Genomic DNA, 57,671 nt, shown 5'->3' on the forward strand with positions numbered 1-57,671 from the left:
TTTACAGCCCAGAGCCAGTCATTTTTACGGGCATCGTTTACTATGTGAGTGTTAAATTTTTCACCTTTTTGGTGAAATTACTTGAGAGGAGATTAAACCGCCATGATTGAGATTAAAAATTTAAACAAAAGTTATGGCGATTTGCGAGTTTTAAATGATATTAGTGTAGATATAAAAAAAGGTGAAGTTATAGCGATAATTGGTCCAAGCGGTGGTGGCAAAAGTACATTTTTACGTTGTATAAACCGCCTTGAGGAGCCAGATAGCGGGCACATCAAGATAAATGGCGAAGATATTTTAGATAAAAAATCAGATATAAATAAAATTCGCCAAAAAGTGAGCATGGTTTTTCAGCACTTTAATCTTTTTGCAAATAAAAACGTCTTGCAAAATTTAACTCTAGCTCCGATAAAAGCGGGAATTTTAGATAAAGTAAGTGCAGAAAAAAGAGCTGATGAGTTGCTAAAAAGTGTTGGGCTGAGTGATAAGAAATTTGCCTATCCGCACAAGCTTTCAGGCGGACAGAAGCAACGTATCGCGATCGCTAGAAGTCTAGCGATGGAGCCAGAAGTGATACTTTTTGATGAACCGACAAGTGCGCTTGATCCTGAGATGATCGGAGAGGTGCTTGATATTATGAAAGATGTTGCTGCAAGGGGCATAACGATGCTTGTGGTAACTCATGAGATGGGCTTTGCAAGGAATGTGGCAAATAGAATTTTCTTTATGGATAAGGGCAAGATAGCAGTCGATGACACGCCAAAAAATGTCTTTACAAATCCGCAACATGAGCGTTTAAAAGAGTTTTTAGGCAAAATTTTAAATCATTAAAGGAGTAGAAAATGAGTAAAATTTTAAAATTTTTGATGGCAAGCTTGGTTTTATTTTTACTAGGTTGTGGCGATGATGCTAATAAAAAAAATGCAGTAAATAATGCCGAAGAAGCTAGTAAAAATGTGGTTTATAAAGTTGGCTCGAGCGCTGATTATCCACCTTTTGAATATCTTGATGAAAACAATAAAATTGTTGGCTTTGAGATAGATTTATTAAATGAGATCACCAAAAAAACTGGAATAAAATTTGATGTTGCAAATATGAGCTTTGATGGACTGATATCAGCATTAAAAACCGGTAAAATCGATATTGTCATAAGCGGAATGAGTGCAACTGATGAGAGAAGAAAATCGGTTGATTTTACCAAGCCATATTATTTTTCAGAAAATTTATTTATCCGCAAAAAAGGCTCAGATGTAAATAAAGACAACCTTAAGGATAAGAAAATTTCAGCTCAAGTTGGAACATTGCAAGAAGAAGCAGCCAAAAGCATAACTACTAAGTCGATACCTGCTGAAAATGTAGCAGCTGCCATCATGTCACTAAACGCTGGTAAAATCGACGTTGTACTAACTGATAGTCCGATAGGGGTTGAATATTTAAAACAAAATCCAGATTTGGAAGAATTTTTAAGAGTTCCTGATGGCACAGAAGGATTTGCGATGGCGTTTGATAAAGGCAAACACACCGAGCTTATCAAGAAGATAGACGCAGCAATCGATGAGCTACAAAAATCTGGTGAATTTGACAAAATGCTAGATAAATATGGATTAAAGAAATAAATCTAAATACAAAATTTGCAGAGAAGCAGGAATTCTCTGCAAAAACTCACTTTTTTCTAATTTTTAAAATTTAACATCTTTTAAAAGTAAAATTAATAAAATAACTTAACTATTTTCAAGGAGAAAAAATGGAGCTTCTCAGGATGAGAACGGCATTTATTTTAAATGTGCTATTTTCTATTTGCATGTATCACAATTTTGTTAAAAAATTCCTACTAATTAATAAAGCTAAATTTAAATTAAAATTTTACATAAATAGGCTAATCAATATTTTTTATAAAAACAACCAAAAGTATTTTTTGGTTGATAAAGTTTAAGTATTAAAGTCGTATGACTTTATTTTTTTGAAGCAGATATTAAGAAAAACTAAAAGGAGAGAAAATGAATAATCTAGGTATTAAATCTAAGATTATGGCGATAGTTATCGTCAGTCTTATTGGCCTTGGTATCATGAGTGCATACATGCTAAATGGTATCTTAAAGACTCGCTCAAAAGCAGAGTTTAGCGAGAAAATCGTGGATACAATAATAAATCAAAATAATTTTATCCATGAAATGCAAAAAGAACGCGGATTTAGCTCAGGTGTGTTAGCAGGAGGGGATAATAAAAATTTATTAGAGCAGCGTAAAAAAGTAGATGCTGCGCTTGATAAACTTGAAGAGAAAAATGAAATAGTTTCAGAGATAAATAGTATCCGCTCAAATGTGGATCAAAAAAGTGGTAATGATCTAATTAGTCGTATAACAAAAATTTTAAGAAAAGAGGTTATTGCTATAAATGGATATAGCGATAAGCTCGAGCCTAGCTTGGTAGATGATCTAAAGCGTATCATTATTGTTGGTGAGATAAAAGAGTCTTTTGGTATTTTGCGTGCTACTTTAAATGGAATTTTTACTAAAAAGAGCATAAGTAAAGATGACTATAACAAAGTAGTTGCACTAAATAGTGTTATAAATAAATTTATGCAGGATTTTGACGATTACAACCCAAAAGAATTTAGCGATGAATTTGATGCCATCGCTAGAAAAAAGGCTGATTTTATAGATGCTATAAATATTATTAAAAATGTAGTTACTACTGAAGATGCATCTTATGACGCAGCGAGTTGGTTTTCAAAGATAAGCATTTCAATAGATGCGATGAGAGAGCTTGAGCTTAAACTACTTGATAGTATGCAAAAAGATGCACAACACATAAAAAGTGAAGCAAATGCCCAACTTATTATAAGTTCTATTGTGATTGCGATTTGTATTTTACTTATGTTGCTAGTATCTACATTAATAGGTAAAAATCTGATCTCTGGTATAGATCAGACTAAAAATGGCTTAGTTAAGTTTTTTGACTTTTTAAATAACAAAACTAATAAAGCTGAATTTTTAGATCGTAGCGGTAGCGACGAGATCGGACAGATGAGTGCACTAATAAATGAGAATATCAAACAAATCGAGGCAAATTTATCTGAGCAAAATAATTTCATTAAAGAAGCAAATACTTTTGTAAATCAAATTGGCAAAGGTAACTACGTAGCTCAGCTTAACGCAGATACTTCAAACCCTGCACTTAGCCAGCTAAAACAAACTTTCAAAGACTTACAAATCGCACTTAAACATGCTATTGCGGAAAATGGCGATGACGTGTTAAATCTATTAGAAAGCTTTAAAAAACAAGACTTTACTAAAAGGCTTGAAGATGATGGCAAAATGGCGGTTGGTATAAATGCTCTTGGTGAAGAGATAGCTAAGATGTTAAGGGCAAATTTAGATCAAGCTCATGTGCTAGAAGAAAAGGCTGAGTCTTTAAGCCAGTCAATGAAAGAACTAACTCAAGGTGCAAATGTACAAGCAAGCTCACTTCAAGAGTCTGCTGCTGCAGTAGAGCAAATGTCAAGCTCAATGAATGCAATATCTCAAAAAACATCTGATGTTATTAGACAAAGTGATGAGATTAAAAACATCATAACTATTATTAGAGATATAGCTGATCAAACAAATTTACTAGCTCTTAATGCTGCAATCGAGGCAGCACGTGCAGGAGAGCACGGCAGAGGCTTTGCGGTTGTTGCAGATGAGGTTAGAAAACTAGCAGAGAGAACTCAAAAATCTCTAACAGAGATCGAAGCAAATACAAATGTACTAGCTCAATCAATCAATGAAATGAGTGAATCTATAAAAGAGCAAAGTGAGGGAATCAATATGATAAACCAATCAGTTGCTCAAATAGACACACTTACAAAAGAAAATGTAGTAATTGTCAATAAAGCAAATGAAGTAACATCTGATGTTGACGACATGGCTAAGGCAATAGTAAACGAAGTTAGAAAAAGTAAATTTTAATCTTTGACTTACTCTTAGAGCTCCTACTATTCTATCCCTTAAGATAATTAAGGGATAGAATTTATCTATAAAAATTTATATGCTACTTTGCTATACGATTATTTATAGCATTTTTCTTTTATTGTAAATTTAAACAATTTTTAATAGAGAAATACTGATAATTAAGCCACTAAATCACCTTAAAGGACACTATTATGAAAAAGATCTTTGCTCTTTTACTCACAGCTTTTGTTGCTCTTTGTGCAAATGAGCTAAAATTTGGTACAGCGGCAAACTACCCGCCATTTGAATACATCGATGAAAACAACAAAATAACAGGCTTTGACATCGATCTTATAGATGAAATTTCAAAGCGTGCTGGCTTTTCATATAAGATAGTAAATATGAGCTTTGATGGCCTCATCCCAGCACTTAAAGCTGGCAAGATAAATGGCATCATAAGTGCGATGAGCGCGACTCCTGATAGACTAAAGTCGATCGACTTTACAAAGCCATACTATCTAACTGAAAACATCTACCTAAAGAAAAAAGGCAACGACGCTTTGAAAGCTAAAGAGGAGCTAGCTGGCAAAAAAGTAGGCGTACAACAAGGCACCATCCAAGAGCTAGCTGCAAATGCGATAAATGGCGCAAAAGTAGTGCCTTCAGAAGATACTGTGCCACTCATCATGGGATTAAAAGTTGGCAAATTTGACGCGGTCATCCTTGATAGCTCTATCGGATATGGCTTTATCAAGAAAAATCCAGAACTTGAGGCATTTTTCAAAGAAGTTGATGGTAGCGAGGGTTTTTCAATAGCTTTTGATAAAGGAAAAGAGAGCGCATTAATAGAGAAAATAAATCAAATTTTAGATGAAATGAAAAAAGACGGAAGCTACGAAGCTTTACTTAAAAAATACGATCTAAAATAATCTTCTAGCCTGCAAATTTGCAGGCTTATGCTAAATTCTGCTTTGTCTATCGATTAAAATTAAAAAGGAAAATAATGAGAAAAATTTTGTTGCTTTTTTGTCTAGTAATGGGTCTTTTTGCGCTTCAAAACGATAAAGATATGTTAAATGGAGAGCTAAAAAACGGGCTAAAATACTATATTAAAGAGAATAAATTTCCACAAAAAACAGCTATTTTTTATCTTGTTATAAATTCTGGTTCAACTGATGAAAAAGACGGCGAGCAAGGTCTTGCTCACTTTTTGGAGCACATGGCATTTAATGGCAGCCGCGACTTTAGCAAAAATGAGCTCATTAAACAGCTCGAGAGCCTTGGTGTGAAATTTGGAGCTGATCTAAACGCGCAGACGAGCTACGATCAGACGAGTTATGTCTTAACGATTAATGTAAATGAGAAAAATTTACAAGATACATTTAAGGTCTTTTCGAATTGGGTAGATGGCATTAAAATAGATCCTAAGGAGCTTGATAAAGAGCGTGGCGTCATAATGGAAGAGGAGCGTCAGAGAAATACGCCAGGATATAGGCTTTATTTGGCTCAAACAAAGGATATTTTTGAGGGCAGTATCTATCTAAAAAGAGTGCCAATAGGCGATATGAACGTCATCAAAAGTGTAGATGCTAAGCACATGCAAGAATTTTACGAGAGGCTTTATCAGCCAAGATTTATGAGCTTTGTTGCAGTTGGCGACTTTGATAAAAATGAGATAAAAAGCTTAATCGAAAAAAACTTTAGCCAAGCAAAAAATACAAATTCTTACATTCATCCAGAAAAAAATATCAGCTTTAAAAATGGTTTAAATATTTTTAACTATGACTCGAATGAAACTGGAATGGAGCTAGTTAGACTTAGCTATTTTGATAAATTTAGCCAGGTTGTAAATGAAGCTGACGTAAAGAGAAATCTAGAAGATGCACTTATCGCAAGCCTGATAAATATGCTTTATGAGCAAAAAAATGCAAATAATTCATCAAATTTAAGCACTGATTTTATAGCTCAAACACTTCAAGCAAAGCAGAAAATTTATAGTTTCGAAACAAATGTACTTGGAGGCGATTTTAACGCAAGCCTTAAAGATATGCTTGGCGTTATAAAAGGCATTAAAGAGTTTGGCTTTAATAAAGATGATTTTGAAGATGTGAAAAAGGCGTTTGTGGCAAATGTAGATGCAAAATTTAAACGCTCAAAGACTAAAAAATCAAGCGCTTACGCAGGGCAAATTTTAAATATGATAGAAAATGGTGGCTTTGTGTTAAGAGACGAAGACGACAAAGAGCTTAGTTTAAAGCTATTAAACGAGATTACGCTAGCTGACGTGAATGATAGATTTAGGCAAATTTTGGCCATTTCTGATGAGCGTGTAAGAATTTTTAGCAAAGATGGTTTTAAGCTTAGCAAAGATGAGTTTTTAAAGCTTTTTGCCAAGGCGCCTGCTTATAACACAAAACTATCTGCTAGCAACAACGACAAGGGTCTAGGCAATGAAAATTTAGAGCCAAAAGAGATAAGCTCAAGAAGCTTTGATGAAAAAAATGGAATTTATACCTATAAAATGCAAAATGGCTCGCAAGTTATCTTTAAGCCACTAGCTACTAAAAAAGATAGCGTTTTGTTTGCGGCCGTCAGCAAAGGAGGCACATCAAATTTGGCTGATCCAAAGCTTGGTAGCTTTGCAGTTGCGCTTACGAACGAGAGTGGCGTTGGTAAATTTAACAACTACGAGCTGTCAAAAATACTAAATGGCAAGATCGTAAGCTATCAAAAGAATATCGAGGGTCTTACGCAAGGATTTTTTGGCTCGTCAAGTACAAACGACCTTGACTCGTTGCTAGCTGTTATAAATTTAGAATTTAACGCTCCAAGAGCCGATGCAAACGTGCTTGAGAGGATAAAGCAAAGAGCAAAAGATGAACTAAGCAAAGAGCAAAATTTGCCTGAATATAAATTTAGTACCGAATTTAGCAAGTTTTTTTATGAAAACAATAAACGTGTCGCGCCGCTTGAGATGGCTGATATCGATGCGTTAAAGCTAAATGAGCTAAAAGAGATCATCAAAGATAAATTTACAAACGCAGCCTCATATACTTTTGTAATCATCGGCGACACCGACGAAGAGAGGCTTTTGCCACTTATTAAAAAGTATATCGCCACTTTACCAAAGCTTGGCGAGGCTGAAGAGTTTAAAGACGATGGCGTGCGAAGTATCAAGGGGCAGCACACCTTTAAAAGGGAGTATCAAAGCACAAGAAGAAGCGATGTTGGTATAAACATCATAAATTCTGATGCGAAATATAGCTTTGAAAAAGCGATTAGACTAAGAGCATTAAGTGAAATTTTAAAAACCGCACTTCGTGAGCAGATCAGAGAAGATAAAGGTCAAACATACGGCTTTAGCCTAAATGCCAAGCTCGCACGCTATCCTTTTGAGCATTCAGATATGCTAATTAGCTTTACATGCGATCCCGTAAATACGGATAAGATCATTGCTGAGATAAAGCAGATAATAGCTAGCATCAAGAGTAGTGGCGCGATCTTGCCAAAGCATTTGGAGGATTTTAAGGCACAGAGTGAAATTTCTATAAAAAAAGATTATGAAAAGCCTGAGTTTTGGCAAAAGCTCATCATCTCAAATAAAATTTTTAAGACGCCACTTTATACGGCTGATGAGTACATAAGTGCGGTAAAAGTCATCACAAATGACGATATCAAAGAGGCTGCTAAACTCTATCTTAAAAATATGGTAATAAGTATAAATAATCCGAAATAGAAATTTTAAGAGTCAAGCTGGCTAGCTCTTAAAATTTAAACGCGAGTAAAAATTTATTAAGATAAGCTAGCTTTTTAAATTAGTTGGCTAAATTGGCTCTTTAAATTCAACTCTAAGTAGAAATTTAGTGATCCAAGCCAGCCCCAAATTTCAGCATAAAGCCAAAGCTAAGCGAGAATATCCTTTGGCTTTAGCTTGTTTAGCTTTTGCACTAGTTCATCAAAGCTTGCTCCATTTTCGACCTCGCGCCTGATAAATTCCTCAAAAAATTCACGTTTTATATCTTTATCCGTATAGGTCACGCTCTTTTTGGTAACTTGCATAGGCTTAAATTTCTCTTCTTCCATCTCTTCATCGCCATTTTCTCTAACTGGCGTAAGAGCGATATTTTGCAGCACATCAGCGATGCTCTCGCCCTTTTCATAGCTTGTTTTTAGAAATTTTAAAAACTCATCTTTGCTGTTTTTATCAGCGTAGCTCACACGGTGCAACATAGGCTGACCTAAGAATTCTATACGTTTTTTATCCGAGCTTTGCTCGTAATGTAAAGCCCCGTCTTTAAAAGAAATTTTTACATTTGCATGCTCGCCAAGTATCCTTTCGGTAGTAAATTCCAGCCATTTATCTTTAAACTCATCGATACTTAGATCAGAGTCTAGTAAATTTGTAGCCTCACGGCTTAGATAAAGAGCACCAAAAGCATTATTGATTATTTTATTGTTTATGCTCATTTTGTGATTTTTGATGAACTCATCTACGCTAAAGCCGTTTTTCTCGCTAGTTAGAATGTAGCTTGCTCGCCAAAGCTTCGTGCTATCAATGAAATTTTTAAGGCTAGAGATTTCATCTTTGCTCGCCCCACTATCAAGGCCATTTATCTTGCCCCAGATAGAAATTTTATCATTTGATGAATAGCCAGAGAGCGGTAGATACTTGATGTCTGCAGTTTTGGTGGGAATTTCTACTTTATTTAAATTTGCGTTTGTGGCTTGGCGCTTACTAAAAGCGTCTTGGTAGTTAAAGCTTTGATTAAATCCATTTAGCGCGTTTATCATGTCAAAATCCTTTAACACAATATCGGCAAGCAGATTTAAATTTTAAGTGGATTATTTTTTATTGCGGTATTTTTCAAAAATAGCGATCATTTGGTATGAGTTTTGGGCGATTTTAAATTTATTTGGATTTTTGCCTAGTAGCTCTTCTCTTAAAGAGTCGATAAATTCCCTATCTTTTTTGCAAGCCTCAAAGCTCACTCGCCCTCTAAGTACGGCCATAAATATAATATCAGCAGTCGCATTTATCATCTCAAGCATTTTTTCTTCGCTCATTTTTGTGGATTTTGCCCTTTTTAAAGCAAATACTATTCCTTTACGCTTACAAAATTTACTATTTTTACCTCTTGGCTCTCTTTACAAGCCTCCAGCGCGGCTGCATTTTTCACCATATGAGCGCTTTTCATATGCTCTTTTTGGCTTGCAAGATCTTCCCAAATTTCCATAAAACAGTATTCATTTTTACCGCCCACAACCATGCCGCACTCGTAGCTTATGCAGCCTTTATCTTTTCTTGAAGCTGGCACGATCTCTTTTAAAATTTCTTCAAATTTTGCCTCACACTCAGCTTTTAACTTTACATTTACATAAAATCCAATCATCTGCCCATCCTTTAAAAATTTTTGGCTAAAATAGCGCAATTTAGACGCAAGTTTGCGTATTACATTACAAGGCCTTTAAACGATGAAATGATACAAAACCCTAAATTTATAATTTCTAAAACCAACTAAAAACAATAAATTTAACCAAAATTGGAGAGAAAATGAAAAGACGAGACTTTCTAAGATTAAGCGCATTAGGCGCGGCTAGCCTTCAAGCAAAAGAGCTTGGAAGCGCAGAGCAAGCGTTATTTGACAAGAAAAGCGGACTAAGCGCAAATAAATTTGGCGCATTTTATATAAGAACTATAGCAGGGCGCGTGGTCGAGACCGTGCCATTTGAGGGAGATGCTTATCCAAACGAGCTAAATAACGCAGTCATTGACTACATCCAAAACGAGAGTAGAGTAAAATATCCATTTGTTAGAAAGAGCTTTTTAGCCAATCCAAACAACCCAAAACCTGAGCTTCGTGGCAAAGAAGAATTTGTGCGTGTGAGCTGGGACGAGGCTATAAAGCTAAGTGCAAAAATTTTAAAAGAAAATTTTGATAAATACGGCGCTGAAGCGATCTACGGACAGGTTTATCAGTGGGGTAGCCTCGGCAAAGTTGGCCACAGCCAAAAGACCGCAAAAAGGCTACTTAACGTGCTTGGTGGCTACGTAAATGAGCTAGGTGGCTACTCATACGGCGCAGCGACTGTCATCATGCCTCACGTCACTGGCTTCGTCGATCCTGCGCTAGCGCCAACAAAGTGGGAGGCTATCTTAAAAAACGCCAAAACGATCGTATTTTGGGGTACAAACCCAGTCGTTTCAAACAAGATCGCCATTGGCGTGCCGCTTCATAACTCATATAAATACTATGACGAGATCAGAAAAAAAGGCGAGAGCGGCGAGATGAAAATTTATAGCGTCGATGTTTATCACAACGATAGCGCAAAATACTTTGACTCAAAATACCTTGAAGTCGTGCCCTGCACCGATACGGCGATGATGATAGGTATGTGTAATTACCTTTATGAAAAAGGGCTTTATAGTAAAGAATTTATAGAAAAATACACAGTTGGCTTTGATAAATTTAAAGAGTACATGCTTGGCACAAAAGACGGGGTCAATAAAAATTTAGCTTGGGCAAGTAAAATTTGTGGCGTTAGCGAGCAAGATCTGGCAACTTTTTGTGAAGACCTAGCCAAAAACGACTCAGTCATAGTTAGTGGCTACGCCATGCAAAGGCAAGATCACGGCGAGATGGCGTATTGGGCGCTTGTGACGCTAAATGCGATGCTTGGACACATCGGCAAAGAGGGTTGTGGCTTTGTCACAAATGATGGCATGCACAAAAATGCTGATGAGAGCTTCATAGCGCCTAAACTAGCGGCGTTTGAGACGAAGGTACCTCAAAAATTTATTGATAGTGGCTTAGTGCCAAAGACAAAGGGCTATGAAATGCCAAACTCAAGGCTCATAGACGCGCTTCTAAGCCCAGGCAAGGAGATAACAAGAAATGGTAAGAGCTATAAACTGCCAAAGATTAGGGTAATGTTTAACGCAAATGGCTCGACTTTCACAAGGCATCCTGACGCAAATAGAGCGATAAAAGCTATGCGAAATGTCAATGCTATCATCACTTGCGAGCCATTTTGGACAAGTACAGCTAAATTTAGCGACATCGTCTTGCCAGCTGCGCTTGAGTACGAGCGAACTGACATCGAAATGGCAAATTCAACGAGCGAGTATTTATTTGCAATAAAGCCACTTGTTAAGCCGTTTGGCGAGAGTAAGAGCGATTACGAGATCGCAAGACTGATTGCCAAAGAGTGGGGCAGGGAAGAGGCATTTAGCGAGGGTAAAAGCGAGCTAGAGTGGGTCAAGACAATATATGAAGATGCCGTTAAAAAGGCTGCTGAGCTTGGGTATGAGAGCATGCCAAGTTTTGAGGAATTTTGGAAAAAGGGATATTTTAGATTTGACAAGGTCGATGAGAAAAAACGTTACTTTACAAACTACAAGAAATTCCGCGACGATCCAGTGGCAAATCCGCTAAAAACGCCATCTGGCAAGATAGAAATTTACTCTGAGACGGTCGCTGGCTTTGGCTATGATGACTGCCCACCGCATGCAGCTTGGCTTGAGCCATTTGAGTGGCTGGGCGCAAAAAATAAAAAATATCCTATCGCAATCAGCGGCGCGCACTCTAAATTTAGACTTCACTCGCAGCTAAATAACTCTGTACTTCGCAACTTTAACGAGATCGCAGAGCGCGAGCCAGTGCTTATAAATCCAAAAACAGCCGAGGCTAGAGGAATAAAGATGGGCGACGTGGTGCGTGTGTTTAATGATAGAGGCGAAATTTTGTGCGGTGCCTTTGTCACTGAGGACGTGCCACAAAATGTCGTAATAGTAAGCGAAGGTGCTTGGTACGACCCTGAAAAACCGGGCGAAAAGAGCCTTTGCTTGCACGGAAATTTAAATGTGCTCACAAAAGACGTGCCATCAAGCAAGATGAGCCAGAGCAACACCGCTCACACAAGCCTTGTGAATGTCGAGAAATTTAAAGGAGTGCCAAAGCGTGTAACTGCATTTGACGCACCAAAGATTAGCATAATGCACGCATAAAATAAAAGCTATCCTTAAATGGATAGCTCTAAGCTTTAAAAATTTTATTTATCTTAATAACAATGAATTTTCACAAAGCTCTTCAATCTTTGAGATTTGCTCTTTAACTCTTTCTTTTAAGCCATCAAGCATTGCTATTTTTAAAGTATAAATTTCATTAAAATCGCTCTTTATATCAAGCAAAATTTTATTTAAAAACGAGCTGTTTGAGCACATTAAAGCTTCAAACTCATAAAGGCTAAACGCATCAAGCATGCGCTCATAGACATCTTTTGCACTTGGAATATAAAGTGGTGTATTCATCTGCAGGTGCGACTCTAGCGTCTTTTCTATCTTTTGTTTTATAAAATAAACCGCGAGTTTGAGCGCGTTTTCATAGTTTGAGGCTAGCTTTATATCAAGCTTTTCAAAAAACAAAGAGACCTTTTGTGTGGCCTTAAATTTAGCCGTTTCATACTCTCTTAAAAAATTTTCATATGTCCGTCCGGCATAGGTATTTATGGATTTTGTTTCGTAAGCCAAGGCTTGATCATCAAAGCTAGCGTAATTTTCATAGCGAGATTTGTATATTAAAAATTTATCCTCTAAATTTTTATAAAGCTCATTAAATGCTGAGGTTATTGCATTTTCTAGCTCTTTTAGATCTTTTTTGTAGCGTTTAAAAAATTTATTAAAAACCACATCTTCGTAGATAAGTTTTGAAAAGACTTCGTCGCTATCAAGACTTATTACCTCAAAATTTTCACGCTTATAAATTTCTTTGTTTAAAAGCGTCTTTGAAGCGTTAAATTTTGTCTTTGAAAATGGCTTAAGTAGCTTAAATACTTCATCGGCGGCAAGTTTTATAACTTCACTCATTTGACTATAACTTAAAGCGATCTTTGGCTTAAACTCCTCTTTTATCGCCTCCAGCCTCTCATCTAATGAGCCACTAAATTCATCTAAAATCAACTGCGCATTATCATAAATTTCTAGATGTTTTTCTTGCTCGTTGGTTAGGAGTTTTACGATCTTTTTTGCCCTTACTTTTATGAAATTTTCTTTAAAGCTCTTGTTTAAAAAGCACTCTTTAATAGCCTTTAGAGCTTCATTAAAATTTGAAGCTTCAAGTAGGCCTTTGTCATTATTTGTTATGCCAAGAAGGGCTTGCTTTGATGAGATAGCGATGATATCCTCAAAAAGCTCGCCATAAGTTTGCCTAGTGTGTTTTAGCAAACTTTCAAGCTCTTCCTTACTTAGCTTGTCCTTTTGGTTGATTAGGCAGATCGCTTTTAGATCATTTGCTTTTAAAATTTCTTTGATACTTTCAAGCTCGCTTGCCTTTGCGGCGTTGTTTGCAAGGCTTAGCCATATTGCGCCGCTAACCTTTTTTAGCGTATTTTTTGTCTCTTTTGTGTCAGCATCTCTTAGCGAGTTTAGGCCAGGAGTGTCGATGAAATTTATCTCTTTTAAAATTTCACTTGGCGCATAAAGCATCATACTAGAAACTTGCTCGCCTAACTTATTTAGCTCGGCTAGATCGCTACTTGCTAGCAGGCTTTCGCTACCGTTTATAAATTTCACGCTTAGAAGTGGCATCTTTGCAAATTTTAGCCTCACAGCCTTTGCGGTGACTGGAGTTAGTCCTGATGGCAAGATATCTTGACCAAGAAGTGCGTTTAAAAATGTTGATTTTCCACTTGAAAATTGACCGATAACAGCTATTAGTGGTGGCTCATTTAGAGTGTCTATTAGTAAATTTAAGCTCTCTTTTATCTGCTCGCTTATATGCAAGCTAGGATCGTTTAGATCATTTACGAGCCTAGCTAGCTCACCCTTAAAATCATTTGTAAAGACCTTAAAATATCTCGCTTTGTAGGCATTTATAAACTCATTAAACATTTTTAATATCCTCTAAAAGTGAGAAAATTTCATCTTGCAAGGAGGTCTTTTGTTTAAGCTTTGAAATTGAGCTTTGATTTTGTAAATTTAGCTCATTAAGTTTTTCATTGAGCACTAAAAGCCTTTTATTTAAAGCCTCTTTTTGGCTCATCTCATAAGCCTTTACTCGCTCTTTTAGCAGCTTTTTTTCATGTTCTGCTAGCGTCTCACAAAACTGCGATATGCTTTTATTGTTAAGTAAATTTTGTCTTAAACTTAAAAGTGCCTCATCTGGCTCATTTTTACTTAAAATTTTAGCTTCAAGCTCATCTAAAAGCTCGCTAAAATCAAGCTCTACACCCATTTGCTTTAAAAAGTCATTTATGCTAAAAATTTTATTTTCACTCACCTTAAAGCCATCAAAACTTAAAGCGATATTTTGCTCGCATGACTTTGTCTGAACTAAAGTTTCATTTCTAGCCTCTCTCATAAGTGCCGCAACTCCGTCATGAAGTGTAGTTTTTGCTATTTGTGTAAGACTTTTTAGATTTAAATTTTCTCTTTTGCTTTTACAGTAAGCGATCTCGCTCTTAAGCTTTTCATTTAAATTTTGTAGTAGTGCTTCAAGCCCCATTTTATAGATATCTTTTACATTTTTATCATCGAGTTTTTTTAGCTCGCTTTCTAAAAGTCTTTCAAGTTTTGTGAAATTTTCATTAAGAGAATTTTTGATATTTGCTTGCTCGTTTTGCAAAGCTTCTAGCTCTAAACCAAAGGCCTTAAGCTCTAAAATTTCAGCCTTTGTGGCTTCGAGTTTTGTTTTTAAAATATTTTGCAATTCTTTTTGATATGAGCTTAAAATTAGAGCTGATTTTTTAGAGTCTTTACCAAAAAGCACATCGTAAAGATACTCTTTAAACTCCGGCACGCCACTATTTAAAGCGCCATCAAGATAAGCTTTCGCGCTAAGGGCAAAATAATCTATCTTAATATCATTTATCTGCTCGCCAATCGCCTTTTTTACGTAGTTAAGCGTTTCATTAATATCCTTTGCGTCTAACTCATCAGCGTGAGTTAGCACGATAGCAACTCTTACGATGTGCGAGTTCTCAAGGCATTTTTTCAAAAATAGTGCGTCTTTTTGCGTTGCACTTTGCGAAGCATTCATAAGATGAGCCAAAAGGTCGCACTCTTTCATAAAATTTGTAGTAATTTGCTCTCTTAAAACGATCGCATCATCTATGCCAGGAGTGTCTATAATGCAGACATTATCTCTTAAAAGCTCCAAGTCATCATAAAGCTCAACGCTTTTTACGAGATTTGCCGTTTTTGAGCTTGAAGATGTATAGTTTTTTATCTCATCTAGGCTGATCTCTACGCTACTAGCTGGTAAATTTTTGCTTGAAAGTCCAAGCTTTTCTAGCTCATCTGGGCTATAAAAATTTACCTTTGCATGGCTATTTGATGCGTGCTTTAAGATGGTTAAATTTATGGTCTCAGGCACATTTGAAGTGCCAAGGACGGATTTGTTTAAAAGCGCATTTAAAAGCGTTGATTTGCCAGAGTTTATGATGCCGCTTACTGCGATGTTAAAAAGCGTTTCATTTGATCTTTTCTTGGCTTTTTTCAAAGCTAGTAAAAATTCTTTATCTTCACCAAGTATGCTTGCTTTTTCATTTATCTCATTTAGAAAATCCAAGCTCTTGTGAAAATGATCTTTTGGCTTCGCATTAGAAATTTCAGCTTTATTTTGATTTGAGTTTTTGCTTATAAATTTTATTAAAAAATCAAATTTTTCATGGCTAATTATCTTTTCATCACATAGCTTTTGTAAGTAGGTTACAAGTTCATCACTTGAAATTTTTGCTTCATTTAGTGCTTTTAGTGTGGCTAGCTGTGCACTTTGTATGCTAAAGATATCAAGTCCTACGCCTAGCTTTTTTAAGATAGTTCTAAACTCAGCAAGAGCCATAAACTCATCTAAATTTTTCTCATCACAAGATAAAAGAAGCGCCAGTAGATCTGGGTAAAAAGGCACGCTCGCATCGGTATTGGCGTAAATTTTATTTAAATGCCAAGCGTGATTTAAAAACTCGTCCATTAAAGATTCTTTTTTTGAAATTTTTTAGATTTTATTACGTTTTTACTTACGAAGCTATCAAGATTTAGGCGCAAAATTTTATGTTTTTTAAAAAAGTTTAATTTAACTCAAGCTTTTTAAAGCCAACTCTTGGATTTATATTTAGCTCGCTATGGCTTATAAACTCGCCTTTTAGGTACTTCTCACGTCCAGCTCTTGCTATCATCAAGGCGTTATCAGAGCAAAACTCAAGTGGAGCTAGCAAAAGCTCGCACTCGTTTTTTTGACAAAGCATCTCAAGCCTTTTTCGTAAATTTAGATTTGCACTTGCACCGCCAACTACGCCAAAACGCTTAAAATTTCTTAAACAAAAGACCTTTTCAAGCTTGTTTAAAATGTGCTCACAAGCAGTATTTTCAAAGGCGTAGCAGATGTCAGCAATATCTTTTTGAGTGATACTATCTAGCTTTGAAATTTCAACTCTTACTTGGTTTTTAAGCCCTGAAAAACTATACTCAAGGCGTTTATCATGAAGAAGTGGAATGGTAAAATGAAACCTCTCTTTGTCTTTGCAAAGTAGGGCATTTTGCTGAACTACGGCACCGCCTGGATAGCCAAGATCAAGCATTTTAGCAACCTTGTCAAAGCTCTCACCAAAGCTATCATCGCCAGTACTTGCAAGCTCAGTGATTTCACCATTTTCGTCAATCTCTAAGATCATCGTATGCCCGCCACTAACTAACAGGACGCCAAGTGGAAAGATGGCTTCACGATCTAAAAATAGTGAGTAGATGTGGCCAACTAGGTGATTTACGGCAATTAGCGGGATATTTAGAGCCACGCTTAATGCTTTTGCCATGCTGACGCCACCTATTAGGCTCACACTAAGACCCGGCTCATTTGTTACAGCGATCGCTTTTATTTCTTTAAAATTTGGCAAGATATCCTCTAAGAGTGCTGGCAGTGCCTTTGTATGAAGCCTAGCTGCAAGCTCAGGAACCACACCACCAAAGATAGCGTGCTCCTCTTCTTGAGAAATTTTTTTATAATAAATCTTCTCTAAAGTGCGTTCGTCTATGAGTGCAACCGAGCTATCATCGCAGCTACTTTCTATGCCAAGTATCATCTAAACTCCGCTAAGATCATGCCAGCAAATTTCTCTTTGTCATCTTCGTTTTTATAAAACTCGACTCTATAAATTTTGCCATCTTTATCGATGCTATAGCTTTTATTTAGGCTATTTTTAGTCACTTCTTGCTCGCTCTCATCGATACTTTTTGTACCGTATCCTATGACATTTACGCGTACGTTTTTGAGTGCTTTTACTTTAAAGCTCTTTTTCACGCTAAATTTATCGCCACTTTTTAATGTAAGCTCGCTACCGTCACTTATTAGTGAAATTTTATCAAGTGGTTTTGCAAACTCAAAATATTGTGGTTTTAATCTAGTAACAAAGCGGTTGCCGTACTGCACTTTGAAGCTACCATTTTCTTTTATGACGGCTATTAGCGGATTTGGTGAGCTGTAATTTAACTCGCCTTTTTTAAGCGGGACAAAATTTATTAAAGGCTTTAGATTTTTAAGACTTATCGCGTATGAATTTTCAAGCTCGAGTCTAATCTCTTTTTCGATTGCCTTTTTTACGCTTTTAACATCAAGATTAAACGGCCTAGTAAAGCTAATGCCAGCTTTTTTCATATACTCTTCAATAGCGATTAGATGGTAATAAGTCCTTTGCTCGGCGTTTAAATTTTTACTAGCTTCGTTTGCAAAAGCTGATTTATTTTGCGTGATAGCATAGTAAGTTAGACTTTTTAGCATCTCTTTGTCACCCATCGCAGTGTGCGTGTTTTTGATGTGATACTGGTGTTTTTGATCTATTAGATGCTTATTTAGCACATCTTTTACGCTTGAGGCGATACTTTCAAGCTCTGGATATTTTGAGCCAGGAAGCGTGCTTTGATCAATGATGCAAGTATTGCCCCATTTATCTGGATTTTCGTCTTTGTTTATAAATTTATCTCTGTAATATCCGCTTCCATCGTGTAAATTTAAGATAAGTGTGACGTTTTTATTGGTGATGACGTCTTTTATCTTCATTACTGAATTATAGTCAGGATCGTTTTTATCGACATGGGCGAATTTTCTATTCATATCGCCTTTTGTACCGCGGCTTCGCTCGATGATGCTTGGAAAATTTAAATTTGGTACAACCCAAAGAGAGCCTTTTGTGATGTTGTAGTCAGTTGCTACGATCGAAGCTGCTAAAAATCCACCTGGCTCATCGCCTTGAATGCCACCGATTAACAACATCGTGTTTTCACTTGGCTCACCTTTTTTGATAAGCGCATAGTCTAAAGTATTGGCTAAACTAGCAGTGGCAAAGGTTAGTAAGAAAAGTAAAAATTTACGCATTAATATCCTTCGTAATGCTTTGTCTTTGGCAAAAGCAAATTTAAAACTATGCCAGTAACCGCGCCAAGCCCTATACCTGAAAATTTAACCGCTCCAAGGTCAAGCACCATGCCGCCGATGGCAAAGATAAAGATGAGGGCTACGATTATCATGTTTCTAGGGTCTGCAAGATCGACTTTGTTTTTTATAAGCGTCTCCATGCCAACGCTTGCGATGATGCCAAAAAGTAGCAGCATGATACCGCCGATGACTGGGGCTGGGATAGTTGAGAGTACAGCTCCTAGCTTGCCAACGAAGGCTAGCACGATGGCAGCGATCGCTGCAAAGGTCATGATCGCTGGATTATAAGCTTTTGTAAGGCTAACTGCGCCTGTGACCTCTGAGTATGTAGTGTTTGGCGGGCCACCAAAAAAGGCAGCAAGCGAAGTGGCAAGTCCATCTCCAAGGAGCGTATTTTTAAGACCTGGATTTTTTAGAAAATCTTCTTTTGTGACATTTGAGATAGCAAGCATATCGCCTATGTGCTCGATCGCTGGAGCTATGGCGATAGGTATCATATAAATGATCGCTTCAAACTCAAATTTTGGTGTGGTGAAATTTGGCATTCTAAACCAAGGTGCATTAAAGATAGGAGTAAAATCAACCATGCCAAAGCAGTAAGCTACGATGTATCCGACGATAATGCCAAGCAAAATAGGTATAAGCCTAAACATGCCACGTCCAAGCATCATTACTAAAATAGTAGCCACTAGCGAAATGCCAGCGACGATCATCGCCTCATTTTGAGTATAAATTTCAGTGGCCGATGTTGCCATTTTGACGGCATTTGGAGCAAGGATAAGGCCTATTGTCATGATGACCGGCCCAACGACAACTGGAGGCAAAATTTTATGCAAAATTTTCTCTCCGCCAAATCGAACCACAAGGCTTAAAACAACGTAGAAAAATCCAGCAAATATAACTCCGCCCATCGTCACGGCTATGCCCCATTTTTCGATACCGTACTGAAGTGGTGCGATGAAGGCAAACGAGCTTGCTAAAAAAATAGGCGGAACATTTTTTCTAGTGATTAGCTGAAAAAGTAGCGTACCAAGACCGGCCGTAAAGAGAGCTACGTTTGCATCTAATCCCGTAAGTATCGGCACTAATACCAGTGCACCAAAAGCAACAAATAAAAACTGAACACCAATTAAGCTTTGTTTAGGGTCAAATTTATAGCCCTCATACCTTTGCATTTAACATCCTTTTTGCGTAATTTCTAACTTCTTTATCAGCTTCAAAAATTTCATCTTGACTCCTGATCTTTAAATTTCTAAATTTTTTTACTGAGCCTAAAATCAGCCTTGAGATATCCAAAAATGAGCATTTTTTCTCTAAAAAGCTAAATACTCCAACCTCATTTGCAGCATTTATCATTACACCTAGATCAGGGTTTGCTAGGACCTCATCTTTTAATGAAAAGACTGGATATTTTTTATGACTGATTTTATGAAATTTAATGTTTTTAAGATCAAGTAAATTTGCGTGTGGAACGATATTTTCACTAATATTTTCAAACATAGCATGAGCTATAGCTAGTTTCATATCAGTGCATGAGAGGTGCATAGTGCTTGAGCCGTCTATAAATTCAACTACGGCGTGTATCGCAGAAGTTGGCTCTATCACAGCCTCGATCTCCTTGATGCCATAAAGCCAGTAAGCCTCCATCACCTCAAAAAGCTTATTTGTCATCGTTGCGCTATCAATGGTGATCTTTGCGCCCATATCCCAGTTTGGGTGTTTTAGTGCGTCACTTGGCGTGGCGTCTTTTAGAAATTTGATTGGTTTTTTGTAAAAAGCACCGCCACTTGCTGTGATGATAAGTCTTTTTGGTGCAGTTTTATTTTCAAGTAGAAATTTAAGCCCAAAATGCTCGCTGTCTATTGGTAAAATTTCTCTAGTTTTTAGAAATTTGCCGCCAACAACAAGGCTCTCTTTGTTTGCAAGCGCAAGCCTTTTGCCAAGAGCTTGTGTCTTTAGACTAGGGGCGAGGCCGGCAAAGCCAACAAGGGCGTTTATTACCTTTTTTGAGTTTGAAATTTCTAGCATTTGTAGTAGCCCAGTTTCGCCAAAAAAGATATTTTTAGCTTCTATGTTTTTTACATTTTTAGCTAGCTTTTCATCGCCTACGCAGACAAATTTTGGCTTAAATTTTAAGATTTGCTCATTTAGCAAACCTACATTTTTAACGCAGCTTAACGCCTCAACCTCTACACCAAATTTTTCGCAAAGATTGAGGGCGTTTTTGCCGATTGAGCCAGTTGAGCCAAGTATTACCACGAGAGCGACCAAAGTAGGGCGACTACGCCAAATAAATAACCATCTATCCTATCAAGCATGCCACCGTGTCCTGGGAAGAGCGAACCACTATCTTTGATGCCGCAAAGTCTTTTTAAGTAACTCTCAAACAAATCTCCCCAAACTGCAAACACGCAGACTAAGAAGCTTGAGAATAAAATTTGGAAAAATCCTTCAGTTACAAAATTTCCAACAATGCAGCCAATCACTGTGCCTATCGCCACACCGCCTGCTGCACCTTCGATTGTTTTGTTTGGTGAGCTTGGGCTAAATGGATGTTTGCCAAACATTTTGCCAACAAAAAATGCACCGCTATCGCTTGCAACTACGCTTAAAATAAGCCATACAAGATAGCCTACGCCATACTCTGAGTAAAGCATCCACATCATAAAGATCGGCGTGGTCGGATAGACAAAAGGTGCGACTAGCTTTAAATTTTCACTTTTTATGTGAGCTAGGATCGAAGCAACTAGCATGATAGCAAGGATCGCTATGAATATTGGATTTGTAAAATATGTAAGCACGTAAAAAGCAAGCGCGGCAAAAACTAGCTGTTTGTGATCGATATTATAAAGCTTGAGCGACTCATTAAATGCGAAATAAAGCACAGCGCCGAGCAAGATAAAATTTAAAATATAATTATCAATAAAAAAAACTACCAAAATAGCAACAAACATCAAAACGCCAGTGATTATGCGAGATTGCATATCCTCTCCTTAAAATCGTTATTTCGCTGTAATTATAACACTTAAATTTTAGACGGCGTTTAGGTGATAAAATTTTAATAATTAACTTCTACAGATGGGTGAAATTTGCTTTTTGGTTTATTGGTCTAAGATTTATTTAAGAAACTTAATAAGTATTTATTGAAATTAAATTATATGTTAATGGCACCTTTTTATAATCTCCGCACGAAAATAAAAAATAAGGAGAAAACATGAGAAATGTTAGCAAGGTTTACAATCCAAAAAGCTCGCACTGGGTGGGTGATGGATTTTTAGTATATCCGCTTTTTACACATATGGATGAAGTTGATAAAGGAACGAATCCTTTTTGATGCTTGATTATGCAGCACCGCAGTATTTTGAGCCAAATAATGGACAACCTCGTGGCGTTGGCGAGCATCCGCACAAAGGTTTTGAGACGGTAACTATCGCTTATGCTGGTGAGGTTGAGCATAGAGACTCAACAGGTGGTGGTGGCGTCATAAAGCAAGGTGACGTGCAGTGGACGACAGCTGGTGCAGGAGTAACTCATCAAGAATTTCACTCAAAAGAATTTAGTCAAAAAGGTGGGCTTTTTGAGATGGTGCAACTTTGGGTAAATTTACCAAAAGCACATAAAAATACGCAGCCTAAGTATCAGCACCTACCAAAAGAGCGTATCTTAGTGGTTAGTATAGGAGACGGTGAAGCTAGGATAATAGCTGGTGAGTATGAGAACACAAGGGGTGCTGCAAGTACATTTACGCCGCTAAATGTCTGGGATATAAGCGTAAAAGAAGATGGTAAGATAACGCTAGACTTACCAGTAAGCCACAATCTAAGCTTGGTCGTCTTGCGTGGCAATGTGATAATAAATAACTCACAAAAAGCAAGTGAAACACAACTAGTAAGGTTTGAAAACGCTAGCGGTGCAGTAATCATAAAAGCTATGGGTGGTGAGGCAAAGATACTACTTCTCTCAGGTGAGCCGATAGATGAGCCAGTAGTAGGATATGGACCGTTTGTGATGAATACAAAAGAGGAGATTAATCAAGCAATTGATGATTATCGCAGAGGAGAATTTGGGCAGATACCGGTGGAAAACTAAATAAAACGCACGTGGTTAAGGCCGCGTGCATATTTTAGAAATTTTGTTATTTTTAGTCTTGTTTTATTTGTAAAGCTTTGTAAGATAGAGTCTTGCTAAGCTTTACAAAAGTAAAATCTTAAAAATTAAAGCGTTTTTGTATAAATTTAATGATGCCACAAAGCTTGCTTTTACTGTTTTGTTTTAAAATTTAAATAGCAAAAGATAATTTCAAATCAACGCCTTAAAAATTATTTTCCTCAAAAAAGTCGGTATCGATTTTGCAAATTTCATATATTTGGCTTGTCTGAACTCCGACTTTGTATTTTATCATTAGCTCTGCAAGCTTGTCGCCGTCTATCAAAACCACACTAAAATTTTGATTGTCTTTAGCGAAATTTTCAGCTTCTTTGGTAAATTTTGTTGTAGTGATAAAGACGCCTTTTTTGGTATTTTTATTTGAGATGGCGCCGATAAACTGCTGAATCTCTGGCCTACGGATATTACTGCCGTCTTTGTATCTTTTTGCTTGGATATAAATTTTAGAAAGCCCAAGTTCATCTTCGTCTATGATGCCATCTATTCCGCCGTCTGGGCCTTTATTTGTGAGATTTCCAGCTCCATAATTCATCTTTTCAAGTAGCTTTGTTACAAGGTATTCAAAAAATCTTGGCTCTTTTTCTAAAATGCTAGATAAAATTTCACTTTTTAGCTCTTCTTTTATCTTGCAAAGCGCTTCATCTATATTGTCATCTGGGGTGTTTTCCGTGGCTTCTTTTTTCTCTTGCCTTATCTCTTGTTTGTAAATTTCATCGTACCAAGTGAGAAATTTGCTCTTTTTGTCCTTGCTACTTACTAGCTCTTTGCCAAAATTTGTTATAGCAAATAGGCTTCTACCAACTTTTTGAAGCGGCACTTTTTCTGGCCTTGATTTTATTTGAGCTGTTGTAGCCAGATAGGATAAAGCCCAGTCGGTACGATTTATATAAGTTGGAGTTCCTCTTTTTATTTTTTGCAAAAGATCTTCGTCTTTTAGCTTAAAATGCTCAATTATAAATTTAGAAATTTCAGCTCTATTTGCCTCTTTCTTTTGTGCGACAAATTCCAAAATAGGTAGCATCATATCTTTATAGCTTGGCAACATTTTATATCCTTAAATGAAGCAAATTTTTGAAATTATATAAATTTTTTGGCTTAAAAGCTATAATCAAAACATGAGAAGTTTTGGTCTAACAAATTTTCTTTTAGAAAATATTAGCTTATTTGTAAATACCTTTGCTACGATATTTGCACTAATTTTTTGCTTTGTTTCTGGTGTTGGAATCGTCTTTATATTTATCGCATTTCCACTTGGTTATATAATGGGCGCACTCTTATCAATCCCATTTTTGATATTTTTATTTTTCTTATTTGTATCTATTGATATCTTTATTATGCCTTTTGGCATCTATTTGCAATCTTTTTTAATAAATTTAGAAGTAAATTTGGGGCTTTTACAGCCCCTTTGCTACTTTATAGCAGCCATTTTTCTACGCATATAAGCTATGCGGCTTTGAAGTGGTAAGTGTTTAGGGCAGTTGTCTTCACAGCCTAGCAAAGTCATACAGCCAAACACGCCGTCATCGTCGCCGATAAGCTCATAAAAGTCCTCGTCGGTTCGTTTATCAAGCGCGTCGATTTTAAACCTAGCTACGCGGTTAAGTCCGACCGCACCGATGAAATCAGGCCTCATAATAGCCGTACCGCACGCAGCTACGCAGATACCGCATTCGATGCAGCGGTCAAGCTCAAATACCTCTTGCGCCACTTCAGGTTCAACCTTTTCCTCAAGCTTAGAGATATCTGTCTCGTGATCTGTGTGTATCCAGCTCTCCACACGCCTACTCATCGCATTCATCCAGTTGCCGGTGTCTACGCTTAGGTCTTTTAAAAGCTTAAATACTGGCAAAGGCATAAGCTCGATTACCCCGCTTTCAAAATCCTTAGTAAGAGTTCTACAAGCTAATCTTGGCTTACCATTTACAAGCATGCCACAACTTCCACAAATTCCAGCACGACAAACAAAGTCAAAGCTAAGATCTGGATCAAATTTCTCGCGAATCATATTTAACGCGATAAATAATGTCATGCCATCAGTCTCTTCTAGCTCGTAGGTCGCGAAATGCGGTTTTGAAATTTTGCTTAACGGATTATATTTAAATGCTTTTATGGTTATTTTTCTACTCATATCCTATTCCTGCTCTTTCGTTTGGTGCTTTATATTTTGGTTGAAGATCATAGTGCATTAAAGCCTCTTGAATTTCTTGTCTGCTCTTACCTTCAGCTTGCATTTTCTCACGAATTTCATCAACCTCTTTTTGGCGGATGGCACTATCTGGATGCTCAATAATATTACCTTTCGCACCATAGCCTCTAAATGCTGGCGGCATCTCCATTTTCATAATATCAAGTGGCTCATACACGATAGTCGGTAGCGTATCGCCCTCTTTCCAGCTAGTTAGAGTTCTGTTTAGCCAGTTTAGGTCGTCGCGTTTCGGATAGTCCTCGCGGCAGTGCGCTCCGCGGCTCTCAGTGCGATCAAGCGCGCCTTTTGCGATACAAAGGGCTAGTTTTAGCATCTTCGGTACTCGGTAGGCTTCCTCAAGCTCAGGGTTGCCAAATAGCGCCTTGTTTGTGACTTTGACGTCCAAAGATTGTTTATAAAGCTCTTCTAGCTCTTTTACCGCTACGGCTAGACCTTCGCCAGTTCTAAAGATCGCTACGTGCTCCCACATGATGTCTTTCATCTTGTTTTTGATCTCAAATACGTTAAATTTGCCCTCTTTTTCGACAAGGCTCTTTAGGTAGTCTTCCTCTTTTTTAACGAATTTTTCGATATCTGCGGTATTTATATCTATCTCGTGGCTGCCGCAGTAGTCGGCAAAATAATCGCCCACGATCATGCCTGCGACGACCGTTTCAGAAACGGAGTTGCCTCCTAGACGGTTAAATCCGTGCATATCCCAGCATGCTGCCTCGCCGGCGCTAAATAGACCAGCTAGCGTCGGGCTCTCGCCTGTAGGCTTAGTCTTGATGCCACCCATTGAATAGTGCTGCATAGGAAGAATTGGAGCCCAGCCTTTGCCACGTTGGCGTCCGTTTTCGTCGGTATATACTTCTGTGTCGGCAGGGTCGATGCCGTTAAAGATTTCGCAAATTTCTTGAACGTCGCGTAAGTTTTTCTCGATGTGCTCGCGTCCTAGGATAGAAATATCTAGCCAAACGTGATATCCGTACGGGCTAGGTACACCTTTACCAGCGCGGATATGCTCCATGATACGACGACTTACGACGTCGCGGCTAGCTAGTTCTTTTTTCTCAGGCTCGTAGTCTGGCATAAAGCGATATCCGTCCACGTCGCGTAAAATTCCACCGTCGCCGCGGCAACCTTCTGTTAAAAGAATGCCTGATGGAACGATCGGAGTTGGGTGAAACTGAACAGCTTCCATGTTGCCAAGCTGAGCTACTCCGGTCTCAAGTGCGATGGCCGCGCCGATACCCTCGCAAACTACGGCGTTTGTAGTGTGTTTATAAACCCTGCCGTAGCCGCCTGTAGCTATTAGTGTGCCTTTTGCGACGTATGCCGTGATCTCGCCGTTAACTAGATCGCGAACGATCGCGCCGTAACAGCGGTTGTTTGCGTGGATTAGCGCGATAGCTTCTTTTCTGTCATGAATTTCGACGTTGTGCTTTAGAGCTTCGTTTGCTACGGCAAAAAGCATAGTGTGACCGGTGGCGTCGGCCGTAAAGCATGTTCTCCATTTTTTAGTTCCGCCAAAGTCGCGAGAGTGGATAAGTCCGTGGACCTCTTCTTTTTCTACGATAGTCGTTTTTTGAGCGTTGATGATAGCGCTTCTCTCGCCTTTTGTTATACGAGTCCAAGGCACGCCCCAAGCCGCTAGCTCGCGGATCGCCTTAGGCGCGGTTTGACAAAACATACGCGCAACTTGCTGATCGCAACCCCAGTCGCTACCTTTTACCGTGTCGGCAAAGTGTACGTCCTCGTTGTCGCCTTCGCTCATTTTTGAATTTCCCAAAGAGGCTTGCATACCGCCTTGCGCAGCTGCAGAGTGCGAGCGTTTTACAGGTATTAGGCTTAAAACGACGGTGCTTAAGCCCTTTTCTCCAGCAGCCACAGCAGCTCTAAGACCAGCTAGACCACCACCAATTACCAATGCATCATAATATTTTACATTCATCTTCTAGCTCCTTTTTAATGGCTGATCCACACGAAATCGGCGATTAGCGCAATTATAGCAAGTATGCCATAAACGGCAAATACAATTGTTTTTGCCTTATTTCTTTTGGCAAACATTTCGTGCTTATTTGCACCATCAATGCTTATCCATTTGACATACAAGCGGTACATACCGATACTAGCGTGAACGACCATAAAAACAAGTAGTGCGAAGTAGAAAATTTCTAGTTGATGAAATGCAGCCGCTGATTTGTCGGCAGTAATATGTCCGCCAAAGACTATATCCACTAGATGTGCGCTGGCTGCGAAAAATAGAGCAAAACCGGTTAAAAACTGAAACCACCAAAGCGTAGTATCAAGGTGCTTCATGCGGTCTTTGTGGCCTCTAAACATTAGATATTGTCTGTAGTTTGCTGGAAATTTTCTCATAGCTAAAAATGCATGAGCGATAAAAATGGCAAATATTACCGCGGCAATAACGTTAGTAATCCACCAAGTAGCCTCGCCGAATAAAAATTTAGCCTCCGCAAACCCTACGACAGCGTTAAATGCGTCTTTGCCAAGTAGTATAGTAGAAGTAAAAACCATATGGCACAATATAAAACAGGCCAAAATAAACCCTGTAATACTTTGCCATCTATCCCAAGCGGCTGGAGTGCGACTTTTTTTGTCGTCCGACCGTTTTCCCAAAAAACCTTCTATAAGCCCGGTCATGAGCCCTCCTAAGAAATTTGAAATAAATTATCATTTCTTAATACTAATTTAAATATCAGCATTAATTGATAAAGCTAATCGTATCAGAAATTTACTTTAATGTTTTTTAAACGTTTACATTAAATTTTCGTAAATCTCTTAAAAAGCATAATATAAACAAAAATTCCAAAGCTACACATAATAAGCGATAAAATTTGTCCCATTGAAAGATCAAAAACAATAAAACCAAGCCCAGAATCAGGCTCTCTAAAGAATTCGCAAACAAATCTTGCAAAGGTGTAAAAAATGGCATAAAGTGCGATCAGCTCGCCATTAAATTTCTTAAATTTCCTATATAAAAATAAAATAATAAAAATAACTAAACCTTCTAAGAATGCCTCATAAAGTTGGCTAGGATGCCTTGGCTGGCCAAAAACATTTATCGCCCAAGGCACATCCGTAACTCGCCCAAAAAGCTCTTGATTTAAGAAATTTCCGACCCTGCCAAATGTATAGCCAAAAGGTATGCAAACGGCACAAAGATCAAGTAGCTGCCATAAATTTTGTTTATACCTTTTGCAAAATAGATATGTCGCAAGCAAAAAGCCAACTACTGCTCCGTGGTAACTCATGCCACGAATTCCTATAAACTCGCCGTTATGAAATGGATTAAAAATTTGCCAAGGTTGTGTCAAGTAGTAGCTTACTTCGCCTGAATAGACTAAAACCCAGCCAAGCCTAGCGCCTAAAATAACGCCTATTTCAACCCAAAAAAAGTAGTTATCCAAGAGCTGATTTGAGATTGTGATTTTATCTTTTTTAACGAGATACTTTGCCATGGCAAGCGCCAAAACAAGGGCTAAAATATACATAAGCCCATACCAGTGCACGCTAAAGCCAAAGATACTAAAGGCTACTGGATTAAAGTGGTTATAAATGTCGTTCCAAATTTCCATTTTTACTTTCTTTTTAAAATTTTTGCGATTTTACAATGATTTAGCTTTGATGAGCGAATAAGCTCTTGCTACTAAGCGCAAGGGCTAAAAATTTAAACTCGCTTGCTTCAAATTCTTTGCAAAATTTAAATAGCTCGGCAAACTCAGCCTCGTTTAAATTTACGCTCCAGATCGCTCCAGTGTCATTAAATTCTCTTTCAAACTCGCTTAAATTTGTAGTGGCAAAATAGTGCTCAAAGCGGCTCATCAGTGAGAATGGCGTAAAAAATTTGATCTCATCTTTTATCTCAAATTTCATCACGCCACTATCTTTTATGGCCTCATTTATCACCTCATTTACAGCCCCAGAGTAGGCTCTTACAAGTCCTCCAGTGCCAAGCTTTATCCCGCCAAAATACCTGACTATCAAGACACCAACATTTATTAGCTCAGCACCCCTTAGCGCGTTTAGGCTTGGCTGACCGCTAGTGCCCTTTGGCTCGCCGTCATCACTTTGATTTTCAACGATTTGTCCGTATTTGTTTAATTCCCTTGTTGCCCAAACTACATGAACGGCCTTAAAATGCTCCTCTTTTAGGCGTTCATGCAAGCTTTTAAACAAGCTTATCGGGCACAAAAATGCCAAAAAATTTGACTTTTTTATATCAAGCTGGGCTTTAAAAATCCTATCAATTGTCTGCAAATTTGCTCTTTTTTTAAAATTTTAAAAATCTTATCAATTTGCTAATTAAAGCCTTGTAAATTCAAACAAATTTATATTATTAAGGAAAAGATAGTAGAATTTTGCAATTTTTTACGAAGGACTAAAATGATACAAACTTGCCTATTTCCAGCGGCTGGATATGGAACGAGGTTTTTACCAGCTACAAAATCGCTCCCAAAAGAGATGTTGCCGATCCTTACAAAACCGCTCATTCACTACGGCGTTGATGAGGCACTTGAGGCTGGCATGGATAATATGGCATTTGTCACAGGACGCGGAAAAAGGGCGCTTGAGGACTATTTTGACATCAGCTACGAGCTAGAAAAAGAGATCGCAGGTAGCTCAAAAGAGTCGCTGCTAAGCGAAGTTAGAAATTTAATGAGTTCGTGTACATTTTCATTTACGAGACAAAATGCTATGAAAGGGCTTGGACACGCCATTTATACTGGCAAAACTCTAGTTCGAGATGAAGCATTTGGGGTCATTTTGGCAGATGATTTATGTATAAATGAAAATGGTGAGGGTGTGCTTTCGCAGATGGTTAAAATTTATGAAAAGTATCGTTGTAGCGTAGTTGCTGTGATGGAAGTGCCAAAAGAGCAGACCAAGTCTTACGGCGTTGTAAGTGGTAGATTTATAGAAGATGATCTTATAATGGTTGATGATATGGTTGAAAAGCCTGATCCTGCCGAGGCTCCGACAAATTTAGCGATAATCGGGCGCTACATCCTAACGCCAGATATTTTTAACATTTTAGAGCGAACAAAACCAGGCAAAAACGGCGAAATCCAGATCACAGATGCACTAAAAACGCAAGCAAAAGATGGTATGGTGCTAGCTTATAAATTTAAGGGCAAGAGGTTTGACTGCGGCAGTATCGACGGCTTTATCGAGGCTACAAATTTCTTTTACGAGCGAAGTAAATGATAGAGACTTCATTTAAATTTAACTTTGCAAGCAGCGACGTCATCGACTCTTATGCCAAACGCATAAACGACGAGTACGAAAGCGGCGAGATAGGCTACTACCACCTGCCAGCTCTTGGCCAAAATTTACTTGGCGAGATCGAGGAGTATGAAAAGGGGCTAGCTCATATCAAAAACGTCGTGCTAGTTGGCATTGGCGGCAGCAGTCTTGGCGTAAAGGCGCTAAAATCGATGCTTGAAGGTACAAAGGGGATAAAAAGAGAGCTATTATTTTTAGACAATGTCGATCCTTGCAGCTATAAAAGCACGCTTGATGGGCTAAATTTTGACGAGACTCTTTTTATAATAAGCTCAAAATCAGGCAATACGATCGAGACGATTACTATTTTTAAGTGCTTGCTCGATGACTTTAGGCCTCAAAATTTAGGCAAAAATTTCCTCATAATCACCGATCCAGGCACAAATTTAGAAAATTTTGCCAAAGAAAATGGCATTAAATTTTTTAACATCCCAAAAAACGTTGGCGGTAGATTTAGCGTACTAAGTGCGATAGGTCTTGTGCCTCTTGGTATCTGTGGCTACGATATAAAGGCACTTCTGGATGGCGCACTTGCTTGTAAGAAGCAATATATTGAGCAAAAAGATAGCTCCATAGTCGCTAAAGCTTACCACTACGCCACTAGCAGAAATGCTAGTATAAATGTCATTTTTAGCTATTGCGATAGATTTTTTGAATTTAACGACTGGTACGTGCAGCTTTGGGCGGAGAGCCTTGGTAAAAAAAGAGGCTATAAAAGAGTCGGCCTTACGCCAGTTGGACTTGTTGGCAGCCGCGATCAGCACAGCTTTTTACAGCTTATCATTGACGGCGTAAAAGATAAGAGCGTGACATTTATAAAGATAAAAGATCACGCAAGCGACGAGGCTATCCCAAATTTGAGCCTAAAAGGGCTTGAAGAGTGCGATTTTGTAGCAGGACTAAGCCTAAATGAGCTTATAAATTTGCAGTGCGACGCGACAGCTATGGCGCTGGTGCAAGAGGGCATAAGTGTCGATACGATCACGCTTGAGAGGCTTGATGAGTTTCATGCTGGCTGGCTCATTTTTTACTACGAGCTACTAACCTCGGCCACTGGTATCATGCTAGGCATCAATACCTACGATCAGCCAGGCGTTGAGATAGGAAAACGTATCTTAAAAACTATGCTTTTAAAGTAAAAATGAAAAAATTTCTACTTTTAGCTCTTTTTGCCACGCAAATTTTTGCCTTTTCGGCGAGTAAATTTGTAAATGACGCTAGGTCACAGATCGGCGTGACGCTAAGCTACGACCCAAGCTACGAAAAGCTAGCCTATCCTATAGGTGACGTGGATATCAAAAAGGGCGTTTGCACTGACGTTGTGGTAAGGGCGCTACGTCATCAGGATATGGATCTGCAAAGGCTCATTTTTGAAGATATGAGTAGAAATTTCGCAAGCTATCCTAAAAAATGGGGACTTAAAAAGGCTGATAAAAACATCGATCACAGGCGTGTTTTAAACATCGCTACCTATCTAAAAAGAAAAGGTTTTGAGGTGAGCGATAATAAATTTCTGCCAGGGGATATCGTCACATGGATGCTGCCAAGAAATTTACCTCACATCGGTGTGATCTCAGATAAATTTGAAGGCCAAACACCGCTTGTCATCCACAATATCGGCTCTGGCGTACAAGAAGAAAATATACTTTATAACTACAAGATCACAGGTCATTTTAGGCTAAAGTAGCAAAATGGCTTTTTAATCAAATTTTAGGCAAAATCGCAAAAAAATAAATTTAAGGAAAAATAATGTTAGAAGTTAGGGGACTTACTCAAAGATTTGCAAGCAGTTTGCTATTTGAGGATGTAAATTTAAAGCTAAATCGCCACAACAGATACGGACTAATCGGCGCAAATGGCGCTGGTAAATCGACATTTTTAAAAATTTTAAGCGGAGCTATCGAGCCAACTAGCGGCGAGATCATCATAGAAAATGGCCTAAAAGTTGGCGTGCTTGGGCAAGATCAGTTTGCGTTTGAAAATTTCACGCTCAAAGATGCGGTGCTTTATGGTAACAAACGCCTATATGACGCTGTCAAAGAGAAAGAAAAGCTCTATATGAGCGAGGAATTTACTGATGAGATAAATGAGCGCTTAAGCGAGCTTGAGATGATAAGTGCCGAAGAGGATCCAAGCTACGAGTATGAGACTAGGATAGAAAAAATTTTAAGCTCGCTTGGGCTAAATGAATTTGATAAGCTCATGAGCGAGGTTGAAAACTCAGATAAAGTTAAGGTTTTGCTAGCTCAGGTGCTATTTCCAAAGCCAGACATCTTGTTTTTAGACGAGCCAACAAACAACCTTGACATAGACGCGATCGCATGGCTAGAAAACGAGCTAAACCGCCATGAGGGCACACTTGTGGTTATCAGCCACGATAGGCACTTTTTAAATAGAGTTTGTACAAACATTTTGGATGTGGATTTTAGAAAAATTCGCGAGTTTTCAGGCAACTACGACGACTGGTATATGGCTGCAAATTTGATCGCAAAGCAGCATGAGATGGAGCGTGATAAGAAGCTAAAAGAGAAAGAGGAGCTGGAGAAATTTATCGCGAGGTTCTCAGCAAATGCGAGCAAAGCAAGGCAAGCAACCTCTCGCGCAAAACAGCTTGAAAAACTCGATATCGCCGAGATCGCAGTATCAAGCAGACGCGATCCTAGTATACTATTTCGTGCAAATCGCGAGATAGGCAATGAGCTAATAGAGCTTAAAAATGTAAGTAAGAAATTTGATGATAAAGTGATATTTGAAAACTTTAACTTTAAGCTCGAAAAGGGCGACAAGCTAGCCATCATTGGCCACAACGGCGTTGGTAAAAGCACGCTTTGTAAGATCATAATGGGCGAGATAAAGCCTGACGCAGGCGAAGTGCATATAGGTGCTACCATCGAGCTAGGATATTTTGCGCAAGATACGGTAAATAAGATAGATGGCGAGCTAAAGCTTTATGAGTACTTGCAAGATGCCAAAAACAAGGACATCGACGAGATTAGAAAGTGCCTTGGTAGGATGCTCTTTAGTGGCGCTGAGCAAGAAAAGGCAGTGGGCGCGCTAAGTGGTGGCGAAAAACACCGAGTAAGGCTAGCTCAGCTTATGCTTCATAGACCAAATTTACTTGTAATGGATGAGCCAAACAACCACCTTGATCTCGAGGCTATCATCGCGCTTGGCGAGGCATTTTATAACTTTAATGGCTCAGTTATCTGCGTGAGCCACGACAGGGAGCTGATAGACGCCTTTGCAAATAGAATTTTACATCTAAAAGGCAATGGCGAAGTGGTTGATTTTAAAGGCACATATGAAGAATACAGAGCAAATTTGGGGCTTGAGAGCTAAAATTTGTTATTCCTTGCTCCTGATTGTAGGGGCAAGATTAAAATTTATATTTACTACAAATTCTTACAAATATTAATCTAACCATATAAATTAAAAATAGCTTATAAAAATTATCAAAATCCAATAAAAAGACTTTATAAATAAGAAAGAAAATTAATAAGAAATTTCTAAAGTATTAGTAAGATTTGTAAAATAAAATTTATTAAATAATATTTTTATGATGCTTAGTTTAAGGGCTCTATTTAAAAATTTAATAAATTTACTTTGCAATATGGTGATATTTACTTAGTTTTTACTTTCTAAAGTAATATTAGAAATAAAATTTAACTTTATTTTTTATATTTTTGGATATAAAAAGTGTGATTTAATATTTATTTTATGCTATTTTTCTATATATTTATCTTTTAAGCTTAAAAATTTAAATAAATTTGAGCTAATTATGAGCTTTTTATATAATAAAAAAGTGATATTATTATTAAAATAACAATTTATCTAAGCTATATTATTAAATATAGCTTAAAAGCTACTATAAATTTTTTTCCAAAAGTCGTTTTATCTAGGCTAAAAGTCAAAGCTTAAAAAAAATAAGTAGTAATTAATATTTAAAATATTAAATATCTATATAATTTCATTAATACATTTTTTATAAGGAGAATGGTTATGGCAACCAGAAAAGAACACGATTTTATAGGTGAGTTGGAAATCTCTGACGATTTTTATTATGGTATCCAAACATTTAGAGCTACCGAAAATTTTCACATGAGCGGTAGAACACTAAAAGAGTATCCATACTTTGTAAAAGCATTTGCACAAATCAAAAAAGCAGCCGCACTTGCAAATAAAGAGGTTGGCGTTTTAGATCCTAAGATCGCTGATACTCTAGCAAAAGCCGCTGATAGAGTAATAGCTGGTGAGTTTTTGGATCAATTTGTGGTTGATATGGTTCAAGGTGGTGCTGGAACAAGTACAAACATGAATGCAAATGAGGTTATTACAAACATCGCACTTGAGAGCATGGGTCATAAAAAAGGCGAGTATCAATACATCCATCCAAATGATCATACAAACCTTGGACAAAGCACAAACGACACTTACCCAAGCTCAATAAAAGTAGCAACTTACGCAAAGCTTACTGATTTGCTTGCTGCTATGAATTTACTAAAAGACGAACTTGAGAAAAAAGCAAAAGATTTTAAAGATATCATTAAAATGGGTAGAACTGAGCTTGAGGACGCAGTTCCTACAACGCTTGGTAATACATTTAACGCATTTGCAAGCTACATTAAAAGCGATATCGAAAAGATAACAGCTGCGCGCGAGTCAATGACATATCTAAATATGGGTGCAACTGCGATTGGTACAGGTATTAACTGCCATCCTGATTATAAAAATGTAGTTGTTAAAAAGTTAAAAGATATCACTGGTGTTGATTTCAAAAAAGCTGATGATTTCATCGCAGCTACACAAGACACTGCAGACTTCGTTCACGTAAGTGGTGCGTTAAAAACTGCAGCTGTTAGACTTTCAAAAATCGCAAATGACCTTCGTTTGATGAATTCAGGTCCAAGATGCGGTCTTGGAGAGATAAATTTACCGCAAATGCAACCAGGCAGCTCAATCATGCCAGGCAAAGTAAACCCAGTTATCGCTGAGGTTGTAGGCGAAGCGTGCTATGAAGTAATCGGTAACGACGTAACTATCATGCTTTGCTCAGAAAGAGGCGAATTTGAGCTAAATGCATTTGAGCCAGGCATTGCTTATGCGTTATTTAACTCTATATTTATCCTTGAAAACGCGATGAAAACACTAGCTGAAAAAGCTGTAAGAAAACTAACAGCAAATCCTGAAGCTTGCTTAAAATCAGTTCTAGGCTCAGTTGGTATCGTAACAGCATTTAACCCATACATTGGCTATGAAAAATCTGCAAGTATCGCTAAAGAAGCCCTTCAAACTGGTAAAGCAGTTGGCGATATCTGCCTAGAGAGAGGTTATCTAAGCAAAGAAGAGATCGATAAAATTTTAGAGCCAAAAAATATGCTAAATCCAAGCATGGTTAGGTAAAGATTTAAGCAAAGTATTATTAAAAGCGTGTCAAAATTCTGGCACGCTTAAGTAAAAATTTTAGTTATAAAATTTAATAGAGGAGTTTTCAATGGATATTTCATTGATATTACAGTTGATCGTGCTTTTTGGTGCGATATTCTTGGGTGTTAGACTAGGCGGTATGGCTATTGGTTATGCTGGTGGCATTGGCGTCGTAGTTTTAACTTTAGGACTTGGATTAAAAGCAGGTAGTATACCTTGGGATGTTATTTTAATCATTATGTCCGTTATAGCTGCTATTACAGCGATGCAAGTAGCTGGTGGCCTTGATTATTTGGTGCAAATAGCTGAAGGGATACTAAGAAAACATCCAAAATATATAAATTTCTTAGCCCCAGTTGTCACTTACTTGCTAACTGTATTCGCTGGTACTGGACACACAGCATTTTCTATGATTCCAGTCATTACCGAAGTTGCAAAGACACAAAACATTAAGCCTAGCGCGCCTCTTAGTATAGCTGTTGTTGCTAGTCAGATAGCTATTACTGCAAGCCCAGTTTCAGCAGCGGTTGTATTTATGGCTGGTGAGCATGCTTTGGGTGGACTTGGCATTAGCTATCCATTACTATTAGCTATCTGGATACCTACAACTTTTATTGGTTGTATGCTAACAGCTCTTGTTATAAATATATTTTATAACCTTGATCTAAGTAGCGATAAAGAGTATCAAAGAAGACTTAAAGAAGGGCTAATCAAAGATGTTAAAATTGAAGAGAAAAAAGAGCTTCCAAAAGGAGCTAAACTATCTGTTTTAATATTCCTGGTTGGCGTTATCTCTGTCGTTTTATATGCTACTGCTATTAGTAAAAACGTAGGCTGGATAAAACCAAGCTATGTAACAGGTTATGAAAAAATTTATGAGACCAAAAGTCCAGATAAATTTAATGAACTTGTTGCAAAAGATATAAAAGTCAAAACTGACTCAACTACTAATGTAAAATATGTAGAAGATCCAGATAAACCTACAAAGGTGTTGGTATTAACTAGAGATAACGCTATTATGAGCTTTATGCTAGTTATCGCTACTTTAATCACACTAACTTGTGGCGTTAAAGTCGATAAGTTATTTAATACAGCTACATTTAAAAGTGGTATGACCGCGTGCGTCTGCGTGTTGGGCGTGGCATGGCTTGGAGATACTTTTGTGGTAAATCACACCGATGCGATCAAAAATTTTGCCGGCGATTTTGTTAAAGACTATCCGTTTATGCTAGCTGTTGCGCTATTTTTTGCTAGTATGCTTCTTTATTCTCAAGCTGCTACCGCAAAGGCACTTATTCCTACAGTTATAGCCGCACTTGGTCTAACTGCTGCAAATAACGGTGACGCATATATTTTAGTTGCATCATTTGCTGCAGTTTCAGCATTGTTTGTGTTGCCAACATATCCGACACTACTTGGAGCCGTTCAAATGGACGATACTGGAACAACTAGGATAGGTAAATATATATTTAACCACTCCTTTTTTATTCCAGGCGTTTTAGCTATTGCTTTTTCTGTCGCACTTGGATTTTTGATAGCTCCGATACTTTTATAAGTATTTTAAATCAAACTTAAGCCGAGATCTCTCTCGGCTTTTTAAATCCCTTTAAAATTTTTTAATTTCTATCCAAAATCCTTAATCAAGATTTTATATTCAAAATTTTTATAAGATCGCGTTAAAAATTATATTAATTAAATCTATCATTTTTAGAATTTTATTCATTTTGATATTAGAATACTCATTTTTTAAAACTAAAAATCTAAATATAAATATTAAGTAAAATTTAATTTTATTTTCAACTTTAAATACTAGAATAACTAAAGGCAAATATCTTTTAAAGGGAGAAAGATGAGCTTAAATAGACGATTATTTTTAAAATTCGGTGCTGGAGTTAGTATGGTTGCATCGTCCTTGCCGGGTGGTGCTTTAGAAAATGCTGCAAAGCAAGATGAGAAGTACGTCCGCAGCTTTTGCGAGATGTGCTCTTCAAGATGCCCTATCGAAGCAAAGGTCGTTGATAATAAAATTTGCTTCTTAAGCGGTAATCCAAAAGCTGGCGGTACGGCGACTTCGCTTTGTGCAAGAGGTGGCTCTGGTTTTAGTCAGCTTTATGACGAAAATAGAGTCAAAAAGCCTTTGATCAGGGTTGGAGAGAGAGGAGAAAATAAGTGGCGTGAGGCTAGCTGGGACGAGGCACTTGACCTAGTTGCTTCAAAAATGCTTGAGATCAAGCAAAAGTATGGCCCTGAAAGCTTTGTCTTTACCTGTAAAAGCTCGCAAACACATAAGCTAATGGTAAATTTTGCCTCAGCTTACGGCTCGCCAAACTGCTTTTCACACTTTTCGTGCTGTCCGATCACATATCAAATGGTCTGTGAGCAGATGTATGGCATAGCTAAGCTAAAAAGAGACTTTGCAAATGCAAAATACGTTGTAAATTTTGGCCACAATCTTTTTGAAGGCATCGTCATAGCTGATGCTAAAAAGCTTGCTAAATTTGCAGCTAAAAAAGATACAAAGCTACTTGTGCTTGAGCCAAGATTTAGCGTTGTAGCTTCAAAAGCTGATGAGTGGCTGCCAGTTAGACCCGGTACCGATCTAGCTTTTGTGCTAGCTATCATAAATACATGGATACAAAATGGCACTTACGATAAAGAATTTATAGAAAAATTTACAATTGGCTTTGATGAGATCGTTAAAAGTGTAGAGGGCAAAACGCCTGAGTGGCAAGAGGCGATCACTGGTATAAAAGCAAGTGATGTTAGGCGAATCGCTGATGAAATTTATAAAGCTGCCCCAAGAGTTATTTTTGATTTTGGGCATAAGACAACCACTACAAGAGCTGAATATATGCGAACAAAAGCCATCATGGTGGCAAATGCGATGATGGGTAACTGGGAGGTCAAAGGTGGTCTTTTTGGTGGCAAAAATGCAAAAACCTTTAACAAGCTAGTTGGCGAGGATAAATTTCCAGTTCTTAAAAATCCAGATGAGAAATTTAAAGTGCCAAAAGTCACTAGACTAGACTTCGCTGGCGAGGCTGGTAGGCATAAATTTGTAAGTAGAAAACATGGCGTTTTGATGGATATAAATGACGCTATCTTAAATGAAAAGCCTTACGCCATAAAAGGCTGGTTTAATATCCGCTTTAATCATCTAATAAATGTTGCTGAGACGATGAAGAGCATAGAGGCGATGAAGAAGCTTGATTTTATCGTGGTAAGTGATGTTTATCTAAACGATATGGCGACCTTTGCTGATGTCATCTTGCCTGAGAGTAGCTACCTAGAGCGCGACGAGGGCATAGAGGATAAGTCAGGTCTAAAGCCAGCTTATATGATAAGAAATAAAGTTATTGATCCAGTTGGCGACACAAGAGATGGGGCGTTTATCTTTAGAGAGCTAGCACGCCGCATGAAGATAGATGAGCTTTATACTTGGAACGACATACGTGAGTTTAGGATGCAACAAGCTGGCGGAGATGTAAATTTACTTGCTACGCTGGAAAAAGATGGCTTTATCACGTGGGATGAGCCGGGAATTTTGTTTAGAGAAAAGGGCATGATCGATAAATTTGTCGCTAAATATCCAGTCGCATCTAAATTTGTAGGCGAAAATGGTCTAATGGATGATATGGCTAAGCTTAAAACAAAAAGCGGCAAGATAGAGCTATTTTTACCTGATGTTGAAGCGCAGTTCGCAGGATATGGCGCGCTAAATGACAAAGATATGGATACATTTGACGGACATGATCTTTGTCTAACTTGTGGCAAAACGCCTATTCATACCAACGGCCATACTCAGGCGGTGCCGTCGCTTCATGATCTTATGAGTGATAGCCCTATCTGGATAAATCCAAAAACAGCTAAACGTAAAAATTTACGTGATGGCGATATGGTTGTGGTGAAAAATAAATTTGGCGAGCAAAAGGGCAAGCTCATGGTGACCGAGGGCATTAGAGAAGATACACTCTTTATCTATCACGGCTTTGGGCACATCACTCCAGCTCTTAAGAGTATAGATCACGTAGGGCTAAATACAAGCGTGCTTCTTAATCCAGCCGAAGGGCCAGTGGCTGCGACTATGGTTACAAATGTTGGCGTTAGCATAAGTAAAGCGTAAGGATAGAAAATGAAAAAATATATGATGATACATGATGAAAATTTATGCATCGGCTGTCAAGGCTGCTCGGTAGCTTGCAGAAGTGCAAACAACGTGCCAAGGGGACTTTACCGCGTGCCAAGGGGACTTTACCGCTTGCAGGTGCATGCGAAGATGAGTGGGACATTTCCAAATTTAAAGACTGACTTTTTACGTCAAAGCTGCGTTATGTGTGAAGATGCACCTTGTGTTGAGGTTTGCCCAACTGGAGCTAGCTTTAAAACGGCTGATGGCGTGACGCTGCTTGATCACAGAATTTGCGTTAGTTGCAAGTACTGCATCCTAGCCTGTCCATACGACGCTCGCTACGTCTTGCCAGATGGCGAGATAGGCAAATGCACATTTTGCTATGAGAGTAGGCTAGAAGAGGGCAAAGAGCCAGCTTGTGTTAGCGTCTGCCCTACCAATGCCCTAACTTTTGGCGACGTAAATGATGAAAACTCTAAAATTTCAAAGAAACTAAAAGAGAGCAAATACTACTTGCCAAAAGCGGAGTTAAACACAAAACCTTCACTTGCGATGATCACAAATACAAAAGGAGCACACCATGAATAACATGTCAGGAAGCCTAGCTCAATACACAGAAATTTACTGGGGCTGGCCGATAGCTTTTTATCTATTTTTAGCAGGACTTAGTGCGGGTGCTAGCATCGTTGCTGTGCTCATTTCAAAAAAGTATGGCAAAGAGAACTACTATTTTAAAGCAGCTGCTCTTATCGCTCCAGTGGCGATCGTCCTTGGACTTGCTCTTTTGGTGCTTGATCTTGGCAAGCCGCTTAGCTTTTACTGGATCTTGTTGCTTTATAACTTTGACTCAGTTATGTCAATAGGCGTTGCACTACTTTTAGTTTATACGCCTCTTAGCGTTATATATGCAGTTGGTGCATTTAAAAACGAGATTGCATTGCTTAAAATTCCTCTTTTTGATGTGGTTGCAAATTTTGCTAGCAAGCTTTCAAGCCTACTTGAAATTTTGCTTTTTATCCTAGGCATTGGCGTTGGTGCATATACAGGCTTCTTGCTAAGCGCAGCTCACAAGATCGCACTTTGGAACACACCAGTTTTACCAGTATTATTCTTGGTGTCTGGCTTAAGCTGTGCTGGTGCATTTACATTATTAATCGGTGTACTAAAAGATAAAGAGAAAAAACATAACGATGCTGCACACTATTTATTAAAATTTGACTTTTTTGCGATTATAGTTGAGTTTTTACTTATAGTTGTACTTTTTGTACTTGTTTCAAATGCAAGTGCAAGCGGCGCAAATACAGTTGCTAGTGCACTCAGTGTAAATTCTCTTGGTTTGATGTTTTATATAGGTGTTATTGGTTTTGGTATGGCATTGCCTATCATTTTGGATTTAAGCGTTTTAAAGGTGCATGATTTTAAACGCGAATTTGCCGTGATCAACGCGCTATTCGTAATATGTGGCGTCTTTTTGCTAAGGTGTTACATTGTCTATGCGGGGCAAATTTTTATTTAATGCTTAAAAAATAATTTTAATTTTGAATTTACCTATTAAATATTACAATAGGGCTAAATCTTAATAAGACTTATTTTTTAGGAGAGAGATTTGAAAATTTTACTTTTAGAAGATGATTTAGGGTTTCAAGAGAGCGTCTGTGAGTTTTTACAGACGCTTGGTTATGAAGTTACAGCGGTGAGCGATGGACAAGAAGCGTGTGATCTGATAGAGAAAAATTTCTATCATCTTTTTATACTTGATATAAAAGTACCTGGTGTAAATGGACATGAAGTTATCAAGTATATAAGAAGTCTAAATCCAAACGCTCCTATCATGATAACAACATCTTTAGTTGATATAGGCGATATGGCTATTGGCTATGAGCTTGGCTGTAACGAATACCTAAAAAAGCCATTTGAGCTTGCTGAGCTTAAATTTAGAGTAGCTGAGCTTATGAGAAAATACTATGGAACTGACGATAAAAACATAGTAAAGATCAATGACGAATTTAGCTTTAATCTAAACAAGCGTGCGCTATTTAAAAACGGCAAAATGGTCGATCTTAGCGCAAAAGAAGTCGCACTTGTTGAGTGTCTAGTTTCACATCTAAATTCTTACGTCAGCATGGAAGAGCTAAGAGATCTTGTCTGGAACGATAAAGAGATAGAAGGCGCTGATATCAGAATGCACGTTTTAAAGATAAGAAACAAAACAACTAGTGACTTTATCACTTCAAAGAGGCGTATAGGCTACAAGATAGATGCACAAGAGCTTTAAGATCCAGATCATAGCGACATTTGTGATAATGTCGCTTTTTTGTTTTCAAAGCTTTGTGATCTTAAATTTAAGCCAAAAAAATAGCACTTCAAAAGCTCTTTTTGGTGCGATGAAGCATGAAACTATTATCAAAAATTCATTTTTAAAAAATGAAAATATAACTCCTTCTTTAAAGTATAAATTTGCAATCTATGATGTAAATTTTAATCCAATTATTTCAAATCTCGCCAAGCAGCCAAGTAACTTTAAATTTGTAACACTTGAAGAAAATGGCTTCTTGTTTTATAAAAGTTTTTTTATAAAGGATAAAACGCCTTATTATATTGTCGTTGAAAAAGAGCTTGATAATGAAAAAAGTATATTTCTAGCGGCACTTATGCTCCTTGTCATCCTTGTGGCTGTGCTTTTTATCGTATATTTCTTATATCTAAGCAGCGTTAAGCCCTATAAAGAGTTTCAAAAATATATGAACAATTTCTTTAATGACGCCATGCACGAGCTAAAGACCCCACTTGGCGTGGCTGGCATGAACCTTGAGATGCTTGGACTTGAAAACAAGTATATAACCCGCATCAAAAACGCTTTAAAACAGATGCAAATAACCTACGAAGATGTTGAGTATTTTATAAAGCGTGGCTACATCAAATTCTCAAATGAGCGGCTAAATTTAGGCGAGTACGTGAGTGAAAGGGTGAAATTTTTACAAAGTGTGGCAGATGTCAAGCACATAGTTATAAATACAAATTTGGTAGATGATGCCTATATCATACTAAGCAAAGTAGAGGCTCAACGTATCATTGATAATACGATTACAAACGCTATAAAATACAGCCAAAAAGAGAGCGAGATACTAATAAATTTAAGCTTTGAGGATGAGCGCATAAAGCTTAGTGTGCAGGACTTTGGCAAGGGGATAAAGGACGTCAAAAAGGTCTGGAAAAGATACGTCAGAGAGGATGAAATCCAAGGTGGCTTTGGTCTCGGGCTAAATATCGTCAGTGAAATTTGCCAAAAACATGAAATTACATACGGCGTTGATAGCGTCTACGGCGAGGGCAGCACCTTTTATTATAAATTTAAACGAGCTTAAATTAAGCATAAAAGCGTAAAATGAAGCCTTAAATTTAGAAGGAAAAACTTTGGATAGAATCGTTGAAATCGAAAAAGTAAGCTTTGAAAATGACTTTGAAGTCTCGCTTAGACCGACAAAATTTGAAGACTACATCGGACAAGAAAAGATCAAGCAAAATTTAGATGTCTTTATAAAAGCAGCCAAAAAGCGAAATGAGTGCCTAGATCACGTGCTATTTTACGGCCCTCCAGGACTTGGTAAAACCACCCTTGCTCACATCATCGCAAACGAGATGGGTGTAAGTATCAAAATGACCGCAGCGCCGATGATAGAAAAGAGTGGCGATCTTGCGGCGATCCTTACAAATTTACAAGAGGGCGACGTGCTTTTTATCGACGAGATACACCGCCTAAGCCCAGCTATCGAGGAGGTGCTTTACCCTGCTATGGAGGACTTTAGGCTAGACATTATAATTGGCTCAGGGCCGGCTGCCCAGACTATCAAGATAGACCTGCCAAAATTTACACTGATTGGCGCAACTACGCGTGCTGGCATGATCTCAGCGCCTTTAAGAGACCGCTTTGGAATGGACTTTAGGCTGCAGTTTTACACAAGCGGCGAGCTAAGCCGTATCGTACAGATCGCATCAGCCAAGCTTGGTAAAGAGTGCGACAAAAACGCCTCACTTGAGATCGCCAAACGCTCACGTGCCACGCCAAGGATCGCTCTTAGATTATTAAAGCGAATTCGTGACTTTGCTGAGGTAAATGACGAGCAAATCATCAGCCACGAGCGTGCAAAAGAGGGACTTAATGCGCTTGGTGTAAATTCGCTTGGATTTGACGAGATGGATATTAGGTATTTAGAAATTTTGATGCAAGCAAGGCGCCGTCCTATGGGGCTTAGTACGATCGCAGCGGCACTTAGCGAGGACGAGGGCACGGTTGAGGACGTCATCGAGCCATATCTGCTTGCAAATGGTTTTATCGAGCGCACTGCAAAGGGCAGGATCGCAAGTGCGAAGTGCTTTGAGACCTTTAATGTCAAGATCGACATCGAAAAAAGGCTTTTTGAGTAGCAAAATTTGAATTTGGAGCAAAAATGGGCGAGCCACATCTTTGTCCTAAGTGCAAGCAAAGGACGATTTACTTTGATGGGATCTGCTATGATTGCAGGCAAAAAGAGAAGCTGGAGTTTTATCAAGGTTTAAGCGAGACTGAGATTAAACAAAAGCTAAAAAACGTCCTAGCCCACACAGACGAGATAGGCAAATACGATGAAATTTATAGTGATCTTGTTTATATTTTCTACCTGCACGGAATTTGCGACGAGCAGATAATAAGAGAAGTGACCAAAGAGTGTGAATACTACCCGTTTGAAATTTACAAAAACGCCCCAAGTGATGTAAGAGATGAGCTCATAAATAGTCTAAATGGCGCTGAAAATACCGTAAAAATAAATCACATCCTTTGCGCACTTGCATGGCATGGCGATGAGGTGGTGAGGGAGCTATTTTTTAAGCTCTATAATGCGCCAAAGCCTTGGAAGGCAAAGCTTCATGTCGATACTGACGTATACGCTAAGGTTGCTGGCTGGAGCTTTGATAGTAGTGGCAAGAGAAGAAGCCTAGTTTTTGATAGGTGTTTTACATGTGGGCCAAGCCAAAACGCAGATGCAAGCATTAAATTTAAAGCACTGAGTGATGAAAAATGTAAATTTTGTAGCGGCGAGATGCTGGAATTCACCATCAAAAAGGAGAGCCTAAAGAGAATTGGGCTAGAGCTTAAAAACGATGCTGTGCTTAAATTTTGCCCAACATGCGTTGGCCTTGTGCAGTATTTTTGCCAAAATGATGGCAATAATGTGCAAACAGAGGTAGTAGGCGAGGGTGAAGTGAGGACTATTTAAGAGATGCTGTGGCAACGCTCGATGGGCAAAATTTCGAGCTAGCTAGCGAGGTTTGCGCTCACTACTCATATATGATAGATAGCGAAATTTTGCTTGGTGGATATCCGCAGTGGGAGCAAGATGCTGAGCATTTAAAATGTCCAAAATGTAGCAAAAGCATGAAATATCTAGCACAAATTCCTCTTGGAAGTCTAGTAGATGGCGAGGGAACTATATATGTTCAAATATGTGATGAATGCGAGATCGTCGGGACAAATTTTCAGTGCACGTAAAAGGCTAAATTTATACGAGCTTTTGAGCTAGAAATTTTACGTAAAATTATAAATTTATCTAAATTTATTAAGCGTCAGTAGCATGCTAAAAATGCCAAAAGCCTAGCCACACTTGCTAGCTTTGCAAGCTTGATGGCAAAGAGATTGAGCAAATTTGGGAAGCAAATGAGCAGCTTTGATAAATTTGCTATAATTACCCCATTTTAAGGGAGCGAGATGAACAATAGACTATTTTTTGGAATTTTTGTATTTTGCGCTTTAGCTTTGGTGGTCTATCTTTTTAAACCATATCTGCTTGATATTTTTATCGCAGCACTGCTTGCTGTCGCGGTTTCAAATGTCCAAATCGCATTTTTATCGCTTACCAAAAACCGCAAGACGCTTTCATCGGCTCTTACCACATCTGTGCTTCTTTGCTTATTTATCGCCCCACTTCTTTATGCGGTGGTTGAGATCGCAAAATACGCAGCTGGCTTTGATATAAACAATGTCACAAAGACTATCGAATTTATTAAAAATTATGATTTTAGGATGCCTGAGTCGATAAATTTTTTAGAGCCAAAGATAAAAGAATTTATCGGCGGACTTGATATTAAAATGCTTTTTTCTCAACTTGCAACAAATCTTGCAAGCCTGGGTAAGTTAAGCCTTAAATTTGGCGTTGATATGATTATTATTTTGGTCTTTTTCTTCTTTTGCAATCTTTATGGCAATGAACTAATCAGCTATCTAAAATATGCACTTCCGCTAAAGCAAGATGACACAGAGTCTATTTTAAGCGAGGTTGGTAACGTGATGAGTGTCGTTTTTTATTCAACCATTGCAAATATGATAATCCAAGGCTTTTTATTTGCTATTGTCACAAGCTTTTACGGCTATGACGGCGTGCTAACTGGCATCTTTTTTAGCTTTGCTTCACTAATCCCAGTTGTTGGCGGTATTTTGGCGTGGGGGCCTATTAGCATTTATGAGTTTGCAAATGGCAACACAGCAGCAGCGATAACTATCGCAATTTATACGATCGTAGTGATCTCATTTGCAGCTGATACGCTTTTAAAGCCACTTGTTATTAAATTTATAAACTCAAAGCTAGTCAAAATACCAACAAAGATAAATGAACTTCTTATATTCTTTGCGATGCTCGCAGGTATCACGACATTTGGGTTTTGGGGTGTGATCCTTGGACCAGCAATCGTGACATTTTTTATCTCGACTATCAAGCTTTATACGCTTTTAAGAGAGAGAAATTTTGTATAAAAATAGGAACAAATATGATCTATGAAGATAAATTTATAAAAATTGAGCGTGAATATAACGAACTTCCATGGATAAAAATTTTTACCATTAAGCCATTTCGTGAGCTAAGCGATTGCGATGAAGCGAGTAGGGCAAGGCTATTTGAAGCGATGCTTATAAGTGAAAAGGCGATGCTTGAGTTTTATAAACCAACTAAAATAAACATTGCAAGCTTTGGAAACTACGTGCCACACGTGCATATTCATGTCATTGCTAGATTTAGTGATGACGCATTTTTTCCAGATAGTGTGTGGGCAGCTGCTAAGAGAAAAAGCGAGCTTGTGTTGCCAGAAATTGATAAATTTGCAAAATTTTTAGAAGAAAAGTTAAGGGCTAGTTTTGAATAAATATAAAAAATATTTTAATTTCTATATCGTTTTTATCTTTATTATAGTGCTTGGAGGACTTTTTTACTTTCTTTATAGCTCTTATATGGCTGAAAAGATGCAAAATAATATGCGAGTCTTTTTTGATTACCAGGTAAAACAGCTTAATAAAAGTATAGATGATGAGAAATTTTCATCAATGGCGATCTCTATCTTGCTTGCTCAAAATGAGTCTATACAAATGTGCTTGCTAGGGCAAAGTCGCGATGAATGTATAAAAAATATCGAAAATTTAACCAAAACCCTTGGCGCGGCTTCGATGTATAACAACATTAAGCTTCACATTTATGATAAAGATCTAAAAAGCTATGTAAGGAGTTGGGATTTAAACAGATATGGCGATATGATCGCTAGTAGTAGGTTTTTAGTGCAAGAGTCAAGGCATCAAAACAAGCCTATGGTCGGCATCGAGGCGTGGTATGCTGGAACGCATATAAGGGCTGTCTCAAACGTAATACGTGATGGTAAGATTATTGGCAACATCGAGGTTTTGTTAAATTTTGACTCACTTGGAAATTATTTTAAAAAGCAAGGAATTGATCTATTTGTTCTTTTAGCTAAAGACAAGATGCCTTCACGTAAAAGCATTCCAAGTGATCAAATTTTAAATGATTACTACATCGAAAATTTAAGCAGTGCAAATTTAAATATAGTAGGTTTTTTGCGTGATATTAATTTTAAAGAATATGAATTTTACGTTTATAAAACACACTACTTTTGCGTGGTGCCACTAATAGACGCTAGCAACACACAAATAGGCTATTATGTGCTTCATGTAAATACCAATGAAAAAGAGCGAAATATTTCACAAAATTATTTTGAGTCAGAAGAGCTTTTTTAATTTAAGCTATTTAATAAAATTTTTATTTGTATTTTAGATAGAAATGGTGGAAGCGAGGGGGATCGAACCCCTGTCCAAAAACAAAATGCATACAGCCTCTACACGCTTAGCAAAAGTGAAAATTTCATCTAAAAAGGCTCACTTTCCAAAACCAAAATTTAGACTAAGACTAAAATTTCAGCTAGCAAGCAGTCACTTTGCGAGCCTACTCTAACTAAATTACTTGCTTTTGTCCTAGCTAGAATTAGACTAAGCAAGGCTCAACTGAACTTACGCAGCTTTAGCGTAAGCAGGAGCGAAATTAACGTTGTTTGCGTTTAAATTTAATTTGAGCTTTTTACGCTTTGCTCAAAGCGACGTGCCACCGTACACACTCTGCTCCTGTCGAAGCCAAGTCGCTCCCAAAAAATAAAATGGTTAGTGAATTATTTAGTTAAGTTTTGCAGGCACATCAATGATTTTTGGCTCAAGAACGCTAAAATATTCAAAATCGTTCTCGACGTCATCTTTATATTTATTAAACTGATCGCTAATAAGTAGCAACCAATCTATAAATTTATCATTTGCTGGCCCTTTTAGACTTCTTGCCTCTTGGGTTATCTCTTCAGCTAAAGTTGTAAGCTTTAATATCGGATCAAGATGCATGAATCCTGCTGCTGACTTAATATTATGAAAAATCCTAGTAAGCTCTAAGATACTATCTTTATATTTATCAGCTCTTCCTAAATTTATTATCAAAGGCTCGAGTAAATCGCACATTAAAGCATAGTGAGATAAAAATTCTTCAACTATATCATAAGAGTAATCGATTTCAAGCCTTTTTAATATACCCATTTTTATGTCCTTAAGAAATTGGCGTAATTGTAGCAAAAATTTGATAAAATTGTTAGCCTTTTAGCTAAAAATCCTTGGAGCTTGCAATGAAAAATGAAAAAACTCAGAAGAAAAAACTAAGCATAAATGATATAAAAAACAAAAAAGGCATTGAGCCTATTGTAATGATAACTGCCTATGATGCGTTATTTGCTAAGCTTTTTGATGATTATGCTGATATTATTTTGGTTGGTGATAGCTTAAATATGAGTTTTAATATGCAAGAAAGCACGATAAGTGCGGACATGAATACCATGCTTTATCATACAAAGGCCGTTTGCAACGGAGCTAAAAATACTTTTATCATGGCTGATATGCCATTTGGTAGCTACACAAATGAAAAGCAAGCGATAAAAAATGCGATGAAATTTTTCAAACAGACAAATGCCGATGCGGTAAAGCTCGAAGTTGGTATGCACCAAGTAAATTTAGTGAAGCGTCTTTGTGAAGAGGGTATAAACGTTATGGCTCACATTGGCTTAAAGCCTCAGTTTTATAAATTTGAAGGAGGTTATAAGATAAAAGGTAGAAGCGAGATCGAGGCAAAAAAATTAATTGAAGAGGCTTTGGCATTTGAGCAAGCTGGCACATTTGGTATCTTGCTTGAAGGTACAATGAGTAGTGTGGCTAGTGAAATAACAAGGCAAGTTCATGTGCCAGTTGTTGGCATTGGGTCTGGGGTAAATGTCGATGGGCAAGTGCTTGTATGGTCTGACATGCTTGGGTTTTTTGAAGACTTTAAACCAAAATTTGTAAAACTCTATCTTGATGGAGCGGATATTGTAAGAAAGAGTGTGCAATCCTACGCAAATGATGTAAAAGGCAAAAATTTTCCAAGTGAAGAATTTTGCTATTAGGATGATTAATATCCGCGTTAAATAAAAAGCGTCAAAAGGCTATCTATTTAAATTTCTTTATAGCCTTTTATATCAAGACCAAAACCTGCAAGGCTTACAAATTCTTTATTTTTATTTGAGCTTAAAAGCTCAATTTCGTTTATGTCAAAATACTTTAAAATTTGTGCCCCAATGCCATAATCTTTTTGCGAGCTTGCATCGCTTTTGTTGCTTTCTAAAAATAGTAACACTCCACCATTTTTACTTAAAAAATCCAACGACTTTAATAAATTATCAAATTTATCTCCGCTTAAAAGCTCATGATCTTTACTTATTTTTTGAAATTTTACATTAGTTTGTGCTTTTATCTCTCCGAAAACATAGGCAGCATGATTTTTATTTTCGTGATCTTTTATGTCATATCTTTTTGCTTCAAAACCACAGATTTTTACACTCTTTGCAGGCGAAACTTCTATTAGGCTTTCGTGGCTAAGTCTGTACTCTACTAAGTCAGAAACGCTTATCATATTTAGGTTAAATTTTTTACAGAATTCCTCCAAATAATCACGTCTTGCCATTGTGCCATCTTCCTTTACGATCTCACAAATCGCTGCCATTGGGCTAACTCCAGCAAGTTTGCAAAGATCAACTGATCCTTCAGTGTGACCTGTACGAACGAGGACGCCACCTTTTTTTGCAATAAGCGGAAATATATGCCCAGGCCTTACAAAATTTTCAGGCACTGAATCAATACTGGCAGCAAGTCTAATCGTCATATCTCGCTCATAAGCACTTACGCCTGTCGTTGCTTCCTTTGCATCAATTGTGACAGTAAATGCGGTTTCGTGGCTAGATGTATTTTTAGAAACCATTAGCGGCAAATCAAGTCTTTTTGCGTTTGCTTCATCCATTGCAAGGCAAAGCACACCTTTTGCATGAGTGATTGCAAAATTTACCTTTTGCATATTGCTGCTTGCCGCTGAAAAGACCAAGTCTCCTTCATTCTCACGGTCCTCATCATCGACCATAATTAGCATTTTGCCATTTTTTATATCTTCAATCGCTTTTAATACATTTTCAAATGCCATAAATTTTCCTTATTAATTTTTTACGATTATATTGATTTTTTGATAACTTAGAGATAAAAATATTAATTTTGATTTGTCTTGTATCAATTATTTAGAAATTTTAGAAAAGATTTATTTTTAAATATATGCAATTTAGTGGCGATAACTTAGATTTTATTTTTAATTTGTTTTACGTATAAATTTTTAAAGCATAAATTTTTTAATAAAAACACTATTTTTAAGAATAGCAATAACTGGGAAAAATGGAAGTTAAAGAATAATAGATGGCGCAGCGGACGGGGCTCGAACCCGCGACCTCCGCCGTGACAGGGCGGCATTCTAACCAACTGAACTACCGCTGCACCTAAAATGGTGGTCGCTATAAGACTCGAACTTATGACATCCACCTTGTAAGGGTGGCGCTCTACCAACTGAGCTAAGCGACCTAAAATTTAAAAAATATCTGGCGACCCTTAGAGGATTTGAACCTCTGTTTCTACACAGAGAAAGTAGAGTCCTGAGCCACTAGACGAAAGGGTCATAAACCCAAAAATGGTGTCCTGCGTTGGATTCGAACCAACGGCCCCCTCATTAAAAGTGAGATGCTCTACCGACTGAGCTAGCAAGACATTTGCTTAAAAAAGAATTGAGATTATACAAAAAACATTATTACATGTCAAGAAAAGGATGTTTAAAATTTGTTTTTAGCTAACATGGTTGCATGGTTAGGTTGGTTTGGCATCAATAAGTTTTCAAAATAAAATATATTATAAAGCCCACTTGTAAGATATGCGGACACCAAATGGATGAATATTGGATTTACTAAGACATGTTTTTATTATAAAGTTTTTCTATATTAAGTATCTTACTTTTTAGCCTCATGTGGACAGCTATTGCCGCACAATAGATGATGCGTGATTCGTGGTAAAAATTGTGAATAATATGGATCAACGATATTGATTGTACATATGGCTAAATAAATTATTTTGAACTAATAAATTGATGCTATAGAGTTATTTAAAGACAGTATATATTTTTGAGATATCCACCTGAATAAATTCTAATTGCCTCGTGTAAGTTAAACCAAAATTATAGATAGTGCTTGAAAAATATTTTAAACTGCAGTCAATAAATAAAAATCTATAAGAACATAAATCTAGGATATTTAAGATTAGGATTAAACCCCATTAATAGGGGTTTAATAAATTAAACAATTATAGTCCATCAAAAGGATTTGAAACTACATCTTTGCGATCTACTATGTAAGGTATAATAGCTGCATGACGAGCTCTTTTGATCGCTTTTTCTACCATTTCTTGATGTCTTTTTGATGTGCCAGTTAAACGTCTTGGCATGATTTTAAATCTCTCTGATAAACAATACTTTAAAAGAGAAGTATCTTTATAATCTATAAAATCAATTTTTGCTTCTGTAAATTTGCAATATTTACGTGAATATTTTCTTTTTTCTGCCATTTTCTATCCTTTAAATTAAAACGGTATTTCGTTGTCGCCATCAAAATTATCGGCGTCAATGTTTATATCAGGGATTTTCTCCTCATAGTACTCTTCTTGCACTTTTTTATTTTGTGGTTGCATTTGCTGTCTTTGTGGTGCTGAATTTTGATATCCAGTATTACCATAGCTATTATTTGAACCATTATTTCGTTGTTGTGAGTACGAACTATTTTGATTAAATCCACCTTGACTTTGTCCATTAGCTCCGCTATTTCCGCCAAGCATCTCCATATTTTCAACTACGATTGAGTGCTTTGAACGGTTTTGTCCATTGTTGTCGGTCCATTGATCAAATTTTAATCTTCCTTCAACCAGAAGTTTAGAGCCTTTGCTTAAATATTGATTTGCTATCTCAGCTGATTTGCCAAAGAACGATATGTCAATAAAGCATGTTTCTTCACGTTTTTCGCCGTTAGTATTAAATTTTCTAGTAACAGCAATACCGGAATTTCCTATAGCAGATCCACTAGTAGTGTATCTTAGCTCGATATCTCTTGTTAAATTCCCAACCAGTACTACTTTATTGAACATTTTTTATCCTTGATTATTCTTCTGTAAAAGTTTGCTCGTCTACTTTTTCAACTCTTGGCTCACGCGGTACTCTTGGCTCACGAGGCTCTTTTTTTATAGTTTGTTTGATACCTTTGCAAAGTCTTTCCCAAGCTGCGATTTCGCGTTTATTTTCATATTTAACGCTTAAAAATCTTATGATATCTTCAGTGATCCTTACATTTCTTGTAAGTTCTGCAAGAAGTGCTGGTGGCGCTTTGTAATAGATAACAAAATATGTTCCACGCTCATATTTTTTGATGGTATAAGCTAGTTTTCTAGTGCCCATCTCAACGACAGTAGCGATTTCGCCGCCATTTTTTGTTATAACTTCTTTTACGAAGTCAACTTTAGCTTTAACTTCCTCTTCCGTTAGTGTCGGCTTAAGAATAAATAAAAGCTCGTAATGTTTCATTTCTTCTCCTTATGGATATTTAGCTCACTTTGTGAGCAAGGATTTTGCATTAAGCAAGGGTGGATTTTAGCTTAAAGTTACTTAATATTTGCTGTTGATATGAGATGTTGTAAATTTAAAATAGTTGATAATACAAAAATTTCTTTATCCATTTTTGTATTTGTTTTTAGCTCTAACTCGGCTAAATTTAGCGTTTTAAATATCTCCAAATAGGCATTTAAATTTAGTTTTAAGCTATTTGCTTTTAATAAATTTGCGACGTTTACAGGCGGTTGATAACCAATTGCCTCATCTAAATTTAATCGGCCATTTATCTTGATGTAAGAGTAAATTTTAAATAGCCTAAAAAATGCTTTGTAAAGTGAATTTAGAAGTAAAATTTCATTAAAATTTGGATCTTCTAGATAGGTAAAAAAGTCGTTTTTTATGTCTTTTAGGGCCATAAATTTGTTAAAAAAATCATCAAAATTTATCCCGCCAAGTCCAAAAACTAGCCTTTTTACATCATCTTGTTCGATGTGGGTGTTTAGGCTCTTTAGCTTTGTTAGCTCGCTTGCTGCAAGGTATAAATTTTCATTATGCGTAAAGTAAAGCTCATAAAGTGCGTTTTTGGTTATGTTTAGACCAATTTTAGCTGAGCTTTTAGCTAGCAAATTTATCGCTTCATCTGGAGTTGAGGGCTTGAAAAATCTTGCAAAATTTGTCCCAAAAGCCTTTTGCGTATCAAAAACTAGCTTCATATCTGCCTCATAAAGCTCAAACAAAAAGTAGTTGTCCTGGCTCTTTGAGCAAAGCGAGATGAGCTCTTTTAGCTCTTTTGCTGGGATCTTTTTATCGCTTTTTATATAAAGGATATTTTTGCCGCCAAAAAGTGACTGCTCGCTTAGGTGAGAGCTTGCTTGAGCGTAGTTATACTCGTCAAAATAAAGGCTTAATAAATTCGCATCTTCGCTTGAGTAAAAGCTAAAAATTTCCTTACCAAAAAGTTCGATCTGAAACTCATCTGCTCCAAAAAGCAAGAAGTAGTTGCTTAAATTTGCATTTGCTAAATTTAGCTCCAAATCTTTTCTATACATCGATCTTTCTTACCACTTTTGCAAAAATTTTAGCACTTGCGATGTCGGCCTCTGTGATCTTTACGACAAGCTTTTGAAGTAAATTTGCGCTGTATCCTGTTATAAAAATCCTAGCTCCAACAAAATAATCATCAAGCTTAGCGACCAAGACATTTTGGTTTTCGCTCACGTAGCAGCGCACCTCTTTGCCGATGTTTGCGGCTGCCCAGCGTGCAAATTTCCTATCCATAAAGTCGTAGGCTACCTTGTCGGCTTCTCTTTCAAGCTCGCTTAAATTTGCGCAGGTGTTTTGGATGTTTAAAAGCAAAAAGTTGTAAAGCTTGTCATCTTTTGAAATTTTAGCCTTTAAAAGTCTGTGTAAAATGAGATCAGAATAGCGTCTAATAGGGCTTGTAAAGTGCGTGTATCTATCAAATCCAAGCCCAAAGTGACCTAAATTTTCACTTGAGTACTCAGCTTTTTTTTGAGACTTGATGATGAGCTTATCTATCTCTTCGCGGTTACCTAGTGCATCGGCTTTTAGCTGTATCTTTCTTATCAAATTTGCAAGGTCGCTCTCATAAGCAAAATCAAGCCCCAAAAGCTGTAAATCTTCAAGTAATGTATCTATCTTTTTAAAATCAGGCGAAGCATGGTTTCTAAAAACGCCTTTTGTGATGAGCTTTGCGGCAGCTTTGTTCGCTAAAAGCATGCAGTCCTCGACAAGTCTATGTGAGTCAGAGTCGCTTTCAAATCTAGTTTGTAAAATTTGACCCTCTTCATCAAGACTCATTCTCAGCTCTTTTGTCCTAAAGTCAAATGCATGCAAAAGCCTTTTTTTGCGAAGCTTTGTGGTAAGTTTAAAAAGTAGCTTGACCCATGAAATTTCACACTCTCTTTTGCCTTCTAAAATTTCATCGATCTCGTCGTAGTTAAAGCGCCTTTTTGAAAGGATGATCGCTTCAAAAAGCTCCTCTTTTTTTACCTCATTATTCGCATCAAGTGAAATTTTAAAGCAAAATGCAAGGCGCGGCACATCTGGCTTTAGCGAGCAGATATTTTCACTTAGCGCGCGTGGCAACATCGGCACTGAAATGTGCGGAAAGTAGATAGAAAAGCCTCTTTTTTTAGCCTCGCTGTCAATAGCGCTATATGCGGTTACATACTCGCTTACATCAGCGATTGCGACGTAAATTTCACGCTTTTTTTCATCAAAATATATGGCGTCATCAAAGTCTTTGGCATCGACTGGATCGATCGTGCAAAAGTCTAAATTTCTTAGATCAACCCTGTTTGGATACATGCTAGCATCAACCTCATCGCCAAAAGCCTTTGCCTCAAGCTCACAAGCCTCGCTAAATTTATCGTTTTTATTATAAATAGCAAGCGAAATTTTTTCATCACTTAGCGGATCGTCTAAATTTCCTAAAACCTCGACTATCTCGTTGTTTAGGTTGTTTATCTTAAGCAGCGTCCCAAGTGGGAGCATCTTTAGACTTTTTTGTGTCGCTTTTAAGGTTGTGCTTAGCCCAGTTTTTAAATTTACCCCTAAAATGGCCGCCCCAAAGCGTTTTGTATAGACCACGCTTGTCTCATTTGCAAGCTTTAGGCTCATCACTATTTTAGCGCTTTGACGTTTTTTCTTAAGCGGCAAAAGCTTTGCTAACACGATGTCGCCAAGGTGAGAGTTATTTAAATTTTTATTTTCTACGATAATGTCTTGCTTGAAGCGTTTATCAAACGGTATAATAAAGCCAGTTGCGTTTTGACTGATGTCTAGCTTGCCGCAGACATAGCCATTGTTTAGGTAAAATTTATCTTTATGAGAGCTTACGGCACCAAGATTTAAGAGATTTCGTAAAATCTCTTTATCTTCGTTTGAAACTTCTTTTTCCTTGATGCCAACTAGTAGTGATGTTAGAAATTCTTTCACAAATTATCTTTGATTTTAGCGACAGCCATTAAAAACGTATCATGTCCAAAGCCGTATTCGTCAAGAAGAGGTAGAGTATTTTGTATGCTTATATCATCAAGTTGATTAAAGATATTTACAGCTGTTTTTATCACTTTTAGGGCTTTTGCATAGTCTTTTATATGATCTGGTGCCTCTTCTGGATTGTTTGAATAGAGTATTGAGCTGCTAAGCTCTGTCTCAAGGTTCCATTGTTCAAAAATTTTAGCTGTAACTTCTTCATTTGACATATCTAAAATTTCTGTTTCAAATAGGGCAAGATCGATTGGACTAGATATATTTTTAAGTTTTTCTCTAAATTCGACGTCTTGCTTATTTTCAGCTAATTCGTGAGCAAGAACTATCTTGCCAATCTCAAGCATAAATGAAGCTGGAGAGAGAATTTCTAGACTTTTAGGATTAACTTTAGAATGCCAATTGTACATCAGTGCATTTTGTATTATCGAGATATTTAAAAAATCTTGTGTAGTAATGCCATAAGGCTCTAAATTTATAGAAAAGCTCTTTTTAATCGTACTTGAAAGCGCAAAACCTCGAATAGTAGCCATACCAAAAAGAGAAATAGCTCTTGCGATGGTTGTGATCTCTTGAGAAAACCCATAAAGTGGAGAGTTTGCTGAACGCAAGATATTTGCTGTTAGCATCGGATCCTTTTCGACCACTTTTGTAAGATCACTTATTGAGCTATTTTCGTCCGCATGTAAGCGTTGGATTTGTATAACTGTGTCATCTAATGGTGGAAGTGCTTTGATTTTTTTAAAAACTGATTCATTCATTGAGTTATCTCTTTTTTTGAAATTTCAGCGTATTTTATCAAAATAAATTATCATAAAACTTAAAAAGAGTTTCTATATATTTCAGCCGAATTTTTGCTGGCTAAAGTTATAATTTTGCCAAATTTTAATAATAGGAGTAACAATGGCTATAAATGTTTATTATGATAAAGACTGCGATTTAAGCCTTATTCAAAGTAAAAAAGTAGCAATCATCGGCTTTGGCTCACAAGGTCATGCGCATGCTGAAAATTTAAGAGATAACGGTGTAAGCGTTGTGATTGGCCTTTCAAAAGGTGGCAAAAGCTGGGCAAAAGCTGAAGCAAAAGGCTTTGAGGTAAAAACCGTAAGTGAAGCTACAAAAGGCGCTGATGTGGTTATGATTTTAACTCCAGATGAGCTTCAAGCAGAAATTTATAAAAATGAGATCGAGCCAAATTTAAAAGATCACGCTGCTATCGCGTTTGGACATGGTTTTAATGTTCATTTTGGCCAGATAAAAGCTCCAGCAAATATAGATGTCATTATGATCGCTCCAAAAGCACCAGGACACACAGTTAGAAGCGAATTCGTAAGAGGTGGCGGCATACCTGATCTTATCGCTGTTGAGCAAAATGCAAGTGGAAAGGCAAAAGAGATCGCTCTAAGCTATGCTTGCGGTATAGGCGGCGGCAGAACCGGCATCATTGAGACAACATTTAAAGATGAAACTGAAACAGATTTGTTTGGTGAACAAGCAGTACTTTGTGGTGGTCTTTGCGCGCTAGTAAATGCTGGTTTTGATACGCTTGTAGAGGCTGGATATGAGCCTGAGATGGCCTATTTTGAATGCTTGCACGAGCTAAAACTAATCGTTGATCTAATGTATCAAGGTGGCATGGCTGATATGCGCTACTCTATCTCAAACACAGCTGAATACGGCGACTACGTAAGCGGCGTAAGAGTAGTTGGCGAAGAGAGCAGAAAAGCTATGAAGGAAGTTTTAAAAGAAATTCAA

The 57,671-nt window shown here is 37.5% G+C and carries 50 protein-coding genes, 4 tRNA genes, 1 other RNA gene and 3 pseudogenes (1 of these 58 running past the window's edge); 29 read left to right on the top strand and 29 right to left on the bottom strand.

The features are described from left to right. The 7 genes and pseudogenes from B9N66_RS10005 to B9N66_RS07740 all read left to right on the top strand — a co-directional run. Positions 1–110, top strand: a pseudogene (locus tag B9N66_RS10005) (amino acid ABC transporter permease); the annotation flags it as partial. Next, positions 103–831, top strand: a complete 729-nt coding sequence (locus tag B9N66_RS07715) for an amino acid ABC transporter ATP-binding protein (RefSeq protein WP_087579060.1) — start codon at positions 103–105, stop codon at positions 829–831. The pseudogene B9N66_RS10005 and the gene B9N66_RS07715, both read left to right, overlap by 8 nt. 11 nt (positions 832–842) lie before the next feature. Continuing rightward, entirely contained in the window at positions 843–1,616 is a 774-nt protein-coding gene (locus tag B9N66_RS07720; protein ID WP_087580543.1) for a basic amino acid ABC transporter substrate-binding protein, read from the top strand. Between the two features lie 555 nt (positions 1,617–2,171). Continuing rightward, positions 2,172–2,783 (top strand): annotated as a pseudogene (locus B9N66_RS10110) (nitrate- and nitrite sensing domain-containing protein); the annotation flags it as partial. 555 nt (positions 2,784–3,338) lie between these two features. Continuing rightward, positions 3,339–3,950, top strand: a pseudogene (locus B9N66_RS10115) (methyl-accepting chemotaxis protein); the annotation flags it as partial. A 194-nt stretch (positions 3,951–4,144) separates the two neighbouring features. Then, positions 4,145–4,861 carry a basic amino acid ABC transporter substrate-binding protein gene (locus B9N66_RS07735; RefSeq protein ID WP_087580546.1) on the top strand — a complete coding sequence of 239 codons (717 nt, stop codon included), beginning with the start codon at positions 4,145–4,147 and terminating at the stop codon, positions 4,859–4,861. A gap of 74 nt (positions 4,862–4,935) precedes the next feature. Continuing rightward, positions 4,936–7,668: a M16 family metallopeptidase gene (locus B9N66_RS07740; protein ID WP_087580547.1), complete on the top strand. Its 2,733-nt coding sequence runs from the start codon at positions 4,936–4,938 to the stop codon at positions 7,666–7,668. A gap of 167 nt (positions 7,669–7,835) precedes the next feature. On the opposite strand, the gene B9N66_RS07745 is transcribed toward B9N66_RS07740, so the two are convergent. From B9N66_RS07745 to B9N66_RS07755, 3 genes are read right to left on the bottom strand one after another with little or no spacing between them, the layout of a single operon-like run. Further along, complete coding sequence (locus B9N66_RS07745; protein WP_087580548.1) at positions 7,836–8,723, bottom strand: hypothetical protein; 888 nt, start codon at positions 8,721–8,723, stop codon at positions 7,836–7,838. 51 nt (positions 8,724–8,774) lie between these two features. Beyond that, the gene (locus B9N66_RS07750; protein WP_021091847.1) at positions 8,775–8,996 is read right to left on the bottom strand and encodes a hypothetical protein; all 222 of its coding nucleotides are present in this window, start codon (positions 8,994–8,996) and stop codon (positions 8,775–8,777) included. A gap of 32 nt (positions 8,997–9,028) precedes the next feature. Beyond that, entirely contained in the window at positions 9,029–9,322 is a 294-nt protein-coding gene (locus B9N66_RS07755; RefSeq protein ID WP_087580549.1) for a putative quinol monooxygenase, read from the bottom strand. Between the two features lie 161 nt (positions 9,323–9,483). Here B9N66_RS07755 and B9N66_RS07760 point away from each other — a divergent pair, with 161 nt between their 5' ends. Next, positions 9,484–11,937, top strand: coding sequence for a molybdopterin-dependent oxidoreductase (locus B9N66_RS07760; RefSeq protein WP_087580550.1), 2,454 nt, complete (start codon positions 9,484–9,486; stop codon positions 11,935–11,937). Positions 11,938–11,985: 48 nt separating this feature from the next. Here B9N66_RS07760 and B9N66_RS07765 read toward each other — a convergent pair whose 3' ends face one another. The 7 genes from B9N66_RS07765 to B9N66_RS07795 all read right to left on the bottom strand — a co-directional run bounded on the left by B9N66_RS07765 (position 11,986) and on the right by B9N66_RS07795 (position 21,336). Further along, positions 11,986–13,818, bottom strand: coding sequence for a dynamin family protein (locus tag B9N66_RS07765; protein ID WP_087580551.1), 1,833 nt, complete (start codon positions 13,816–13,818; stop codon positions 11,986–11,988). Beyond that, positions 13,811–15,898 (bottom strand): dynamin family protein, encoded by a 2,088-nt coding sequence (locus tag B9N66_RS07770; protein WP_087580552.1) that lies wholly within the window; start codon positions 15,896–15,898, stop codon positions 13,811–13,813. Before B9N66_RS07770 ends, B9N66_RS07765 begins: the two co-directional genes overlap by 8 nt. Positions 15,899–15,995: 97 nt before the next feature. After that, complete coding sequence (gene tsaD, locus B9N66_RS07775) at positions 15,996–17,003, bottom strand: tRNA (adenosine(37)-N6)-threonylcarbamoyltransferase complex transferase subunit TsaD (RefSeq protein ID WP_087580553.1); 1,008 nt, start codon at positions 17,001–17,003, stop codon at positions 15,996–15,998. Beyond that, a complete protein-coding gene (locus B9N66_RS07780; protein WP_087580554.1) occupies positions 17,000–18,292 on the bottom strand; it encodes a M99 family carboxypeptidase catalytic domain-containing protein in 1,293 nt (430 codons plus the stop codon). Before B9N66_RS07780 ends, tsaD begins: the two co-directional genes overlap by 4 nt. Then, positions 18,292–19,527 (bottom strand): uracil-xanthine permease family protein, encoded by a 1,236-nt coding sequence (locus tag B9N66_RS07785; protein WP_087580555.1) that lies wholly within the window; start codon positions 19,525–19,527, stop codon positions 18,292–18,294. The genes B9N66_RS07780 and B9N66_RS07785 overlap by 1 nt, the downstream gene beginning before the upstream one ends. Further along, the gene (dxr, locus tag B9N66_RS07790; protein ID WP_087580556.1) at positions 19,514–20,623 is read right to left on the bottom strand and encodes a 1-deoxy-D-xylulose-5-phosphate reductoisomerase; all 1,110 of its coding nucleotides are present in this window, start codon (positions 20,621–20,623) and stop codon (positions 19,514–19,516) included. Before dxr ends, B9N66_RS07785 begins: the two co-directional genes overlap by 14 nt. Beyond that, positions 20,605–21,336: a phosphatidate cytidylyltransferase gene (locus tag B9N66_RS07795; protein ID WP_087580557.1), complete on the bottom strand. Its 732-nt coding sequence runs from the start codon at positions 21,334–21,336 to the stop codon at positions 20,605–20,607. Before B9N66_RS07795 ends, dxr begins: the two co-directional genes overlap by 19 nt. 349 nt (positions 21,337–21,685) lie before the next feature. On the opposite strand from B9N66_RS07795, the gene B9N66_RS07800 reads away from it, so the two are divergent. Beyond that, the gene (locus B9N66_RS07800; RefSeq protein ID WP_257639815.1) at positions 21,686–22,441 is read left to right on the top strand and encodes a pirin family protein; all 756 of its coding nucleotides are present in this window, start codon (positions 21,686–21,688) and stop codon (positions 22,439–22,441) included. A gap of 223 nt (positions 22,442–22,664) precedes the next feature. Here the strand turns inward: B9N66_RS07800 and B9N66_RS07805 are convergent, their stop codons facing one another. Next, positions 22,665–23,564: a restriction endonuclease gene (locus B9N66_RS07805; protein WP_087580558.1), complete on the bottom strand. Its 900-nt coding sequence runs from the start codon at positions 23,562–23,564 to the stop codon at positions 22,665–22,667. 70 nt (positions 23,565–23,634) lie between these two features. Here B9N66_RS07805 and B9N66_RS09730 point away from each other — a divergent pair, with 70 nt between their 5' ends. Next, positions 23,635–23,961 carry a hypothetical protein gene (locus tag B9N66_RS09730; RefSeq protein ID WP_087580559.1) on the top strand — a complete coding sequence of 109 codons (327 nt, stop codon included), beginning with the start codon at positions 23,635–23,637 and terminating at the stop codon, positions 23,959–23,961. Here B9N66_RS09730 and B9N66_RS07815 read toward each other — a convergent pair. The 5 genes from B9N66_RS07815 to B9N66_RS07835 all read right to left on the bottom strand — a co-directional run bounded on the left by B9N66_RS07815 (position 23,928) and on the right by B9N66_RS07835 (position 28,988). After that, complete coding sequence (locus B9N66_RS07815) at positions 23,928–24,647, bottom strand: fumarate reductase iron-sulfur subunit (RefSeq protein WP_021091811.1); 720 nt, start codon at positions 24,645–24,647, stop codon at positions 23,928–23,930. The genes B9N66_RS09730 and B9N66_RS07815 overlap by 34 nt on opposite strands. After that, on the bottom strand, positions 24,640–26,658 hold the full coding sequence (locus B9N66_RS07820) for a fumarate reductase flavoprotein subunit (protein ID WP_072595155.1): 2,019 nt from the start codon (positions 26,656–26,658) through the stop codon (positions 24,640–24,642). Before B9N66_RS07820 ends, B9N66_RS07815 begins: the two co-directional genes overlap by 8 nt. 14 nt (positions 26,659–26,672) lie before the next feature. Continuing rightward, entirely contained in the window at positions 26,673–27,371 is a 699-nt protein-coding gene (locus B9N66_RS07825; protein WP_021091688.1) for a fumarate reductase cytochrome b subunit, read from the bottom strand. Between the two features lie 119 nt (positions 27,372–27,490). Next, on the bottom strand, positions 27,491–28,306 hold the full coding sequence (lgt, locus tag B9N66_RS07830; protein ID WP_084109406.1) for a prolipoprotein diacylglyceryl transferase: 816 nt from the start codon (positions 28,304–28,306) through the stop codon (positions 27,491–27,493). A 40-nt stretch (positions 28,307–28,346) separates the two neighbouring features. After that, the gene (locus B9N66_RS07835) at positions 28,347–28,988 is read right to left on the bottom strand and encodes an IMPACT family protein (protein WP_087580560.1); all 642 of its coding nucleotides are present in this window, start codon (positions 28,986–28,988) and stop codon (positions 28,347–28,349) included. A 126-nt stretch (positions 28,989–29,114) separates the two neighbouring features. Between B9N66_RS07835 and galU the strand changes: the two genes are divergently transcribed. The 17 genes from galU (at position 29,115) to B9N66_RS07915 (ending at position 47,617) form a co-directional block, all read left to right on the top strand. Further along, positions 29,115–29,936, top strand: coding sequence for a UTP--glucose-1-phosphate uridylyltransferase GalU (galU, locus tag B9N66_RS07840; RefSeq protein ID WP_087580561.1), 822 nt, complete (start codon positions 29,115–29,117; stop codon positions 29,934–29,936). Then, on the top strand, positions 29,933–31,153 hold the full coding sequence (locus tag B9N66_RS07845; protein ID WP_087580562.1) for a glucose-6-phosphate isomerase: 1,221 nt from the start codon (positions 29,933–29,935) through the stop codon (positions 31,151–31,153). The genes galU and B9N66_RS07845 overlap by 4 nt, the downstream gene beginning before the upstream one ends. A 2-nt stretch (positions 31,154–31,155) precedes the next feature. After that, positions 31,156–31,701 (top strand): DUF1287 domain-containing protein, encoded by a 546-nt coding sequence (locus B9N66_RS07850; protein WP_087580563.1) that lies wholly within the window; start codon positions 31,156–31,158, stop codon positions 31,699–31,701. Between the two features lie 62 nt (positions 31,702–31,763). Beyond that, a complete protein-coding gene (locus B9N66_RS07855) occupies positions 31,764–33,353 on the top strand; it encodes an ABC-F family ATP-binding cassette domain-containing protein (protein WP_087580564.1) in 1,590 nt (529 codons plus the stop codon). A gap of 660 nt (positions 33,354–34,013) precedes the next feature. Next, positions 34,014–35,414, top strand: coding sequence for an aspartate ammonia-lyase (locus B9N66_RS07860; protein ID WP_087580565.1), 1,401 nt, complete (start codon positions 34,014–34,016; stop codon positions 35,412–35,414). A 91-nt stretch (positions 35,415–35,505) separates the two neighbouring features. After that, a complete protein-coding gene (locus tag B9N66_RS07865) occupies positions 35,506–36,993 on the top strand; it encodes an anaerobic C4-dicarboxylate transporter (RefSeq protein WP_054196953.1) in 1,488 nt (495 codons plus the stop codon). 294 nt (positions 36,994–37,287) lie between these two features. Then, the gene (phsA, locus tag B9N66_RS07870; RefSeq protein WP_087580566.1) at positions 37,288–39,561 is read left to right on the top strand and encodes a thiosulfate reductase PhsA; all 2,274 of its coding nucleotides are present in this window, start codon (positions 37,288–37,290) and stop codon (positions 39,559–39,561) included. Between the two features lie 9 nt (positions 39,562–39,570). After that, positions 39,571–40,155: a 4Fe-4S dicluster domain-containing protein gene (locus B9N66_RS07875; protein WP_087580567.1), complete on the top strand. Its 585-nt coding sequence runs from the start codon at positions 39,571–39,573 to the stop codon at positions 40,153–40,155. Beyond that, entirely contained in the window at positions 40,148–41,083 is a 936-nt protein-coding gene (gene nrfD / locus B9N66_RS07880; RefSeq protein WP_087580568.1) for an NrfD/PsrC family molybdoenzyme membrane anchor subunit, read from the top strand. The genes B9N66_RS07875 and nrfD overlap by 8 nt, the downstream gene beginning before the upstream one ends. A gap of 90 nt (positions 41,084–41,173) precedes the next feature. Continuing rightward, positions 41,174–41,842, top strand: a complete 669-nt coding sequence (locus B9N66_RS07885) for a response regulator transcription factor (RefSeq protein ID WP_054196949.1) — start codon at positions 41,174–41,176, stop codon at positions 41,840–41,842. Next, positions 41,826–42,932, top strand: a complete 1,107-nt coding sequence (locus B9N66_RS07890) for a sensor histidine kinase (RefSeq protein ID WP_087580569.1) — start codon at positions 41,826–41,828, stop codon at positions 42,930–42,932. The genes B9N66_RS07885 and B9N66_RS07890 overlap by 17 nt, the downstream gene beginning before the upstream one ends. A gap of 49 nt (positions 42,933–42,981) precedes the next feature. Continuing rightward, entirely contained in the window at positions 42,982–43,992 is a 1,011-nt protein-coding gene (gene ruvB, locus B9N66_RS07895; protein WP_087580570.1) for a Holliday junction branch migration DNA helicase RuvB, read from the top strand. A gap of 23 nt (positions 43,993–44,015) precedes the next feature. Then, entirely contained in the window at positions 44,016–44,822 is an 807-nt protein-coding gene (locus B9N66_RS07900) for a hypothetical protein (protein ID WP_180382089.1), read from the top strand. An 8-nt stretch (positions 44,823–44,830) separates the two neighbouring features. After that, entirely contained in the window at positions 44,831–45,094 is a 264-nt protein-coding gene (locus B9N66_RS09735; protein ID WP_180382090.1) for a hypothetical protein, read from the top strand. A gap of 216 nt (positions 45,095–45,310) precedes the next feature. Beyond that, positions 45,311–46,351: an AI-2E family transporter gene (locus B9N66_RS07905; protein WP_085658227.1), complete on the top strand. Its 1,041-nt coding sequence runs from the start codon at positions 45,311–45,313 to the stop codon at positions 46,349–46,351. A 14-nt stretch (positions 46,352–46,365) separates the two neighbouring features. Beyond that, the gene (locus tag B9N66_RS07910; protein WP_087580571.1) at positions 46,366–46,737 is read left to right on the top strand and encodes an HIT family protein; all 372 of its coding nucleotides are present in this window, start codon (positions 46,366–46,368) and stop codon (positions 46,735–46,737) included. An 85-nt stretch (positions 46,738–46,822) separates the two neighbouring features. Further along, on the top strand, positions 46,823–47,617 hold the full coding sequence (locus B9N66_RS07915; protein WP_180382091.1) for a cache domain-containing protein: 795 nt from the start codon (positions 46,823–46,825) through the stop codon (positions 47,615–47,617). Positions 47,618–47,661: 44 nt separating this feature from the next. Here B9N66_RS07915 and ssrA read toward each other — a convergent pair. Together ssrA and B9N66_RS07925 are read right to left on the bottom strand one after the other, a co-directional pair. Beyond that, positions 47,662–48,020, bottom strand: a transfer-messenger RNA (tmRNA) gene (gene ssrA, locus B9N66_RS07920). Positions 48,021–48,046: 26 nt separating this feature from the next. Next, entirely contained in the window at positions 48,047–48,451 is a 405-nt protein-coding gene (locus B9N66_RS07925; protein WP_035167557.1) for a histidine phosphotransferase, read from the bottom strand. Between the two features lie 86 nt (positions 48,452–48,537). Here B9N66_RS07925 and panB point away from each other — a divergent pair, with 86 nt between their 5' ends. Further along, positions 48,538–49,347, top strand: a complete 810-nt coding sequence (gene panB / locus B9N66_RS07930) for a 3-methyl-2-oxobutanoate hydroxymethyltransferase (protein WP_087580573.1) — start codon at positions 48,538–48,540, stop codon at positions 49,345–49,347. A gap of 47 nt (positions 49,348–49,394) precedes the next feature. Here the strand turns inward: panB and B9N66_RS07935 are convergent, their stop codons facing one another. The 11 genes from B9N66_RS07935 to B9N66_RS07985 form a co-directional block, all read right to left on the bottom strand. After that, positions 49,395–50,414, bottom strand: coding sequence for a bifunctional 3,4-dihydroxy-2-butanone 4-phosphate synthase/GTP cyclohydrolase II (locus B9N66_RS07935; RefSeq protein WP_087580574.1), 1,020 nt, complete (start codon positions 50,412–50,414; stop codon positions 49,395–49,397). Between the two features lie 264 nt (positions 50,415–50,678). Beyond that, positions 50,679–50,755: transfer RNA gene (locus tag B9N66_RS07940), tRNA-Asp, on the bottom strand. 8 nt (positions 50,756–50,763) lie between these two features. Continuing rightward, positions 50,764–50,839 (bottom strand) — tRNA-Val (locus B9N66_RS07945). Positions 50,840–50,857: 18 nt separating this feature from the next. Then, positions 50,858–50,933 (bottom strand) — tRNA-Glu (locus B9N66_RS07950). 13 nt (positions 50,934–50,946) lie between these two features. Further along, positions 50,947–51,022 (bottom strand) — tRNA-Lys (locus B9N66_RS07955). A 585-nt stretch (positions 51,023–51,607) separates the two neighbouring features. Beyond that, a complete protein-coding gene (gene rpsR / locus B9N66_RS07960; protein WP_021091467.1) occupies positions 51,608–51,868 on the bottom strand; it encodes a 30S ribosomal protein S18 in 261 nt (86 codons plus the stop codon). 15 nt (positions 51,869–51,883) lie between these two features. Then, positions 51,884–52,441, bottom strand: coding sequence for a single-stranded DNA-binding protein (locus B9N66_RS07965; protein WP_087580575.1), 558 nt, complete (start codon positions 52,439–52,441; stop codon positions 51,884–51,886). Between the two features lie 13 nt (positions 52,442–52,454). Continuing rightward, positions 52,455–52,874 (bottom strand): 30S ribosomal protein S6, encoded by a 420-nt coding sequence (rpsF, locus tag B9N66_RS07970; RefSeq protein WP_087580576.1) that lies wholly within the window; start codon positions 52,872–52,874, stop codon positions 52,455–52,457. Between the two features lie 77 nt (positions 52,875–52,951). Then, positions 52,952–53,950: a DNA polymerase III subunit delta gene (gene holA / locus B9N66_RS07975; protein ID WP_087580577.1), complete on the bottom strand. Its 999-nt coding sequence runs from the start codon at positions 53,948–53,950 to the stop codon at positions 52,952–52,954. After that, positions 53,943–55,862 (bottom strand): RNB domain-containing ribonuclease, encoded by a 1,920-nt coding sequence (locus B9N66_RS07980; RefSeq protein WP_087580578.1) that lies wholly within the window; start codon positions 55,860–55,862, stop codon positions 53,943–53,945. Before B9N66_RS07980 ends, holA begins: the two co-directional genes overlap by 8 nt. After that, the gene (locus B9N66_RS07985; protein ID WP_087580579.1) at positions 55,859–56,677 is read right to left on the bottom strand and encodes an HDOD domain-containing protein; all 819 of its coding nucleotides are present in this window, start codon (positions 56,675–56,677) and stop codon (positions 55,859–55,861) included. The genes B9N66_RS07980 and B9N66_RS07985 overlap by 4 nt, the downstream gene beginning before the upstream one ends. 142 nt (positions 56,678–56,819) lie before the next feature. On the opposite strand from B9N66_RS07985, the gene ilvC reads away from it, so the two are divergent. After that, on the top strand, positions 56,820–57,671 hold the 5' portion of the coding sequence (ilvC, locus tag B9N66_RS07990) for a ketol-acid reductoisomerase (RefSeq protein WP_054196937.1). It continues 171 nt past the right edge of the window; 852 of the gene's 1,023 nt are visible here — the first part of the coding sequence; it begins with the start codon at positions 56,820–56,822; its stop codon lies beyond the right edge, outside the window.

The organism is Campylobacter concisus (assembly GCF_002165775.1).
Classification (GTDB): domain Bacteria; phylum Campylobacterota; class Campylobacteria; order Campylobacterales; family Campylobacteraceae; genus Campylobacter_A; species Campylobacter_A concisus_E.

What these genes read in the sequence shown, in the direction of transcription:
- B9N66_RS07715 (WP_087579060.1), top strand. Translation starts at nt 103, where the DNA reads ATGATTGAGATTAAAAATTTAAACAAAAGTTATGGCGATTTGCGAGTT.
- B9N66_RS07720 (WP_087580543.1), top strand. Translation starts at nt 843, where the DNA reads ATGAGTAAAATTTTAAAATTTTTGATGGCAAGCTTGGTTTTATTTTTA.
- B9N66_RS07735 (WP_087580546.1), top strand. Translation starts at nt 4,145, where the DNA reads ATGAAAAAGATCTTTGCTCTTTTACTCACAGCTTTTGTTGCTCTTTGT.
- B9N66_RS07740 (WP_087580547.1), top strand. Translation starts at nt 4,936, where the DNA reads ATGAGAAAAATTTTGTTGCTTTTTTGTCTAGTAATGGGTCTTTTTGCG.
- B9N66_RS07745 (WP_087580548.1), bottom strand. Translation starts at nt 8,723, where the DNA reads ATGATAAACGCGCTAAATGGATTTAATCAAAGCTTTAACTACCAAGAC.
- B9N66_RS07750 (WP_021091847.1), bottom strand. Translation starts at nt 8,996, where the DNA reads ATGAGCGAAGAAAAAATGCTTGAGATGATAAATGCGACTGCTGATATT.
- B9N66_RS07755 (WP_087580549.1), bottom strand. Translation starts at nt 9,322, where the DNA reads ATGATTGGATTTTATGTAAATGTAAAGTTAAAAGCTGAGTGTGAGGCA.
- B9N66_RS07760 (WP_087580550.1), top strand. Translation starts at nt 9,484, where the DNA reads ATGAAAAGACGAGACTTTCTAAGATTAAGCGCATTAGGCGCGGCTAGC.
- B9N66_RS07765 (WP_087580551.1), bottom strand. Translation starts at nt 13,818, where the DNA reads ATGTTTAATGAGTTTATAAATGCCTACAAAGCGAGATATTTTAAGGTC.
- B9N66_RS07770 (WP_087580552.1), bottom strand. Translation starts at nt 15,898, where the DNA reads ATGGACGAGTTTTTAAATCACGCTTGGCATTTAAATAAAATTTACGCC.
- tsaD (WP_087580553.1), bottom strand. Translation starts at nt 17,003, where the DNA reads ATGATACTTGGCATAGAAAGTAGCTGCGATGATAGCTCGGTTGCACTC.
- B9N66_RS07780 (WP_087580554.1), bottom strand. Translation starts at nt 18,292, where the DNA reads ATGCGTAAATTTTTACTTTTCTTACTAACCTTTGCCACTGCTAGTTTA.
- B9N66_RS07785 (WP_087580555.1), bottom strand. Translation starts at nt 19,527, where the DNA reads ATGCAAAGGTATGAGGGCTATAAATTTGACCCTAAACAAAGCTTAATT.
- B9N66_RS07795 (WP_087580557.1), bottom strand. Translation starts at nt 21,336, where the DNA reads ATGCAATCTCGCATAATCACTGGCGTTTTGATGTTTGTTGCTATTTTG.
- B9N66_RS07800 (WP_257639815.1), top strand. Translation starts at nt 21,686, where the DNA reads ATGCTTGATTATGCAGCACCGCAGTATTTTGAGCCAAATAATGGACAA.
- B9N66_RS07805 (WP_087580558.1), bottom strand. Translation starts at nt 23,564, where the DNA reads ATGTTGCCAAGCTATAAAGATATGATGCTACCTATTTTGGAATTTGTC.
- B9N66_RS09730 (WP_087580559.1), top strand. Translation starts at nt 23,635, where the DNA reads ATGAGAAGTTTTGGTCTAACAAATTTTCTTTTAGAAAATATTAGCTTA.
- B9N66_RS07815 (WP_021091811.1), bottom strand. Translation starts at nt 24,647, where the DNA reads ATGAGTAGAAAAATAACCATAAAAGCATTTAAATATAATCCGTTAAGC.
- B9N66_RS07820 (WP_072595155.1), bottom strand. Translation starts at nt 26,658, where the DNA reads ATGAATGTAAAATATTATGATGCATTGGTAATTGGTGGTGGTCTAGCT.
- B9N66_RS07825 (WP_021091688.1), bottom strand. Translation starts at nt 27,371, where the DNA reads ATGACCGGGCTTATAGAAGGTTTTTTGGGAAAACGGTCGGACGACAAA.
- lgt (WP_084109406.1), bottom strand. Translation starts at nt 28,306, where the DNA reads ATGGAAATTTGGAACGACATTTATAACCACTTTAATCCAGTAGCCTTT.
- galU (WP_087580561.1), top strand. Translation starts at nt 29,115, where the DNA reads ATGATACAAACTTGCCTATTTCCAGCGGCTGGATATGGAACGAGGTTT.
- B9N66_RS07845 (WP_087580562.1), top strand. Translation starts at nt 29,933, where the DNA reads ATGATAGAGACTTCATTTAAATTTAACTTTGCAAGCAGCGACGTCATC.
- B9N66_RS07850 (WP_087580563.1), top strand. Translation starts at nt 31,156, where the DNA reads ATGAAAAAATTTCTACTTTTAGCTCTTTTTGCCACGCAAATTTTTGCC.
- B9N66_RS07855 (WP_087580564.1), top strand. Translation starts at nt 31,764, where the DNA reads ATGTTAGAAGTTAGGGGACTTACTCAAAGATTTGCAAGCAGTTTGCTA.
- B9N66_RS07860 (WP_087580565.1), top strand. Translation starts at nt 34,014, where the DNA reads ATGGCAACCAGAAAAGAACACGATTTTATAGGTGAGTTGGAAATCTCT.
- B9N66_RS07865 (WP_054196953.1), top strand. Translation starts at nt 35,506, where the DNA reads ATGGATATTTCATTGATATTACAGTTGATCGTGCTTTTTGGTGCGATA.
- phsA (WP_087580566.1), top strand. Translation starts at nt 37,288, where the DNA reads ATGAGCTTAAATAGACGATTATTTTTAAAATTCGGTGCTGGAGTTAGT.
- B9N66_RS07875 (WP_087580567.1), top strand. Translation starts at nt 39,571, where the DNA reads ATGAAAAAATATATGATGATACATGATGAAAATTTATGCATCGGCTGT.
- nrfD (WP_087580568.1), top strand. Translation starts at nt 40,148, where the DNA reads ATGAATAACATGTCAGGAAGCCTAGCTCAATACACAGAAATTTACTGG.
- B9N66_RS07890 (WP_087580569.1), top strand. Translation starts at nt 41,826, where the DNA reads ATGCACAAGAGCTTTAAGATCCAGATCATAGCGACATTTGTGATAATG.
- B9N66_RS07900 (WP_180382089.1), top strand. Translation starts at nt 44,016, where the DNA reads ATGGGCGAGCCACATCTTTGTCCTAAGTGCAAGCAAAGGACGATTTAC.
- B9N66_RS07905 (WP_085658227.1), top strand. Translation starts at nt 45,311, where the DNA reads ATGAACAATAGACTATTTTTTGGAATTTTTGTATTTTGCGCTTTAGCT.
- B9N66_RS07910 (WP_087580571.1), top strand. Translation starts at nt 46,366, where the DNA reads ATGATCTATGAAGATAAATTTATAAAAATTGAGCGTGAATATAACGAA.
- B9N66_RS07915 (WP_180382091.1), top strand. Translation starts at nt 46,823, where the DNA reads ATGGCTGAAAAGATGCAAAATAATATGCGAGTCTTTTTTGATTACCAG.
- B9N66_RS07925 (WP_035167557.1), bottom strand. Translation starts at nt 48,451, where the DNA reads ATGGGTATATTAAAAAGGCTTGAAATCGATTACTCTTATGATATAGTT.
- panB (WP_087580573.1), top strand. Translation starts at nt 48,538, where the DNA reads ATGAAAAATGAAAAAACTCAGAAGAAAAAACTAAGCATAAATGATATA.
- B9N66_RS07935 (WP_087580574.1), bottom strand. Translation starts at nt 50,414, where the DNA reads ATGGCATTTGAAAATGTATTAAAAGCGATTGAAGATATAAAAAATGGC.
- rpsR (WP_021091467.1), bottom strand. Translation starts at nt 51,868, where the DNA reads ATGGCAGAAAAAAGAAAATATTCACGTAAATATTGCAAATTTACAGAA.
- B9N66_RS07965 (WP_087580575.1), bottom strand. Translation starts at nt 52,441, where the DNA reads ATGTTCAATAAAGTAGTACTGGTTGGGAATTTAACAAGAGATATCGAG.
- rpsF (WP_087580576.1), bottom strand. Translation starts at nt 52,874, where the DNA reads ATGAAACATTACGAGCTTTTATTTATTCTTAAGCCGACACTAACGGAA.
- holA (WP_087580577.1), bottom strand. Translation starts at nt 53,950, where the DNA reads ATGTATAGAAAAGATTTGGAGCTAAATTTAGCAAATGCAAATTTAAGC.
- B9N66_RS07985 (WP_087580579.1), bottom strand. Translation starts at nt 56,677, where the DNA reads ATGAATGAATCAGTTTTTAAAAAAATCAAAGCACTTCCACCATTAGAT.